This window comes from Micromonospora sonneratiae, assembly GCF_042679305.1.
Taxonomy (GTDB): domain Bacteria; phylum Actinomycetota; class Actinomycetes; order Mycobacteriales; family Micromonosporaceae; genus Micromonospora_H; species Micromonospora_H sonneratiae.
This window is the reverse complement of the sequence record NZ_JBHTMP010000007.1, coordinates 115,344-164,202: the sequence shown is the minus strand read 5'-3', so window position 1 is coordinate 164,202 and position 48,859 is coordinate 115,344. Positions and strand designations below refer to the sequence as shown.

The window sequence follows — 48,859 nt, the reverse complement described above, 5'->3', positions numbered from 1 at the left end:
GTTGGCCGGGAATCGGCTGGGTCGGCATCGCCTGGGTCGGGTAGGGCTGGCCGGACACCGGTTGGCCCGGGGCGGGCTGCCCGGGGTAGGGCTGGCCGGGCACCGGTTGACCCGGGAAGGGCTGGCCGGGAATCGGCTGGGTCGGCATCGCCTGGGTCGGGTAGGGCTGGCCGGACACCGGTTGGCCCGGGGCGGGCTGCCCGGGGTAGGGCTGGCCGGACACCGGCTGACCCGGGAACGGCTGGCCGGTCACCGGTTGCGTGGGCGGCTCGAACTGCTGCGTAGGTGGCTCGAACTGCTGCGTGGGCGGTTCGAACTGCTGCGGTACGGCAGGTGCCCCGGGCTGTGCCGGAATCGGGGCGGTCGGCAACGCGGAAGTCGGCTCGGCCGAACTCGTCTGTGTGAAGGGGTGAGTCGGCTCGTCATGCGGTGGCTGGCCGCTCGGTGGCTGGGCTGAACCGTCGCTGGGCGGTTGAGTCATCGATCTCCCCCGTAGACCTCGGTACGTCGGCCCGTGGATAGGGTGTGGGTTTTTGTTACGCGACGAGAGAGCATACGTGTCCTCCCGATGCTGAGGGTAGTCTCGGCCTGCTACGGCCGTGTCAGGCGTACTCGATCTCCGGGATAGACGGCCGTGCTGCCGTCGGCGAACTGCACCTCCACCACCGGTACCCCGTCGTCCAGATCGTGCTCTATGCGTTCCGCGTCGGAAGGCATACGGGCGACGGCTGAGCTGCCGGTCGGCAGTTCGAGCGGTTTCCGTTCGACCTGTTCACGTACCCGGGTGCCGTAGCCGCGTGAGGTCGTCACCAGCCCTTCGGCCCGTAACAGCGCGATCGCCTGGCGGACCGCTGGGCGGGCCAGGCCATGGGTCTGCGCAAGGGTGGTTTCGGAGGGCAGCGGCGCGCCGGGCGCGAGTTCGCCCTCGCTGATCTGCTGGCGAAGCAGGTCAGCGAGCTGACGGTAGAGCGCGCGATCCCTCCGTGGATCGATCATGTCGATGACAGTATGTAACCACAGCAGCGCGTCATGTTGTGATCCTAGGAGCATGTGCTTACTGTCAGGGCAGTGGGGCTGGCCGATGGGCCCGGCCCTGATGGCCGGTACGTCAGCGTGGCCGGTACTCAAGCTCGAACGCTCGAACGACTGCCGGAGGCACGCATGCGTGACCACGCGGACAACTACGCGCGCACACACTTCGAAACGAGGGAGCGGCGCCAACCGCATCGGGTACCGGGCATGATGTTCGATCTCGATCTGAGGTCTCCGCTGCCGCCGTCCGGGCCGGTGCCGGTCAACGGGCCGCTGCCGGTCAACGGGACGGCGTCGATCAACGAGCGGACCTATCGGCGGCTGTCCGGTCCACTGGACCCCCTCCGGCCACCGGTCGATTCGGCCGACCTGGACTCGGTAGGACCGGACGACGGCGGCCTCGGGTTCGTGATCCACCTGCCGATACACGTCGATGATCTGGAGACTGCCACGCGGCTGGCCTACACCGTCGCCGGCTCGCTGGCGTTCCTGCCGGAACTCGACCCGGGCGAGACGACGGTCTCGACCGTCGACGACCAGAACAACCGGCACCGGGTCTTCTGCGATCGGCTGCTCACGGACCGGTCCCGATGCCCACGGAAGTTCGAGCACGACGGCCGCTGCGGCCCGCTGGACCCCGCCCCGGACCCCGCCCCGGACAACGCCCCGGACAACGGCTCGGACAACGGCTCGGACAACGGCTCGGTTCCGAGGCAGTGGGACGGGCGGTAGCGCGTCCGATGGGGAGTCTCGCCGCCTGCCGGCAACGCGGTACCAGCGTCACGTGCCGGGCCCTACCAGCGTCGGGTCTGGCGAGCCGATCGTTAGGCTGAGCGGATGACGAAGTGGGAGTACGCGACCGTGCCGCTGCTGGTGCACGCGACCAAGCAGATCCTCGACAACTGGGGCGAAGACGGTTGGGAACTGGTGGCCGTTGTGCCGGGGCCCAACCCCGAGCAGTTGGTGGCCTACCTCAAGCGGCCGAAGTCGTGACCGGGCGCGGCCAGCGGAGCGGGGTGACGGCATGAACGGACCGCACGCCAAGCTCGCCGAATTGGGCCTGAGCCTGCCCGAGGTGGTGCCGCCGGTGGCCAGTTACGTGCCGGCGGTGCAGTCCGGAAACCATGTCTACGTCTCCGGGCAGCTTCCGATCGTCGAGGGCAAGCTGCTGGCCACCGGCAAGGTGGGGGCGGGCGTCTCTCCCGAGCAGGCGAAGGACCTGGCCGAGCGGTGCGCGATCAACGCATTGGCGGCCATCGACTCGCTGGTGGGGCTGGAGAACGTCGTCAAGATCGTGAAGGTGACCGGATTCGTCGCCTCGGCGGCGGGCTTCACCGGCCAACCCAGCGTGATCAACGGGGCGTCCGACCTCTTCGGTGCCGTCTTCGGTGAGGCCGGGCGGCACGCCCGCAGCGCGGTCGGGGTGGCCGAACTGCCGTTGGACGCGCCGGTCGAGGTCGAGGTCATCGTCGAGGTCCGCTGACCCTTCCGGGGCGGATCCGTACGCCCCGACCGGCACTGTCCGACTACGCGGCGACGCCGCCCTGACCGGGGCGGCGTCACTGCGAACAGCGGTGACCGGCAGGTACCGCCGTGCGGGTCGTACCATCGCAGCCATGACCGGGCATCTGACCGCTCCAGCGGCGGCACTGGCTGACCAGCTGCCGAGCTGGGCGACACTGGTCCGGGCACCCAACCCGGGCCCGATGACCCTGGACGGCACCAACACCTGGCTGCTACGGGCGCCGGGCCAGGAACATGCCGTCGTCATCGACCCTGGGCCAGCCGACGAGGAGCACCTGGCGGAGATCGCCAGATCCGGACCCGTCGGGCTGATCCTGATCACCCATGGTCACTTCGACCATGTCGAGGGTGCCCGCCGATGCTCTGAGCTGCTCGGCGACATCCCGGTACGGGCCGTCGACCCGGCGCACTGCGTCGACGGCGTCCCGCTATGCCCGGAGGCCGATCTCAACGGGTTCGGCCTCGACATCGAACTGCTGGACACCCCGGGGCACACCGCCGACTCGGTGTGTTTCCTGATCGGAGCGGCTGGCCAGCAGGCGGTCTTCACCGGCGACACGATTCTCGGGCGCGGCACGACCGTGGTGGCCTGGCCCGACGGCGACCTGGGCGACTACCTGGCCAGCCTGTCGACGCTCACCGCGTACGAGGGGATCCCGGCGCTGCCGGGGCACGGCCCGGCGCTGGCCGACTGCGCTGCGGCGGCGCGGTTCTACCTGGCCCACCGGCAGGCCCGCCTCGACCAGGTCCGGCAGGCGGTGGCCCAGGGGGCGGCCACGGCGGCGGAGGTGGTCGCGCGCGTCTACGCCGATGTCGATCGGGCGCTGTGGCCGGCGGCCGAATGGTCCGTCCAGGCACAGTTGGCCTATCTCGGACAGCAGTCCGGGGCGCCCCAGTCCGCACACCGGAACCGGGAATCCGACCCAGGGTCCGGTGGGTTGGAAACACCGTGACCTGTCCGGTGTGTGGAACCGTCGCTGTACCCGGCGGGCGGTTCTGCCACAACTGTGGCGCCGCGCTGCCTGCCGCAGCGACCCTTCCGGCGGCCGAGCGCCGGGTAGTGACCGTGCTTTTCGGCGACCTGTCGGACTTCACCTCCTGGTCGGAGGATCTCGACCCGGAGCGGGTCGGCGCAGTCACCGACCGGGTGCTGGCGGCGCTGGCCGGAGCGGTCAAGACCTTCGGCGGGCACGTCGACAAGCTCACCGGCGACGGGATTATGGCGGTCTTCGGGGCCCCGGTGGCGCACGAGGACGACGCCGAGCGGGCGGTGCGCGCCGCGCTGTCCATGCAGCGGGCGGTCCGCCGGGTCCTCGACGACGAACGTGGCGGCGGTGCCCCACTCGGCCTACGGGTCGGCCTGAACACCGGTGACGTGGTCGCCGGCATCCAGGCCGCGATCGAGTACACGGTCATCGGTGACACCGTCAACACCGCCGCCCGGCTGGCCGACGCGGCGGCCATCGGTGCCGTCTACGCGGGCGCCACCACGGCGGCGGCCACCCGCCGGGTCGCCTCCTGGCGGCAGCTACGCCCGCTGCGGCTCAAGGGCAAGCGGGAGCCGGTCGAGGCGTACGAACTGCTCGGGCTGCTCGACGCGCCCGGCACCCGGTCCGGGCTGGGCGACGAAGCGCCCTTCGTCGGCCGGGAAACCGAGATCGGGCGGATCGCCGGTCGGCTGGCCGAGGTCATCGACCGTTCCGAACCCCGGGTGATGCTGATGACCGCCGAGGCCGGAATCGGCAAGTCACGCTTTGCCGCCGAGGTCGAACGGCTGGCCGCCGGGTACGACGTCGGTGCCGGCCGGTACGCGTCCCACCCCGGGGCGCGGGTGCTGTCCGTCCGGTGCGCCGCCTTCGGCGAGCGACGCCGGTTGGCTCCCCTCGCCGACCTGGTCCGCGCCGCGGTGGGGCTGCCCAACGACTCGGCCACCGCGGTCACCCGGACCGTCGTCGAGGAACGGCTACGTCGCCTCGGTCAGCGGCTCACCCGGTCCCGGCCCGATGTCCCGCCGGTCGCCAGCGACCTGCTGCTGGCCCTGCTCGGCTACACGGAACTGCCGACGGGCACCGGGCCGGCGGACAGCACCGAATGGTCCTCGAACACTCCCGCGCCGGCCGCCGACGCCCTGCCGGCCGCCGTCGCCGAACTGCTCAGCGGCCTCGCCGCCGAGACCCCGCTGATGATCATCGTGGACGACCTGCACGATGCCACCCCCGACACGATCGACGCGCTCGGCGTGATGCTGTCCCGGCTGGCCGGACCGGTCCTGGTCCTACTGCTCGGCCGTCCCGAACTGGTCCGTACGGCGGGTGCGTTGACCCGGGTCTCCGACGCCGAGGTGCACGCCCTGCCGCCGCTGCGCGGTGCCGACGCGGCCCGCCTGCTCACGACGTACCTCAGCGGTGGTCGGCTGCCCAAGGCCGATTCCGACCGGCTGCTGGCCACCGCCCAGGGCAACCCGTTCTACCTCGCCGAACTCGTCACCCTGCTGATCGAGCGGGGGGCGCTGACCACGGTCAGCGAACGCGGATCAGCCGCCGAGCGGGCCGCAGCCGGTGGTGGGGAGCAACCCCCACCGACCTGCTGCTGGCGACTCGTACCCGGCTCGCTGGGCAGTCGTCTGCTCTCCCGGGACCTTGCGGCCGTGCTGGCCGCCCGGATCGACGCCCTACCGGACGACGCCCGGTCGGTGCTGCGGGACGCCGCCGTTGTCGGCGACACGGTCCCGGCCGGCACGCTGGCCGCGCTGCACGATCGTCGGGCCGGCCGCGACGGGCGACCCGCCGCCGTGGTCGCCGTCGCGCTGGAACGCGCCGTCGAAGAGCTGCTCCAGCGCCGCATGCTGCACCGCAACCGGACCGGGTACGCCTTCGCCACCCCGTTGATGCGGGAGGCCGCGTACGCCGGAATCGGCAAGGCCGACCTGGCCGAACGGCACGCGGCACTGGCCCGCTGGGCTGCCCCGGTCACCGACAGCACCCGACTGGTCCACCCCCGGGGGACGTCAACCGCCTCGGGCATGTCCGACGCCGAACGGGACGCCTTCATCGCCGATCACGTCGAGAAGGCGGCTGCCCTGGCCGACGCGGTCGGCCTGCGTACGGACGCGATGGCCCGGGCGGTCCTCCCGCTGGGGGTTGCCGCGCTGGGCCGCTCCGCCCAGCGGGCCATCTCGGCGGGCGAACCGGCGTCGGCGGTCGAGTACGCCGAGCGGGCCGCCCTGCTGGCCGGGGAAGCCGTACCCGCCACCGACCGGCTGGTGCACGCCCGGGCGCTGCTCCAGGTCGGTCGGGCGTCGGAGGCACTGGCCTACGCGGAGAAGATCGGCGTCAACGCCGGGGACGACGCCGCCGTACGGGCCGCCGCGCTGCTGGTGGCCGGGCAGGCGTACCAGGTGCTGGCGGACCGCCAACGGTCGGTGACCAGTTGGCAGGAGGCGCTACAGGTGGCCACCGACGCCAACCTGGCACCGCTGCGGGCCTCGGCCATGCGCCGGCTCGGCATGGCCGACTTCGTCGATGGCCGGCTGGCCCAGGCCAGCAGTCGCCTCGCCGCCGCGTACCAGGTCAGCCTCGTGGCCGGGGACCAACCCGGACAGGCCTGGTCCCTACAGAACCTGGCCTGGGTGACCACCACCCGGGGTGACTTCGCCGGCACCGACGCCGTCCTCGGTCGGGCGGCGCGGCTCTTCGCCGAACTCAAGGACCCGATCGGTCGGGCCTGGCTGCGCGGCACCACCGCCTTCGCCCGGCTGCTGGCCGGTCGGCTCCGCGAGGCCCGCCGGCTGGCCCGGGTCTTCCTGCCGTTCGGCGAGCGGGTCGGTGAGGCGTGGGCGGTGGGCACCCTGCGGGCCGTCGAGGCGTACGCCGCCGCCGAGCTGGGCGAGTTGGCCGAGGCCGACCGGGAGGCGCGGCGGGCGTACCGGGAGTTCTCCGCCGCCTCCGACGACTGGGGACAGGGCTTCGCCCTGGTCGTACGGGGAGTCGTCGCCCGTGGGCTGGGTGAACCGGAGCACGCCGCCGACCTGCTCACCGACGCCCTCGCGTACGCCGAGCGGATCTCCCACCCGCTGCTGACCGGGATGGCCGGCACCATGCGTGGGTTCGTGGCCCTGGAGCGTGGTGACGTGGTCGCCGCCGAGCGGGACGCCCAGGCGGTACTGGCCGCCGTCGAGCCGCACAATCCGCTGGCACCCGTACAGGTCGGCCCCCGGGTGCTGCTGGCCATGGCCCGGTTGACCGGTGGGGACGCGGGTACGGCGGTCGGCCTGCTGGCTCCGGTGGCCACCGCCCGCGCGACCCCGTCGCTGCTGTTCTCCCGGCGGCAGGCGCTGGCCTGTTACGCCGCGGCACTGCTGGCCGAGGGGCAGCACGTCCAGGCGCTGGACTGGGCCCGGCGGGCGGTCGAGGTGCCCACCGAGGACGTCCGGAGCCAGGTGGTCGCCGCCAAGGTGCTGGCCGAGACGCTGGCCGGGGTCGGCCAGTACCCGGAGGCGGTGGCGGCAGCCGAGGAGGCGGTACGGCTGGCGTACTCGTCGGAGCAGGTCAGCGAGCGGGCCGGCGCGGACGCGCTCCACGTACGACTGATCGGGGAACTGGCTGGCCGCGACGGTTCCGTCACGTCCGGTGAAGTCGTGGATTCTGCCGGTTCCGACGATGCGGCGAAGCAGGTCCGGCCGCTAGCGTAACCCGATGACGGTCCCGAGTGGACGACGCCGGGGCCGGCGGGACAACTGCCGGCGGCCCCCTTTCCAGCGGCATGGAGGGCACCGATGAAGCCACCCCGATCCGCGTCGGGTTGGACGATCGCCGTCTTCGGTGGCTTGGCCCTGCTGCTCGGTGCCGTCGGTCTGGTGTGGCCCGACGTGTTGCTCAACCTGCTCGGCTTCGAGGTGGTCGCTGCGGCGGACCGGGTCAGCGGCGACCACACCCGTACCTTCATGGCCGCGTCGTCGATGGCCTCGCTCAACATGGGTGTCTACTACCTGCTGGCAGCATCCAGCGATTGGCGACCTTTCTTCCGGTTCACGGTTGGTTTCCGACTACTGACCTTTGCGGTCTTTACGCTGCTGGTGGTGATGGAGATCGCGCCGGTCCGGTTCCTTGGCGTAGCTGTCTGGGAGGGACTGGGAGCGGTGGCCACCGGGGTGGCGCTCTGGTCCGAGCGGCGGGAGCGGGTCAGGCCCGGGCAACGAGGGGATGTCATGTCCGGTCAGGGCGGGGACGATGGGGCTGACCAGGTGCGGGGAGGGGTCGAAGTTGGACGGGCGCTCAGCCCGGTCGGGGCTCGACCGAACCAGGATGGACGAGGCGTCGACCTGGTAGATCCGGCCGGGGAGCACCCGGTACCGGATGCGGGACAGTGACCGGTCAGAGCGTTTAGGTATTTTCGTGTCTGTGACCGACACCCCGCCAGGCGCGTTGCCGCTGCCCGTAGTGCCTGGTCTGACGGACTTGAAGGTTTTTGCCCGGGGCGGCTACGCCACGGTCTACCGTGCCGTCCAACAGTCCGTCGGCCGCGAGGTGGCGGTCAAGGTGGAGAACCGCACCCTGGACAGCGAACGGGACCAGCAGCGGTTCCTCCGGGAGGCGCGCGCAGCCGGCCGGATGTCCTCGCACCCACACGTCGTGGACCTCTTCGACGTCGGGGTCACCGTCGACCAGCACCCCTACCTGATCATGGAACTCTGTGACGGGTCGTACCTGGAACGGATGCGGACCTCGCCGTTGGGCGCTGCGGAGGCCCGGGACCTCGGCGTGAAGATCGCCGACGCACTGGCCCACTCGCACGGCGCCGGTGTGCTGCACCGCGACGTGAAACCGGCCAACATCCTCCACTCCAACTTCAATCCGGCGGTACTGGCCGACTTCGGGCTGGCCGTACTGGCCGAGATGCGGGACGCTTCGGTCGCCCTGGAGGTGCTCACCCCGGCGTACGCCGCACCGGAGATGTTCCGGCACAGTCCACCGTCACCCGCGGTCGACGTCTACGCGCTCTGCGCCACCCTCTACGCCGTGATGCAGGGAAAGCCGCCACGGTGGCAGGAGGACCGCAATCCGAGCCTGATCACGCTGCTGGAGATGTTCGACCAGCCGATCCCCGACCTGCCCGACGTCCCGCCGGCGATGATCGACGTGCTGCGCGCCGGAATGGCCAATGATCCCGGCGATCGTCCGACGGCGGAACAACTGCGGGACCTGCTCACCTCGGTTCCGCTCGGTCCGTCAGCGGGTGGGGCGATCCCGTCGATGTACGGCTGGCCGATCTCCCCGGCGGCGGGGTGGCCGCCCGTCCAGTGGCCCGGTCCCGGTGCGTCCTGTCCCGGTGCGTCCGGCAGCGGTGCGTCCGGCGCAGGACGGTCAGCCCCCGGCACCCCCGGCACCGGGATGCCCGGTACCGGCCTCCCGGGTGCCCACCACCTGCCCGGTGCGACCGGTCAGGCGTACCAGTTGGGGGTCCACCAGCCGCCTGCCCAGCCCACCCCGCCTCGGCCCGGTGCCCAGTCGGCACCGGGGGCTGTTTACGGCCGGGACGATGTGCCCGGGGCTGCGCTGAACCAGCGCCGCAATCCGCTGCGCTGGTTCCTGGGCGGTCTCGGGATGGTTGCCGTCGCTGCTGCCGCCGGTACGGGCGCCTGGGTCGCCAGCGGCCGGCCCAATCCGCGGCCCTCGCCCACCCATGCCGTACAGAGTTCGGACACACCGACGCCGGCACCGTCGGTGGTGGCTGGTGGGGCGTTGCCGGGCTGCCTGGTGGAGTTGCCCGGGGGAAGTCGCTGCTCCGACGAGTTGGAGTGCTTCGGTCCGGTCCAGGTGCGAGGCTCGGGGGCCCGGGCCGTGCAGGTGCCCTGCTCGGGTCGGCACACCTGGGAGAGCTACGCCGAGGGCGACCTCCCGGCCGAGGTGGTGGCCACCGATCATCGGGCGGTCAAGGCAGACCCGACGGTACGACGGGTCTGCGCGGAGACGACGTTCCGGTCGACCACCCTGCAGATGACCGTCGACGGATGGCACTTCGAGGTACTGCCCCCGCCGGAGGAGTCGATGAAGCTCGGCCAGCGGACCTTCCGTTGCCTGGCAGGCAAGGGCACGAACCAACTCCTCGGCCCGACGCTCGGCCGCTGATCCTCGGCCGCTGAGCCCCGGCCCGACGCTCGGCCGCTGGTACCGCTCAACCACTTCGCCGTTGGTACCGCTCAACCGCTTCGCCGTTGGTACCGCTCAACCGCTTCGGCCCGGTCGGCCCAGGGGTGGACAGCCAGGATCCCCGTGATCAGGGGAGTTGGTCCACGACTCGCGACGACACGTACGAGTTGGTCCCTGATCACGGGGATCCTGGAGAAGTCAGACGCGGGCGCGCCGGGCCAGCCGCTCCGGGTCGAGGATGATGATGCTCTTGCCGTCCAGCCGCAGCCAGCCCCGGGAGGCGAAGTCGGCCAGGGCCTTGTTGACCGTCTCGCGGGAGGCGCCGACGAGCTGGGCGATCTCCTCCTGGGTCAGGTCGTGGGTCACCCGCAGCACGCCGCCGTCGCGGGTGCCGAACCGACCGGCCATCTGGAGCAGGTTCTTCGCCACCCGACCGGGTACGTCCGTGAAGATCAGGTCGGCCAGCGAGTCGTTGGTCCGACGCAGTCGACGGGCGAGTACCCGAAGCAGCTGCTCGGCGATCTCCGGCCGGTTGTTGAGCCACGGGCGCAGCGCCTGCTTGCGCAGCCGTACGAGCCGGGTGTCGGTCACCGCGGTGGCGGTGGCCGTACGCGGCCCCGGGTCGAAGAGCGACAGCTCACCCACCATGTCGGACGGGCCCATCACGGCGATCAGGTTCTGCCGGCCGTCAGCGGCTCGGCGACCGACCTTGATCTTGCCGCTGAGAAGAATGTAGAGACTGTCGCCCGGCTCGCCCTCGTTGAAGACGATCTCGCCCTTGCGGACCTCGAGCGTCTCCATCTCCTTGGCGAGCGCCTCGGCAGCCTCCGGGTCCACGCCCTGGAAGATTCCGCTGCGAGCCAGTACCTCGTCCATCGCGCACCTCCGACCTACGCGTGCCGTCTGTCGGCCGGGTCCGCCAGCCGGTGATCCGTCGCGCGCCGCCAGTCTAGGCGCAGGTCAGCCGGAATCGGAGGCCCACCCCTGGGAATCTTGATTCGACGGCGTAACCATAGCGACATCCTACGCGTTTAACATCCACCCAGTCCGTGGCCGGCCGGGCAGCGGCGGCCGGGTGAAGACACCTCCGTACGCTCGGCGGCGTGCTGTCCGACCCCATGTTGACCCACCGTCGCGAGGACGGGCGGGACACGCCACTGCTCGTGTGGCGATTCGACCAGCCGCTGCGGGCGGTCACCTCCGGCCCGCTCGGCGGTGGGATCGGCGTACGGAACTGGGTGGTCAACGCGACCGTTTCGATGTCGTACTGGCGCGACGATCCAGACGTCCACCTCGCGGAGCTAGCCGATCAGTTCGATCTGCGCGGCCCTGGCGTGGGCCTGCTGACCGGCGTGGACGTGGCCGAGGTGGTGACCCGGACCGACACCGGTGTGCGGGTCTGGGCGACGGTGGGTCTGGGGGCACCGATCTGGGCGGCAGCTGAACCGCTGTCCCCGCCGGTCGCTGAACGGGTGGGAACGGTGAATATTGTCGCTTTCGTCCCGGTACAGTTGAGTGACGCGGCCCTGGTCAACGCAGTCGCCACGCTCACCGAGGCCAAGGCCCAGGCGATCTGGGAACTCGGGCTCTCGGCCACCGGCACGGCCACCGACTCGGTGACCGTCCTCTGCCCGCCCGACGGCGCACCCGCCCAGTACGGTGGCCCACGCTCGCAGTGGGGTGCGCCGCTGGCCCGGGCCGGCTACCAGGCGGTGCGCGACGGCGGATCGGTGCCGTGCGTCCCGTGGTCGGTACGGGTCGAACGCTGAACACGAATCATTTGATCTCATGACAGTGGCCATCAGCCGAACGGTGGGCGCTGTAACGAGGTAGAGACGGGTAGGGTTTCCCGCGATGCGCGACGCGAATCGAAATTCCCCTCACAACGACCAGCGACCCCGACGCGCCCGCAAGCGGGGCTGGTTGGTGACGGTTGCGGTACTGGCCCTGCTGCTCGGCGTCGGTCTGGCCGGGGTGGCAGCCTTCCGGTTCGCCGGCAGCGACGACGTGGCCGGCCCCCAGTGGCGCGACGACAACGGCGGGACGTCGACCGAACAGCCAGGCACGACGCCCACCACGAAGCCGGCCCAGAAGGTCATCTCGATGTCGGCGACCGGCGACATCATCATGGGCAACGCGCCGGGACGGTTGCCGGCCAACGGCGGCAAGGGGTTCTTCGACTCGGTCAAGGAGGCGCTCGCCGCAGACCTGGTGATGGGCAACCTGGAAGAGCCGTTGACCGATGACACCGGCACCGGCAAGTGCGGGCCGAACTCCACCCGCTGCTTCCAGTTCCGGGCCCCGCCGTCGTACGCCGGACACCTGCGCGACGCCGGTTTCCACCTGCTCAACCAGGCCAACAACCATGGTTACGACTTCGGTCCGGCCGGCTACCGGAACACCCAGAAGGCGTTGGAGGAACACGGCCTGAAGCACACCGGTGCTCCCGACCAGATCACCGTCGTCGAGGTCGAGGGTGTCAAGGTCGCGGTGGCCGGCTTCTCGTCGTACGTCTGGTCCAACAGCCTGGTCGACATCGCCTCGGCCAAGAAGGTGATCGAGAAGGCGGCGACAATGGCCGACCTGGTCGTCGTCCAGGTGCACATGGGCGGTGAGGGGTCGGACAAGACCAGGGTCAAGCCGGGTACCGAGATGTTCCTCGGTGAGAACCGGGGCGATCCGATCAAGTTCTCCCGAGCGATGATCGACGCGGGTGCGGACCTCATCGTCGGGCATGGGCCGCACGTGCTCCGTGGGATGGAGTTCTACAAGGGCCGGCTGATCGCGTACAGCCTCGGCAACTTCGCCGGTGGCGAGCGGACGCTGAGCAACAACGGCCGGCTCGGCTGGGGTGGTGTTCTCAAGGTCGAGTTGGCGGCCGACGGGACCTGGGCCGGCGGGGAGTTCATCTCGACGTACATGAACAGTGCCGGCAAGCCGACCATGGACGACGACAACCGGGGACTGGGACTGGTCCAGTCGCTGACCAAGTCCGACTTCCCGTCGACCGGCGCGAAGTTCGACGCCGCCGGCAAGATCACGGCACCGCCGGCAGTGTGAGCCACACACTACGTCGGCACGGCGGCGCGTAGGGCGGGCCGTCACCGGGCCGACGTAGGCTGGCCGGCGTGAGCGCGAGGAACAGGCCCGGCGTGGGCGAAACCGATCTCGGTCGAAAACGTCGGGCCCGACGGATGGGCCGGGTGCTGGCCGAGACCCACCCGGACGCGCACTGCGAACTCGACCACGACGGCCCACTGCAACTGGCCGTGGCGACGATCCTCTCCGCCCAGTGCACGGACAAGCGGGTCAACGAGGTCACCCCCAAACTCTTCGCCCGTTATCCGACGGCTGCCGACTATGCCGGAGCCGACCGGGCCGAGCTGGAGGAGTTGATCCGCCCGACCGGGTTCTTCCGGAACAAGGCAACCTCGCTGATCAACCTCGGGCAGCAGTTGGTCGAGCGCCACGACGGCCAGGTGCCCGGCCGGCTGGTCGAACTGGTGACCCTGCCCGGCATCGGCCGGAAGACGGCCAACGTCATCCTCGGCAACGCGTTCGGCGTTCCCGGCATCACCGTCGACACGCACTTCCAACGGCTGGTCCAGCGCTGGAAGTGGACCACGGAGACCGACCCGGTGAAGATCGAACATGCGATCGGGGCGCTGTTCGAGCGGCGGGACTGGACCATGCTGTCCCATCGGGTGATCTTCCACGGCCGGCGGGTCTGCCATGCCCGTACGCCGGCCTGTGGCGCGTGCACACTGGCCCGGCTCTGTCCCTCCTACGGACTTGGGCCGACCACCGCACCGGCCGCCGCCAGACTGCTCAAGGGGCCACGGGCCCGGGCCCTGGCCGAGCAGGCCGGACTCGACCCCGACCTGGTGCCGGCCGCCCAGCCCGGGCTCGACCCCGACCCGACCGCCACCGGAATCGACCCGGGAACGGTGGACGACGTGACTGTGACCGGTCCCGAGCCAGGGACGGAACCGTCGACCGATCGGGAGGTACGGTGAATCGCCTCGCCGCCGGGCTGCTTCTGCCGCTGCTGCTGCTCACCGCCGCCTGCACCTCGACCGAAGAGCCGCCGAAGCCATCGGAGCCCGTAGCTGCGCCGTTCGCCGACTGCGCCGGATTGACGGGGCCACCGAAGAACTCGTCCACCGGACGCCCGACCTCGGGCACCGCCGCGCCGGCCGACGCCGTACGGGCTCTGCCCGACGTACAGTTGCCGTGCTTCACCGGCGGGGCGGAGGTCCCGGTCGACGAGCTGCGCGGGCCTGCTGTGATCAACGTCTGGGCGTCCTGGTGCCCGCCGTGCCGTAAGGAACTGCCCGCCTTCCAGCGGCTTGCCGACCGGGCCGGCGACCGCGTCCACGTCGTCGGGGTGAACACCAGGGACGACCGGGACGCGGCGGTGTCGGCGGCCAACGACCTCGGCCTGACCTTTCCCAACCTATTTGACCGGAGCGAGAAACTGCGAAGCAAACTTCAGCGCTCGGGCCTGCCGATCACCGTCTTCGTCGACGGACAGGGGCGGATCCGGCACGTCGACACCTCCGGCGCGCTCGACGACACCACCCTCGCCAGCCTCGTCGACCGGCATCTTGGGGTGGCGACGGCGCTGTGAACCCGGAACTGCCAACCTGGTGCGAGCCACTGCTGACACAGGTCAGGTCGGCCCGGACCGAGGACTTCACCAGGCTACGTACCCCGACCAGCGGCGGCCGGGCCAGCGCGGTGCTGGTGCTGCTCGGTGAGCAACCGGAACACGGCCCGGACGTGCTGCTCCTGCAACGGGCGGCGACCATGCGCAACCATGCCGGGCAACCCGCCTTTCCGGGTGGCGCTGCCGACCCCGAGGACGTCGACCCGACGGCCACCGCCCTGCGGGAGGCGCAGGAGGAGGTCGGCCTCGACCCGGACAGCGTCACCGTGCTCGCCCAACTGCCCCGACTCTGGATCCCGGTCAGCGACTTCGTCGTCACCCCGGTTCTCGGCTGGTGGCACCAGCCACATCCGGTCCATCCCCGGGCGACCACCGAGGTCGCCCATGTCGCCCGGCTGTCGGTCGCCGAGTTGGTGGATCCCGACAACCGGGTGCGGGTCCGGCATCCGAGCGGATGGATCGGCCCTGCCTTCCAGGTACGCGGAATGCTGGTTTGGGGGTTCACCGCCGGCGTGCTGGCCACCCTGCTCGACATGGGTGGCTGGAGCCGCCCGTGGCACCCGGACCGGGTGGTGGACCTGCCGTCGACACAGCTCGCCTCGGTCGCCGGTCCGGACAAGGTCGACGACGTGGCGGGTCCGCTGCCCTGAACACGTTCGTCGCGCTGCCCTGAACACGCCCTGCGCTGCTCGGCGACGCGCCGCACCAGCTTTGGTACGGCCCGATTGCGAGGGATCTGATATCGCCCGTTGGGTACGACCCGAGCCGTTGGCGGCATTCACCCGTAGGCTGGACTCGTGTCCGCGGTGGATGTCGTCCTGCTCCTGCTCATGCTGCTGTTCGCGATCAGTGGCTATCGGCAGGGCTTTGTCATCGGCGTGCTGTCCTTCAGTGGGTTCTTCCTGGGTGCGTTGATCGGACTACAGCTCGGCCCGCTGTTGGCGCAACGATTCACCGGGCCGTCCGCCCGGGTGCTGGTGGCGCTGATAGCGATCTTCGGGTTGGCGTTGCTCGGGCAGGCAGCCGCCGGTTGGGTCGGCTCACACCTGCGTCATGCGATCACCAGCCGTACCGGGCGCAAGATCGACGATGTCGGCGGAGCGTTCGTGTCGTTGTTCGCGGTGCTGCTCGTCGCGTGGCTGGTGGCGGTCCCGCTCGGATCGTCGTCACTGCCCTGGCTGGCCAGCTCGGTACGCAACAGTGCGCTGCTCACCGTGGTCGACCGGGTGCTGCCGGATCAGGCGCAGGCGTTGTCCGACGCCCTGCGGGACACCGTCGACACCAATGGCTTCCCGGACGTCTTCGACGGGTTGACGCCGACCCGGGCCCGGGAGGTGGCACCGCCCGACCCGGCCCTGGCCGGCTCGCAGGTGGTGGCCAACGGGCGGCGGTCGGTGGTGAAGGTGCTCGGCAGCGCACCGAGTTGTTCCCGCCGCATCGAGGGTTCCGGCTTCGTCTACTCGGAGAACCGGGTAATGACCAACGCACACGTGGTCGCCGGCACCCGCAGCGTGTCCGTGGAGTTGGATGGACAGCGGTACACCGGGCGGGTGGTCGTCTACGACCCGGACCGCGATCTGGCGGTGCTCTACGTACCGAGCCTGTCCGCGCCGGTGATGCGGTTCGCGTCCCGCCCGGCTCCGATCGAGGCGGACGCGATCGTGCTCGGATATCCGCTGGACGGCCCCTACAACGCCCAGTCCGCCCGGGTACGTGACGTCGACGAGATCACCGGTCCGGACATCTACGAGTCGGGTCAGGTGACCCGCGAGATCTACACGATCCGGGCGCTGGTCCGTAGCGGAAACTCGGGTGGCCCGCTGGTCGCGCCGAACGGCCAGGTGCTTGGCGTGATCTTCGCGGCGGCGGCGGACGACCCGAACACCGGTTTCGCGGTGACCGCGGCCGAGGCCCGATCGGTCGCGAACGCAGGACTGGAAACGACTGCGGCCACGGCGACCGGCAACTGCACCTGACGAGCGGGACCGTTCGGTCAACCTCGCCTCGTCGGCGTTATCGCATCCTCGGCGTCATCGCCTCCTCGTCCGACGACGGCCGACAGGGCGCAGGAAACGGATGCTCGCCAGGACACCGCCGGTCAGTAGTACGGCCAACAGCGCCCCACTGGCCCAGAGCTGCCCAACCGAGGTGCTGCTGACGATGCCGGCAGGCTGAGCCGCCCACCGCGTACGGTCGTCCCCGTTCGGAAGGCCGAGTTGATTCGGTTGGGGCTCGGCCGTCTGGGGCGCGTCCGCAACACCGGGTGCCCGGCCGAAGCCGGACACCCCGGGCGACTTCTCGTCATCGAGCGGGTTGCGTTCGACCGAGGGCAGTTCGCCCTTGAGCGCGGCGACCGGATCGACCAGGCCGAAGCCGAAGCGATCGTCCCGGCCGTCGGGCCCGAGGTCACGGGCGGTCTGGACGAGGCGGTTGATCACACTGCCGGCCGACATGTTCGGCCACTTCGCCCGCAGCAGGGCAGCCGAGGCGGCCACCAGCGGAGCGGCGAAACTCGTGCCCTGCACCCGCCAGTAGCCGCCCGGACGGGCGCCGAGCAGGCCGGTGGCCGGAGCGGTGAGTACCGTTTCCGTGCCGGTGATCGCCCCCGACCAGAGCCGGTCGGTGTCCCGGTCGAGGCCGGACACCGCGACCACCCCCGGCTCCCGCGCCGGATACCAGACCCTGCTGTTCGTGGCCGTGGTTATGTTGCCGGTGCAGGCGATGACCACCACGTCCCGGGCGAACGCGTAGTCGAGGGCCGCTGCCAGGGCCGCGCTGTCTCCGGAGCCGCCGAGGGACAGGTTCACCACCTTGGCGCCGTGGTCGACGGCCCACCGTACGCCCTCGGCGACGATCAACGCGTCGTCGTAGCGGTTCTGCTCGTCCAGCACCCGGACCGGAAGGATCTTGGCGTTGGGGGCCAGGCCGGCCACCCCGCGACTGTCGTCGTTGCGCCCGGCGATCAGAGCGGCCACGGTCGTACCGTGCCCCACCGGGTCGGTCCGTCCGTCGCCCCCGTCCGGGTGCACCAGGTCGATGCCGGGCAGCACCTGACCGGCCAGGTCGGGATGCGTCCCGTCCACCCCGGAGTCGATCACGGCAACGGTGACGTCCTGGCCGGTCGAGAGCCGCCAGGCGGCTTTGGCGTCCAGTTTGTCCAACTGCCACTGTTGATCCCGGACCGAGTCGGTACGGACCGGCATGCCCAGCGGTTGAGCAGGTGCGGCGACCGGGCCCATCGCGACCGGAAGGGCCGCAGCCGGGGCCGGCCCGGTCAGTAGCATCGACATTCCGATCGCACCGGTCAGCGTCACCCCGGCGACCCGTTTGACGACGCTCTGGTGCTGGTACGACAGCCCTGTCACAAGTACGGCCATTCACCCCGGTAGACACGTGATGCACGGAGGTTACCGCGTTCACCTGTGCATGCGGAGTGATTGCGGATGACTGAATCAGGTTGCCGGGTGATAAGCGAGCTGAATCAGTCGTACACCCTCCTTGCGGGTCACCAGCCGACCCCGGCCCGGCGGCAGCTGACCCGGCCGCACGTTGCCGATCAGCGCGCCCTCCTCCCGATCGCCAGCCATCACCAGACCCGGCGACGAGAGTTCCCGTAGCCGTTGGATGATCGGCTCGTAGAGCGACCGCGCGGCACCACCCGACCGGCGGGTCAACACCAGATGCAGACCGACGTCCCGGGCCTGCGGCAGGTAGTCCTCCAGCGCCCGCAACGGGTTGGCCGGACCGGTCGCGACCAGGTCGTAGTCGTCCACCAGCACGAACAGTTCCGGGCCGGTCCACCAGGAGCGATCCTTCAACTGCGCCGGGGTGACGTCCGGGCCGGGCAACCTGCGCTGCATGTAACCGGCCACCGACTCGATCAGCTCGCTGGTCGCCGCGGCAGCCGTGCCGTACCCGATCAGATGGTCGGACTGGATCACCCCGAGCAGGCTGCGTCGATAGTCGACCAGGATCACCCGGGCCTCCTCCGGCGTGAACCGGTTCGTGATCGAGGTGGCCAGCGTCCGCAGGAACGACGACTTGCCGCACTCGGCGTCGCCGAAGAGCAGGAAGTGCGGTTCGGACGCGAAGTCGATCGCCACCGGCTGAAGGTCCGCCTCGGCGATGCCGATCGGCAGGCGCAGGCCGGTGGTCCGGGTCAGGTCGAGTTCGGCGTACGGCAACACCGGTGGCAGCAGCCGCACCCGGGGTGCCGGGGCACCGGACCACGCCCCGGCCACCGCCTTGACCAGGGCGGGCGGCTCACCGCCGAGGCTGGCCAACTCGGGCAACGCGGTCAGGAAGTGCAGGCTCTCGGCGGTGATGCCGCGACCCGGCGTCTTCTCCGGTACGTTCGCCGCCGTGCGGCGGGACACCACCGAGTCCGTCGGGTCACCGAGGCGTAGTTCCAGGCGGGAGCCGAACAGGTCACGGATCGCCGGCCGGAAGTCCAGCCAGCGTGGTGCGGTGGCGACCACGTGGACGCCGTACGACAGACCACGGGTGGCGATGTCGGTGATCAGGGGCTCCAGGTCGTCGTACTCGCCGCGCAGGGTCGGCCAGCCGTCGACGACCAGGAAGACGTCACCGAACGGGTCGGCTGCCGGACCCGTCGCCTGGCCGGTGCCCGTTCCCATCGCGCTGGCGGCGGCCCGACGCTGTCGGTACGTCACCATCGAGTCCACCGCCAACTCGGCGAAGCGCTGTTCCCGTTCGGCCAGGAGGGTGGAGATCTCGCCGATTGTGCGGCGTACGGCAGCGGTGTCGAGCCGGCCGGCCACCCCGCCGACATGGGGCAGGTCGCGCAGCGTGGTCAGGGCACCACCGCCGAAGTCCAGACAGTAGATCTGCACCTCGGCCGGGGTGTGGGTCAGCGCCAGTCCACAGATCAGGGTGCGCAGCAGGGTGGACTTGCCGCTCTGCGTACCACCGACCACGGCGACGTGTCCGGCGGCGCCGGCGAGCTGGAGCCACAGCAGGTCACGCCGCTGTTCGAAGGGCTTGTCCACCAGCGCCACCGGCACCTGGAGTGCGCCGTGCAGCTCCGGGTTGCCGAAGGTGAGACCGCGCACCGGGTCGGTGACGACCGGACCGAGCAACTCGTCGAGGGTCGGGGACTGACCCAGCGGCGGAAGCCACACCTGGTGTGCCGGCGGGCCCTGACCGACCATCCGGGCGACCATGACGTCGAGCAGGCTCTCGCCGGCCGCCGCCTCGTCCGGACCATCGACGGGGTCGATCTCGGGGGCCGGCTCCGGCACCGGCACGAAATGGGTCGAGTAAGAGAGCAGTCGGGGCGTACCGGACTGGCCGGGGCCGCCAGGCCCGCCTGCGCCCCGGCGATGGAAGACACCTGAGACGTACGCCGCCTTGAACCGGACCAGCGGCTCGGTGCCGAACTTCAGGTAGCCGTGGCCGGGAGAGCGGGGCAGTTCGTAGGCGTCCGGCACGCCGAGCACCGTCCGGGACTCCAGCGCGGAGAAGGTCCGCAGACCGATCCGGTACGACAGGTGGGTGTCCAGTCCGCGCAGCCGGCCCTCCTCCAGGCGCTGCGAGGCCAGCAGCAGGTGTACGCCGAGCGACCGGCCCAGCCGGCCGATCTGGACGAAGAGGTCGATGAAGTCGGGCTTGGCGGTGAGCAACTCGGAGAACTCGTCGCAGACGACCAGCAGGGACGGCAGCGGGGCGAGCGCGGCACCCCCGGCCCGGGCCTTCTCGTAGTCGCGCAGACTGGCGAAGTTGCCGGCCCGCCGCAGCAACTCCTGTCGGCGGATCAACTCACCGTTGATCGCGTCGACCATCCGGTCCACCAGCGGCAACTCGTCGGCCAGGTTGGTGATCATCGCGGCGGTGTGCGGCAGCCGGTCCAGCGACGCGAACGTGGCGCCACCCTTGAAGTCGACCAGTACGAAGTTCAGCGTCTCGGAGGAGTGGGTGGCGGCCAGCCCGAGCACCAGGGTGCGCAGCAGTTCAGACTTGCCGGATCCGGTCGCGCCGATGAGCAGGCCGTGCGGCCCCATGCCGTCCTGTGCCGACTCCTTGAGGTCCAGTTCGATCGCCCCGCCGTCGGCGCTCACTCCGATCGGCACCCGGAGTTTGTCCCGGTTGGCCCGTGGTGCCCACCCCTGTGCCGGGCTGAAGCTCTCCGGGTCGCCGACACCGAGCAGTTCGGCCAGTCCCATCTCGGTGGCCAGCGGCGTCTCGGAGCCCTTGGAGGCGGCGGCCAACCGCAGCGGGGCGAGCCGGCGGGCCACCGCCTCGGCCTCGACGACGTCGAGCCGGTCCGGTACGCCGATCTCCGACGCGCCCTCCATGGAGAGGATGTCGAGCCGCCCGCCGCGCAGATCCAGTACGAGCATGGACCGGTCCAGCAGCCGTGGTGGAGGATTGTCCAGGTCGATAATCGTGACAGCGTCGATACCGCCGTCACTGACCAGGTGGGAGGCACCGGTCAGGTCGCCACCGTCGAGCACGACCACGACGTGTGGCCCGTCGGTTGCCGGTCCGGCCGGACTGAACCGGGACCGGTTGCCGACCACCTCGTCGAGCAGTTGCTCCAGTTCGGCCGCTGAACTGGCCACCAGGCGGACCGGCCCGAGTGCGTCCGTACGGTCCGGGTGCTGGGCGTGGGGCAGCCACTTCACCCACTCCCAGAGCGCCCGTCGTTCCGGACCGGCGCAGACCGCGACGAGCAACTCGTCTGGTGCGTGGAACACCGACAGTTGGGTCAGGATCGCCCGGGCCAGCGCCTGGGCCTCCGGCGAGCCGGTCTGCTCGGAGTGGCCGGTGACGCCCGATCCGTGACGACCGGGGTCGCCCAGCCGGTGTCGGCCCGGGTCGCCCAGCACGAAGACCCGGGCGAAGCTGCGGACGGAGAGTGCCACCGGCAGGTCCGGTACCACCGAGTAGGCGTCGAGGAAGCGGCGCAGGGCACCCGCGGTCATCGGTTCGAGGTCCTCCAACGGTCGGGTGACCGGTGGGATCAGCGGGGTGGCGAGGGTCTGCGGGCCGACCCCGATGCGGACCACGCCGAAGTCGGGATCGGCGGGGCGTCGCTCCCAGACCCGGTGACTGCCTACAGTGGACCAGAGTTGGCCCGGGGCGGGGTGCCGGTAGAAGAGGCCGGCCCGCTGCTTCGCGGCGGTTTCCCGTACGCGGCGGCGCAGGGCGGCCAGGTGCCGCAGATACTCGCGCCGGGCCGTCATCATCTCCGACTTCTTCGGGGAGCCGGAGACGCTGCCCCAGGACGTCGCGAGCATGGCCAGCGACGAGACACCGAACATCGCACCGACCACGTACGAGTACGTGCCACCGCCCCGACCGAACATCATCGCCATCGCGACGGATCCGCCCAGCATCGGCAGCACCATCAAAGCCTGCTGCCAACGGCTTCCGGTAGCGGCGGGAATCTCCGGTGGCGCCTCGACCGAAAGCTCCCCGGTCGGAATCTCCGGCGCTGGTCGGCGCGGTGGTCGCTTGATGACGATGCTGCTCACGCCGGCGCACTCCTGCCCGTGTCCATTGTGTCCTCCCGGGTGGCTCTTCTGGTAGATCATTCACCAGACCGCCCGGGGCGCGTGAGGCGCTGGCGTCGCCGTACCCTCACGCTCCGCTGACCGAACCCGGCCCATGGTAGGTAGAGTGCGGTCGTCCGCGCAGCCTCGGTTGCCGACACGATGGAGGATCGTCAATGACCACCGGGCTTGCCCGAGTCACGATCAACGCGCCGCAGCGGCGGGTGGACGTCGCACTGCCGGAGCAGCTACCCCTCGCCGAACTGCTCCCCGAGGTGCTCCGGCACGCCGGCGAGGGCCTGGCCGACGAGGGGGAACGGCACGGCGGATGGCTGTTGCGCCGGGCCGACGGCACCGTACTGCTGGCCGCACAGGCGCTGCTACCCCAGGGCGTACGGGACGGCGAGGTGCTGCACCTGGTGCCGGCCCAGGCCCAGTGGCCGGAACTGGAGTACGACGACGTCGTGGAGGCGATCGCCGACGGCGCTCGGCGTCGGGGCAGCGCCTGGGCCGCATCGGCGACCCGGACCGCCACCCTGGCCGGAGCCGGCGTCGCGCTGGCCATCGGCCTGATCGCCGTACTGGCCGGCGGGGTGGAGTGGCAGGTCGGACCGTTCGCCGCGCTCGGGACAGCCGTCTTCCTCACGCTGGCGGCAGTGGTGGCGTCACGGGCGTACGGGAATGCCCGGGCCGGTGCCGCCCTGGGCGGCTACGCGATGCCGTACGCCTTCGTCGGTGCCGCCCTGCTGGTGACCTCCGGTGACCCGGTCGGTGTGCTCGGCCCCCTCCGCTGGGTCGGCGCTGCGGAACTGCTGGCCGGCTCGACGGCGCTGCTGCTGGTGGCCGTACTCGGAATGGTCGGGGTGGCCGCCGGGCTGCGGGTGTACGCGGCCGGCGTGTCGGTCGGCCTGCTCGGTGCCCTGGCTGCCGTGGCCGGGCTCTTCCTGACCGCCGCCGGTGCGGCGGCGATCCTGATCTCGGTCCTGGTGTGCGCGATCGGGATGCTGCCCCTGCTGGCGATCCGGTTCGGCAAGCTGCCGATGCCGCCGATCACGCTGCCGAGCGGAGGCCAGGCGGCGGAGGGCTTCACCAGAGGGACAGCAGATCCACTCGCCGCCGCCCGGGAGCGTCCCGAGCGGAGCCGGGTGTTCGCGGCGGTGGCCCGCACCGAGGAGATGCTGACCGGCATGCTGATCGGGCATGCCGTTCTTGCCACGGCGGCGGCGATCGTGCTCGTCACGACCGGCGGCGTCTCCGGTCGACTTCTGGTGGCGGTCTCCGCTGCCGCGTTGCTGCTGCGGTCCCGCCTCTTCGTCACGGTGCGGCAACGGGTACCACTGGTGGTGGCCGGACTGGCCGGGTTCGCGGTGCTGGGCGTGGCCCTGGCCGCCCAGGCCGGACACATCGGCCTGTTCGGGCTGGCCGTGGGCGGCCTGCTGCTGGCCTTGGTGACGGTGGTGACCGGGGCGACCTACGCCAGTCGGCCGCCCACGCCGTACCTGGGACGGGCTGCCGATCTTGTCGACACCCTGATGGTGGTCTCGGTGGTGCCCGTGGCGTGTGCGGTGCTGGGCCTGTACGGCCACGCCCGGGGGTTGCTCGGCTGAGCGCGCCCCGGGCGTCGGTGGTACGGGTAAGCCACGAAAGAAGAGCGTGTACGACACGGCTCGCTGACCGTGCCGTGGTCCGCCAGGCAGGTCCGCTACCGAATCAACCGATCTGCTGAACCGGCGGGCGGCCGTCAGTGTCCGGCTTCGCCCCGCTCGCTGGCCTCCTGCTGGCGCCGGAAGGACGCCCGGATCTCCGCCTCGGCCTCGGTACGTCCGACCCAGGTGGCACCCTCGACCGATTTGCCGGGTTCGAGGTCCTTGTACACCTCGAAGAAGTGCTGGATCTCCAGCCGGTCGAACTCGCCGAGGTGGTGGATGTCGCGGAGGTGCTCCTGGCGCGGGTCCTCGAACGGGACGCACAGGACCTTGTCGTCGCCGCCCTTCTCGTCCGTCATCCGGAACATCCCGATGGTGCGGCATCGGATGAGGCAACCTGGGAACGTGGGCTCGGGCACCAGCACCAGGGCGTCCAGCGGGTCCCCGTCCTCGCCCAGGGTGCCCTCGATGAAACCGTAGTCCGCTGGGTACTGGGTAGAAGTGAAGAGTGTGCGATCCAGCCGGATTCGGCCGGTCGCGTGGTCCACCTCGTACTTGTTGCGGTGACCCTTCGGGATCTCAACCGTAACGTCGAAATCCATCTTCACGCTCCCTCGTTTGCCCACGCTGGCTAACGGAACCAGGCGGCGTGGGGCCGATGTTCGAGTGTTGATTCACTCGGTTGCTCCGGTCGCCGCATAGTGTTCGGACCGAAGTAGTGTCGCCTAAGCCAATTCTCGAGCGAGGAGGAGGGTGCGGTGGGGAGGGAAGATTCACACTACGGCCGCGAAGACGGCCCGCGCCCGTCAACCGGTGAGCCGTCGGTGAACGAGGACGGTCCGTCCACCTTCTCGGGGCCTCCAACCAGCCCAAACGCCTCGGGCAGCAATATAGCGGTCGATCCGGACGGCAGTGAGTCGGCTGGCCTGGAGGGCAGCGAGCCGGTTGACACGGCTGGCCTGGAGGGCAGCGAGCCGGTTGACACGGCTGGCCCGGCGGAGGTTGATCCGCCCAGCGACGTCGAGGGTGCGGCCGGCGGTGGTCCGGTCGATGACGAATCGACCGGTGATGTGCCGCCAGGGAACACCTCCGCGCCGCCCTCCGACCAGCCGCCGCTCGGAGACGGGGTGCAGAGTGCTGATCCCGTGACAGCCTTTGATACGCCCGCGTCGAGCCCGTCGGAGGCCGGTTCGCCGCCACCCCCGACGACGGAGCCGATCCCGTCGGAGCCGATCCCGACAGAGTCGACCCCGACGGAGTCGACTTCGACGGAGCCGACTTCGACGGAGCCGTCGCCTGTTGCGTCGGAGCCGTCCGGGCCGTCAGCCCCGCCTGCTGCACCCGTGGCGCCGCCCGCTGCGCCGTCGGCCGAGCCTGTTGCACCCGTGGCCCCGCCCGCTGCGCCGTCGGCCGAGCCTGTCTCGGCACCTCCGGTCCAGGGCGAAATCCCTGTTCCGCCGCTTACGCCCGTTTCGCCCGTACCGTCGCCTGCGGTTCCGCCTGCTGCTGCGGCTCCGGCCGTGCCGCCCGCTGCGCCCGTGGAGTCCGCTACGGCTCCTCCTGTGCAGCCTGCTCCGCCACCCACGGAGCCCTCGCCTGTGGTTCCGCCGGTAGGGCCCTCTTCTGCTCCGCCTGTTGCGCCCGTCCAGGTGCCTTTCGCGCAGGGCGTGGCGTCCGTTCCGCCGCCTGCTGCGGTTCCGCCTGTTGCGCCCGTCCAGGTGCCTTTCGCGCAGGGCGTGGCGTCCGTTCCGCCGCCTGCTGCGGTTCCGCCCGTGCCGCCTACTCCGCAGCCACATCCGTCGCCGCCGGTCCCGGTGTTCCCGGCCCAGGGCGTGGCATCGGTCCGGCCGCCGTCTTCGGTTCCGGCGGTCGCGTCGGCTTCGCCGCTGCCCCCGGTTCAGCGGGCAGCGGCGGATTCGGATCGGCCGGGGCCGTCTGCCCCGGCGTCGCAGCCCGGCCCTGTACCACCGGCTGGGCATACCGGTGATCGGCCGAATACCCCCGTCCCACCGGGTCCACCCTTGCCGCCGCCGAGCCCGGCAGGCCCGGCCGAGCCACCCCCACCGCCGCCCCGCCGTAGCCGGACCGGTCTCATCGCCGTGCTCTCGGCGGTACTCGTCCTGGTCGTTGCCGCCGTCGGGCTGGTCGTCGTCCGGCCAGGTCCGGTCGCCGGTTGGCTGGGCGCCCGGGACAACGATGCGAACTGGGTGGATACGACGACGGATCCGCCCCCGCCGCCGGTACTGGCAGCCATCGGCGACAGCGCCCCGATGCCGACGCCAGAGGGCATTCGTACGCTGATCGGTGACCTGGTCACCAAGTCCGGTCTCGGTGAGCGGGTGAACGTGTCGGTGGTGGACGTCGCCACCGGTCAGTCGCTCTACGCGCAGGGAGCGGACGTTCCGACGGTGCCCGCGTCGACGACGAAGCTCGTCACCGCGGTAGCGGTGCTGGCCACGCGAGGCCCGGCCTACCGGATCACCACACGGGTGGTCGCCGGTAGCGCCCCCGGCGAGGTGGTCCTCGTGGGCGCTGGTGACCCGACCCTCGCCATCAACGGCATTGGCAGCTATCCCGGGGCCGGCCGGCTCGACGATCTGGCGAACCAGGTGAAGCAGGCACTGGGCGGGACCGCTCCGACGAAGGTGACAGTCGATTCGTCGCTGTACTCCGGCCCGGTCTACGAACCAGGCTGGGATGCGGACATTCCGACCGGCGGTTACGGGGGCGCGGTCACCGCTCTGATGACCGACGGTGCCCGACTCGACCCGAAGAAGTCGACCAAGGGGGCGGCCCGGACCCCCACCCCCGACCTCACCGCCGGGAAGTCCTTCGCCAAGCTGCTCGGCCTACCCGCCACGAAGGTGACCCGGGGCAGCGCGCCAGCATCAACCGCTCCGAGCGCTGCGCCGACGTCAACTGCCGCTACCGATGGCACCGGTACGGTCGAGCCCGGCACCGAGCTGGGCCGGGTCGAGTCCCCACCGATCATCCGGCTGGTCGACTTCATGCTCGGCGACAGCGACAACCTGGTGGCCGAGGCACTTGCTCGGCAGGTGGCGATCAGCCGTGACCAGCCCGCATCCTTCGTCGGTGCGGCGACCGCGACGAAGGCCGTACTCGCCGAGTTGGGGCTGCCGGTCGACGGCACCGTGATTGCCGATGGCAGTGGCCTGTCCCGGAGCAACCGGATCTCCCCGGCCCTGTTGGCCGAGGTGCTTGTGCTGGCCGCCAGCGGAAACCGGCCCGAACTCGCCGGACTGGTCGGTGGCCTCCCGGTGGGAGGTTGGTCGGGCACGCTCGACGAACGGTTCAGGGTGAAGGCCAGCCAGTCCGGCGCCGGCGTGGTACGCGCCAAGACGGGCACGTTGACCGGCGTACACGCCATCTCCGGCCTGTTGACCACGACCGACGGCCGACTGCTGGCGTTCGCGATCCTGGCTGACAAGGTGCCGTTCGGGACCGATCAGGCCCATCCGATCCTGGACCGGATCGCCGCAGCCCTGGTCACCTGTGGCTGTCGCTGACCTGACCAGACATTCGGCCCGCCGTCCACCCCACGTCGATGCGGAACCGCTGGGAGGCCTGCGCCCGGGGGCATCCGTCGCGACGCTCCGGCCCGTTCTCCACGGGCGGTGAGGCGGCGAGCCAGGGGTGGGGTTGTGAGGGCGCGGGTACGGTTGGTCCATGGCGCAGTTCGTGGACTGGGATCTGGCCGCTGCTACCGCTGGGGCGTTGGGAAAGTCGGGCCCACGGGTCTCGTACGACGAGGCAACCGACGTGGTGGCCGATCTGCGCCGGTTGACCGACGAGGCTGCGGCCCACGTCGTGTCGTACACCGGGTTGCGGTCCCAGGTCGAGCACCCGCCGGTGCGGGTGGTCGACCGGCGGGACTGGGCGGCGACCAACATCGCCGGCCTCCGTGAGGTGATCACCCCACTGGTCAGCCGGCTCGCCGGCGACAAGCAACCCGGTGCGTTCACCGACGCGATCGGTTCACGGCTCACCGGTGTGCAGGCCGGCACCGTGTTGGCGTACCTGTCCGGCCGGGTGCTCGGCCAGTACGAGGTCTTCTCCGCCGACCCGGGCCAGTTGCTGCTGGTCGCGCCGAACATCGTCGAGGTCGAGCGCAAGCTGGAGGCCGATCCTCGTGACTTCCGGCTCTGGGTCTGTCTGCACGAGGTCACTCACCGTACCCAGTTCACCGCCGTGCCGTGGATGCGTGGGCACTTTCTCGGTGAGGTGCAGGCGTTCGTCGACGCATCGCAGGCCGGTGGCGAGAACTTCCTGCACCGGGTCCGTCGGGGAGTGGCCACACTGTCCGACGCGATTCGCGACCCGAACAGCCGGGCGAGCGTACTCGACATCGTGCAGACGCCGGGGCAACAGGCCGTCCTCGACCGGCTGACCGCGTTGATGACCCTCCTCGAGGGGCACGCGGAGTTCGTCATGGACGGCGTCGGGCCGGAGGTGGTTCCGAGCGTCGAGCAGATCCGAGCCAAGTTCAACCGCCGCCGCGAGGCCGGTAACCCCCTGGAGAAGGCGATCCGCAAGCTGCTGGGCGTGGACGTCAAGATGCGCCAGTACGCCGAGGGGCGGAAGTTCGTCCACGGAGTCGTGGAACGGGTGGGTATGGAGGGCTTCAACCGGATCTTCAGCTCGCCCCTGACCCTGCCGAGGCTGACCGAACTGGGCGATCCGGATGCCTGGGTGGCCCGGGTGCACGGCTCGGTCCCGAACGTCGGCTGACCCGGGCACCGTGGCCACTCTCGCGCCGTCGGTCGCCGCGATCCGCGTCGCGGTCCGGCGCACCCTGACCGAGGTACGCCGGGACCGGCCGGTCCTGGTCGCCTGTTCCGGTGGTGCCGACTCGCTGGCTCTCGCCGCCGCCGCCGCGTTCGTGGCACCGCGACTGGGGATCCCGGTCGGTCTGGTGACGGTGGATCACGGTCTGCAGTCGGGGTCGGAGCAACGTGCCGTGACGGTTGCGAAGTGGGCCGAACAGGCGGGCTTCGCGCCGGTCGAGTTGGCCACCGTCACCGTCGAGGGCCGACCCGGTGGCCCGGAGGCCGCCGCCCGTCAGGCCCGCTACCAGGCGCTGGGTGAGGTCGCCCGGCGGCACGGCGCGTCGGCGGTGCTGCTCGGGCACACCCGCGACGACCAGGCAGAGACGGTGCTGCTGGCGCTGGCACGAGGTGCCGGCCCGCGCGGTCTGGCCGGTATGCCGTTCCGACGGGAGAGGGCCGGGACGACGCTGTTGCGTCCGTTGCTGGAGGTCAGCCGGGAGCAGACCCGCAAGGCATGTGCGGCGCTGGGGTTGACCCCCTGGGAGGACCCGCACAACACCGACCCCTCCTACACCCGGGCCCGGGTCCGGGCGGACGTGCTGCCGGTGCTGGTCCGGGCACTCGGTGCCGGGGTGGTGGACAACCTGGCCCGTACGGCGAAGTTGGTCGCGTCGGACAACGCGGCGCTCGACTCGCTGGCCGGCGACGCGTTCGAGGCTGCCCGTACGGCCGACGGTGGGCTGGCCGTACCGGTCCTGGCCGGGCTGCCGGCGGCGATCCGTACCCGGGTGTTGCATGCCTGGAGCCGGGAACTGGGGGCGACGCCTGCGGCCTTGTCGTACGGGCATGTCACATCGCTGGATGCGCTCATCACCGACTGGCACGGGCAGGGGCCGACGCATCTGCCCGGCGGCATCCAGGTGAGCCGGTACCGCGACGCGCTCGTCGCCCTTCCGGCCGATGGCGGGCCCGCCGGTGGATCCGGTGGTGGGTGGGACGGATGACCGGCCAGGGTGCGGGAGTTCGCTCGGGCCGGGGTGGCGCCGGCGACGGTACGAACAGCGGACCAGCGAACCGGGCGACGACGGGCCGACGCTGTTCCCTCCGGGGATTGGGGTCCGGTCGACGGCTGGCCAGCGATAGCCTGGTTTTCATGGCGAAAACGCCCACATTGTCGATTCTGCAGAGGCGTGTCCTGCCGGATCGGACGTCCGTACCGGATGCTGGAGGGTGGGACCTCGCCGAAGAGGCTGCCCCGCCGTCAGCCCGCCAACGGCATACGGCAGGCTAGGCACCATGGCTGACGGCTCCTGGTACGACGCCGACATCGACCACGTGATCATTTCCGAGGAGCAGATCCGCGAGAAGACCGTGGAACTCGCTAAGCAGGTGTCGGCCGACTACGCATCGGTTGAAGACGGACTCCTGCTGGTGTGCGTGCTCAAGGGGGCGGTCATGTTCATGGCCGACTTCGCCCGGGCACTCGGCCGGCACGGCCCCCCGGCCGAGTTGGAGTTCATGGCGATCTCCTCGTACGGCCAGGGCACCAGCTCCTCCGGCGTCGTGCGGATCCTGAAGGACCTCGACCGGGACATCGCCGGTCGGCATGTCGTGGTGGTCGAGGACATCGTCGACTCCGGGCTGACCCTCTCCTGGCTGCTGCGCTACCTGAAGTCGCGTTCGGCGGCCAGCGTCGAGGTGGTCGCGCTCTTCCGTAAGCCGGACGCGGTCAAGGTCTCGGTGCCGGTCAAGTACGTCGGCTTCGACATCCCGACCGAGTTCGTCGTCGGCTACGGGCTGGACTTCGGCGAGCGCTACCGGGAGCTGCCCTTCGTCGGTGTGCTCAAGCCAGAGGTGTACGCCCGATCCTGATCATGGATCGTCCTCGGGAAATGTCGAGCGGACGTACAGCGCGCTTTCAGGAAGGGCGGCTAACGTATGTGTGGGTGGCGAGGATGCCGCCCACGATGCCGGATTTCCGCCTTGTTTGACCGGATAGGGTCGGGGTCAGGCACCAACCGTGGCTTCCCCCGGTCCTGCTCGTGATCCATGGCGACGGAGGCTTGAGGGAGTCGGCCCGGAACGCTCGTTCCTCGCATTCACGGTGTACCGTCGAATGACCGTGGCGCGGCGTGGGAGCGTCCGGCGCGGCAAATCAACCAGACGGTCAGGACGTCGATCAGGAGGGTCCGGGCGCTGAGGCGCTCGACAACAGTATGGAACGTACGCGTTTCTTCCGCCGCCCGGTGGTCTGGATCATCCTGGTGATCATCGGTGCGATAGCGCTCAGCTCGTTCTTCACCGGCGGCCCGAGCTACCACAAGGTCGACACGTCCGTCGCCCTCGACCAGCTCAACAAGGGTGGCATCAAGAAGGCGATCTTCCAGGACAAGGAGCAGACGCTCCAACTCGACCTGGCCGAGAAGGCCAAGTTCGGCAAGACCGAGACCGACCGGATCCAGGCCCAGTTCCCGTACGAGGTGAGCGACGAGGTCTGGAACCAGGTGCTGGCGGCCAAGGCGGCCAACCGGATCACCGGCCCGGCCGACACCGAGGTCTCCACCGACAACGTCTTCCTGACCCTGTTGGTCAACCTGCTACCGATCGCCGTACTGGTGATCCTTCTGCTGCTGTTCATGTCGCAGATGCAGGGCGGCGGCTCCCGGGTGCTCAACTTCGGCAAGTCCAAGGCCAAGATGATCACCAAGGACACGCCCAAGACCACCTTTGCCGACGTGGCCGGCTCGGAAGAGGCCGTCGAGGAACTGCACGAGATCAAGGACTTCCTGCAGAACCCGGCGAAGTACCAGGCCCTCGGCGCCAAGATCCCCAAGGGTGTGCTGCTCTTCGGCCCGCCCGGTACCGGAAAGACGCTGCTGGCCCGTGCCGTCGCTGGCGAGGCCGGCGTGCCGTTCTACTCCATCTCCGGCTCCGACTTCGTCGAGATGTTCGTCGGTGTCGGTGCCAGCCGGGTCCGCGACCTGTTCGAGCAGGCCAAGGCGAACGCGCCGGCCATCGTCTTCGTCGACGAGATCGACGCGGTCGGCCGGCACCGGGGCGCTGGCATGGGCGGCGGTCACGACGAGCGCGAGCAGACGCTCAACCAGCTCCTCGTCGAGATGGACGGCTTCGACACCAAGGGCGGCGTCATCCTGATCGCCGCGACCAACCGGCCGGACATCCTGGACCCGGCACTGCTGCGTCCGGGCCGGTTCGACCGGCAGATCGCGGTGGACACCCCGGACATGGAGGGCCGTAAGGCGATCCTGCGGGTGCACGCCAAGGGCAAGCCGTTCTCGCCCGACGTCGACCTCGACGCGGTGGCTCGGCGTACCCCGGGCTTCACCGGTGCCGACCTGGCCAACGTGATCAACGAGGCGGCGCTGTTGACCGCCCGCTCCGACAAGCGGGCGATCTCGAACGACTCGCTCGAAGAGTCGATCGACCGGGTCGTCGCCGGTCCGCAGCGCCGTACCCGGGTGCTGAGCGACCGGGAAAAGAAGATCACCGCCTACCACGAGGGTGGCCACGCGCTGGTCGCCTGGGCGCTGCCGCACTCGGCACCGGTGCACAAGGTGACGATCCTGTCCCGTAGCCGCTCGCTCGGCCACACCCTGGTGCTGCCGACCGAGGACAAGTACACCCAGACCCGGGCGGAAATGATCGACACCCTGGCCTACGCGCTCGGCGGCCGGGCGGCGGAAGAGCTGATCTTCCACGAGCCCACCACCGGTGCCGGCAACGACATCGAGAAGGCCACCGCCCTGGCCCGCGCGATGATCACGCAGTACGGCATGAGTTCCAAGCTCGGCGCCATCAAGTACGGCACCAGCGGCGACGAGCCGTTCCTCGGCCGCAGCATGGGCCACGAGCGGGACTACTCCGACGCGGTTGCCGCCGAGATCGACGCCGAGGTACGCGCGCTGATCGAGCTGGCGCACGACGAGGCCTGGGAGATCCTGGTCGAGTACCGGGACGTCCTGGACAACATCGTCCTGGAGCTGATGGAGAAGGAGACCATCTCCCAGGCCGACATGGCCCGGATCTGCGAGCGCGTGGTCAAGCGTCCGCCGATGGCACCGTACAACGGGTTCGGCAAGCGCCAGCCCTCGACGGAGCCGCCGGTGTTGACGCCGGCCGAGAAGGAGGCCCTCAAGGCGCAGGCCGTAGCCGACGGCGCGCAGGCCATGTTCGGTGGGCCGTCAGCCAACTCGGACGGTACGCACTGACCGGCAACCAGGCCGGGAGCCCCGACAGGGGACTCCCGGCCGCCTCGTCGACCGAACCGGATGGCGATGAGTCCCTGGACTACCTCGCCGCTCGGCTGATCAACGGCAAGCTCACCGGCCGTCCCGTCGAGCAGGCGATCGACCTCGGACGGATCGAGAAGGCGGTACGCGAGATCCTGATCGCGGTCGGGGAGGACCCCGACCGCGACGGGCTCCTGCAGACCCCGGCCCGGGTGGCCCGGGCCTACGCCGAGTTGTTCGCCGGGCTACGCGTCGATCCGTCCCAGGTGCTCACCACCACCTTCGAGGCCAACCACGAGGAACTGGTGGTGGTCCGGGACATCGACGTGATGAGCCTGTGCGAGCACCACCTGCTGCCGTTCCGGGGGGTCGCGCACATCGGCTACATCCCGGGGCCGAGTGGCCGGATCACCGGCCTGTCCAAACTGGCCCGGCTGGTCGAGGTCTACGCCCGGCGCCCGCAGGTGCAGGAACGGCTCACCGCGCAGATCGCCGACCTGCTGATGTCCCAGCTCGATCCGCGCGGGGTGATCGTCGTGCTGGAGTGCGAGCACATGTGCATGGCGATGCGCGGCATCCAGAAGGCCGGAGCCAAGACCATCACCTCGGCGGTCCGCGGCCTGCTGCAACGGGACGCGAAGTCACGTGCCGAGGCAATGTCCCTGATCATCCACTCCTAGCTCCGGATACGCCTCCGGCCACCACCGGAGGCGGCGGCTACCACAGGAGATTCAGCACCCCGGCGCTCAGGCAGGCCAGCATGGCCGGCACCAGGCACACCAGGGCACCGAGCGCCGGGGTCCGGTCCACCGGCGTACCCCGACCGGATCCGAAGAGCAGACCGGTGACCAGCCAGCCCGTCCCGAACGCGGCGGCGGGCAACAGCAGCCCGACGGGTAGCGTGACGATCTGCGCCACGGAGCCGATCGTCACCAGATAGAGCACCATCTGGCCGAGCACGGCCAGTGCTGCCAGTGGGACGTACACCGCCAGGTTGCGTAGCCACACCGGCCCGTTGACGGCGATCCGGCCGAGCGAACCCAGACCGCCGACCCCGGTGATCCGTACCTCCGCTGCGCCGGCTGCGGCGCGGGCCCGCCGTAGCGTCGCCAGCACCGCCGCCGGCCCGCCCGCCACCTCCTGGCTGGTCGCGGCCAGCTCCGGTGCGGTCGGCAACAGCTCCGCCTCGGGTACGCCGAGACTCCGCAACCGGGACTGCTGCGGGACGAGCCGGGCACGTACCTGTGTCAGTTCCTCACGGGCGGCCTGGACCGACCGGGCCTGTTCGCCAGCAGCGGTGGCTGCGGCGCGGCGGACGGTGTCCAGTTGGCGGGCGGCCAGCAGGTACTCCGCCCAGGCGGTGTCGACCGGATCCTGACCAGGGTGTTCGGAAGGGGTCGGGTCGGCCTGGTCAACTTGGCTGGCTTGCCTGGTCATGGCCTACCTTCGAGTGGTTGCCGGACGATCGCCGGTGGTCGGCCTCGTCCAGGTACGGGATGATCACCGTCGGCTGGTTGTCGGGGGACGCATACAGCAGTGCCCGTCCCGGGCGCGGAATCGAACCGGTCGGCCCACCGAGCAACAGGTCCACCTCGGGCGAGGGTACGTCGAGGAGCACCATGCCGTTGATCTCCTCCCGTACCGAGGCGCCCAATACCTCAACGAGCCGGCGCGGCTGCCGCCACCAGGACAGCAGATGTACGCCCCGCCCCGGCCCCTCCCGCAGCAGCGTCTGCAGCAGGTCGGTCGGCAGGCCCTCCGGGGCGGCCTGGTCCATGCCGAAGACCACCAGGTAACCGGGCTGCTCGGCCGAGAACGACCGCAGCAGCCCTTCAAGATCGACGTATTCTACGTTCTGCCGCTGGCCGAGTTCGCCGGCGAGCGCGGTCGCGGGCCCGTCCGTTTCGGGGGTCAGCGAGGCGACGACGAATCGGGCCGTACCCGAAGAGTGGTGTGCGGCCACGCTACGGGCCGCGGTGCGCAGGATTCCGGCACCAGCCGGATCCGGGCCGAGGATGACCAGGTGCCGGCCCGGGATCGGGTCCAGCGGAAAGACTGCGGTACGCCCGGTCAGGTCCACGATTCGCCCGAGCAGAGCGGCTGGCCGGTCGCTTCGACCGGCCAGGGCGGCCAGGTAGGTCGGGTCGTCGTCGAGCTGCGGCTGCGCGTACCCGGCGAAGATCCCTGGCGCCGGATGGTCGGCGGGACGGGCCTCCCACAGCCGATGCCGAAGACTGCTGAGCACGGTGGGATCGGCATACGGGTTGGGGAAACGCACCATGCGTTCGTGGCCCCGGGTAGCGCCACGCGGACCGCCGAGCCCGCCGGCCGTGTTCACCACCGCGGTTCCCAGCGGCAGACCCACGGCCGCGTCGTTGGTCGGTTCGAGCACGTCACCGCCCCCGGGCAGGGCGATCCGGACCGGGAACTGGCCGATGACGGTGTCCCGGTGGTCGAGTGGTGCCTGCGCCCCGAATGCGGTACGCCCGGTCAGTACCAGATGGATGCCGTACGAGCGTCCGGTGCGGGCCAGCGTCTCCAGACGGGCGTTCGCCTCGGCCGTCACCTGGTCGTCGACACCCGTCAGGACCTGGAGCTCGTTGATGACGCACAGTATGCGAGGTAGCTGTCGCCGTCGTGTCGAGGGCTGGCGGCCGGCAGGGGACCCTCCGTCCTGCGGTGACCGGGTGACAGGTTCGCCCTGGTCCATGCGGCGGGAGAGTTCGGCGTCGAGATCGCGCAGTACGGCAAGTCCGTACTCCCGATCGGCCTCCACCCCGACGGCACGTACGTGCGGCAGCCATGAGTGGTCCCGCCCGGTCGGCGCGAACTCGGTGAACGACCCGCCTTCGGTGAAGTCGACGAGGTAGATGGCCAGTTGGCTGGGGGCGTACCGGCTGCACAGCCCGTAGAGGACGTTGACCAGGAAAGACGTCTTTCCTGCGGCGGGCCGTCCGCCGATGATCCAGTGCGGGGTCAACTCGTTGAACCGCAGCGTCACTGCCCGATCGCCGGCCATCCCGACCGTGGTGACCAGGCCGTCGGCAGCCTCCTCGGTCCACAGCTCGGCCGTGTCGTCCGGCAACAGGTCGGCCAGACCGGGGTACGGGTCGGTGTCGAACCGGATGGACAGTTCCCGGCAGACCCGGTCGAACAGGTGGGCTGGTGGATCTTCGTCCAGGAAGACCGGGGAGTTGAGCCCGGTAGTCGAGGACTGCGGTGCCGCACCGCTGAACGAGGCACCTGGCGGGTCGCTCACCAGGGCGTACGGATTGCGCAGCGTGACCATGGTGGCGTGCGGGAGCGGCGGTTGGGTGGTTTCCTCGGTCAGCGGGGGCGGAGGCCAGCCAGCGACGATCATGTGCAGTCCCATGGCGGGTCCGTGCTGGGCCAGGGCGGCGATGCGGGTCAGATCGGCACCCTCGGTCAGCTCCGGCAGCGAGGCGATCACCAGGAGCAGGGTGTGATCCCGGCGGCGGTGCTGGGCCCCAGCGGGGCGGCTGGGGCGTACCCACTGTTCCGCCTCCGTCAGGACGGCCTGGAGGCCGGCCCGGTCGGTGGCTGGGGGCGGCATCAGGCCCGCATCCGCCAGGGGCGCGAACGGGGCGAACAGCAGGCCTGACGTGGCGGCGTCGACGCCTCGTACCAGTAGCGAGCCGGCCGGCGCGGCGGCCAGCAGGCGAAGCAGTACCGCCCGGACGAGACCGGCGACGCGCGGGTCACGGACGTCCGCGTCGAGAGTGAGATGGCCGGTGCCGAGCAGCGGCACCACGGCCGGGAACCTGGCGTCGTCCAGCGGCTGCGCCGTACCAATTCGGACAAATGCTGGCACAATCGATCCACCGAGTGGGGCAGCGTCCAACCGGGAGTCCAGCGGAGCACCCAGCCAGCCGGGCACCAGCACGGCTGCGGCCGTCCGCAGCCGCTCGGCCAGGTCGTGCTGTTCCAGCTGATCGGCCGGTGCAGGACGGGTTGCGTCGAGTGCGGTGGCCGCAGCGGTGGCCGCCGCAGCGGCCTGGCGATGTAGTGCGGCAGCGTGGCTTACCCGCGCCTTCAAGCTGGCCACCGTTTCCCCTTCCCTGATGGCTGGAGCTTCGGCATGCTGCCAGCACGGTGTGACCGTCAAGTCAGATGCTGGCCTGGTCAGACACTCTTCTGGACTGTGACGGTAACGCAGCGAAGACATAGTTTTGCGGACGCCAGCGATGGGCCCGGCCTGGTCGCTCCGCTGGCGACCAGCTCCGGCCGTACGGTGGTCAGTCAGTTATCCGGCCTTCCGGGCCATTGGGTACGAGCGTCTCAACAGATAGCCTCAAGGGGTGGAATCAGTGCACCCCCCAGCCGGTTCCCAGGTGTCCCGTGTACCCACGCAACGGACACCATCAGACCAGGCCCTGCCGGGCCCGGTGCCACCAGGCACCACCCCTCGTCGAAGCCGACTGCGCAGGGTTCTGGTGGTCGTCAGTGCAGTTGTCGCCCTGTTCTGTCTGAGCGGGGTCGCCGTCGCCTACGTCCTCTACGACAACGCCACCGCCCCGGACCGCAGCGCCCCCGACGTCGTCGTCGACAACTACCTCCGGGCCTTCCTCGTAGATCGAGACGACGTGAGGGCCAATCAGTACGTTTGTGCCAGCCCTTCTCTGAATGCCGTCAGGGACCTGCGCGCCGAGGCAGAACGTCGGGAGCGAGAGTTTGCCGTAAAGGTGCGCATCACCTGGGGCTCGCTGACCCGCTCCAAGGCTGACCAGGGTGAAACGGTGCAGACGACGTTGACTATCGCCGGGTTCGCCACCGCCGACGGCCAGGCACGCAGCAGTCGCCGCGAACAGTGGGCATTCGATGTGGTCGATCGGGACGGCTGGCGAGTGTGCAGCGCACAGCGGGTCAGCTGAACCCTACTCGAGCCACAGAAGATGGACCGGGACCTCCAGAGTGGTCGGCGGCTGCCCGCTCCACGCCCAGCGGTACCAGTCCAGTTCTCCGGTGACGCGTACGCAGATGTCCCCTTCCGCGCCTGAATAGACCTCGGTCACGGCCCGCAGATCGCGGTGTTCAGTGCCGTCGACGATCTGTACCACCCGTCGGCCGGAGATCGAGTCGACCTCCATCGCCGGCAGCGGTGCCCGGTGCACCGGCGCATCGAGCGACACCAACCGGGCCAACAGGTCGGAACGGGAGGCGTCCGCAGTCGTGTCACGGGCGTCGCCGATGGTCTCGACCCAGACCCGGTCGGCGGGTACGAGCGGGGCGAAGACCTCGACCTGCTCGGCCTCGGCCCGGTACCACTCGTGCTCGGGAATGACCGGTACGTAGGTCCGACTGCCCTGCACGACCCGTTCATCGGCGCGTAGATCCGTACGCCAACCGAGCCCGGGCAGGCCGACCAGGACGCGCCGTCCCCGCAGCTCCACCCGGCCACTGGCCGCAACGGGAACGATCGGCCGGGGCGGGCGAGGTACCCAGTCCGGCTGGTCAGCGAACGGATCAGGAACTGGATCGAACGTCATTGCCTGGAGGGCCGCCCGCCGGCCCGTAGGGGGGCTCCCCGCTCCCGCATGAACGGCACCGGATTGGTGGCACCGTGTTTGCTGCGGTCGCCGTTGAGATGCACCTCGAAGTGCAGGTGCGGCCCGGACGAGTTGCCGCTCGACCCGACTTCACCGATCACCTGCCCAGCCTGCACCATGTCGTTCTTGCTGACCCGGGGCTTGCGGATCATGTGGCAGTAGCGGGTGATCACCTTGCCGGCGTGCAGGATGTCGACGTACCAACCACAGCCACCCTTGCCGGGGTAGCCGTCGACGTCACAGCTCAACCGACCCCGGTTGTCGGGATCGCACCTGGAGACGACGACACGGCCGGTGGCCGCAGCCCTGATCAGGGTTCCCTTCGGAGCGGCGATGTCGACGCCCTGATGGGCCGGGCGACTGGCGGAGCGGAAACCGGAACCGACGCCACCCGTAATCGGAGCTGCCCATCCCGAGGCGGCGATGTCCGCGTTCTTGTCGGCACAACGCAGACTCTCGCTGTTGGCCACCGACGCCGCCCGGGCCGCGCCGTCAGCCAACGCGTTCACGATCTGGATCGCGATCGCCTCGTGCTTCGCGTAGGCATCCGGGAAGGCACTGCGCTGTACGCGTTGGGCAGCCGAGGTCAGCGGTCTGGTCTGCCAGTTGCCTACGGTGCGTAGCTTCTCGTAGAACTTGCGCGCGGCGTAGGCCGGGTCCTGTAGCTGGGCCGGGGTGCCCCAGCCCTGACTTGGGCGCTGCTGGAACAGCCCGACCGAGTCGTGGTCGTTCCTGGCACCGAGATGCGGCAGGTTGGACAGGGATGACTCCTGCATTGCGGTCGCGACCGCGATCACCCAGCCCCGCGGTGGGATGGACATCTCCTTGCCTACCTTGATGATGATCGCCGCGTTACGCATCTGGGTCGGCCCGTATGGGCCGATGCGGGGAAGTTTGCCGTTCACGTCGACCACGCCACCCTCGCCGCAGCCGAGGGATGCTGCCACCGGACTGTTCTCGCTCTCGTTGCTGAGTTCGGTGAGGGCAATCGCCCCCATGCCACCGGTGCAGCAGAGCAGGGCCAGTGCACCGGTCAGTGCCAGTGCGAGCGCGGCACCGGGACGTCTTGGTCTACGGGGCGGTGGGACCGACCCGGAGTCTTCCGTCACGTCGGTCATGACCGCTCCCAGTCCACGGCGTCGACCAGCCACTGTCCGTCCTGGGAAACCAGTTCCAGCCGTAGCCGGCCCGAGTCGACCAGCATCGTTACCTCCACGAAACCCTCGGTCTGCGGGATGAGGACCGGCTCGCCGGTGAGCCGGTCAGCCGGTACGGAGATCGGGTCGACATCGGTCATCTTCTCGGTCAGCGCAGGTGTGGAGAGTGGCCGTAGGCCGGCGTGCCACTGCTCGGCGGTCACATCCCGATGTGCCAGCCAGGCCAGGGCGAACCTACGGGCGACGGATGCGGGAGTTGCTGCACCCGGACTCGTGACCGGCGAGGGCAGCGCCGTGGCGATGGCTCCGTCATCACCGGCGGTCGGGTCGACCGTGGTGATCGGCTGGTCCGGCCGCCCCATCAGATCCGAACCGGCGTCGATCGGGCCAGCGAGGAGTCGTGCGGCTCCGATGATGCCGAGGACGACCACGGCGATCACCAACGCGACACCGAGCCGGGAGCGCAGAAGGCGGGTGGCGAGGAAATCGAAGGCACGTTTCACACCACTCACCTCGCCTCGGAGCGCACCCGGGGAACTGCCCTCGGTTCCGACTGCTTGACGGAATCAGGCCGGTAGACGACGAAGGAGGGCGCCTCTTCCGGTACGTCGGGTGCGGTCCACTCGGCGGGCCTCCGGCGACGGACCCGTGCCGGGCCGGTGGCTGGGCGGGCTTCGGGGCGGTCCGTACCGGACGTGCTCTCCTCGGCCGACCGTTCCCGTGCTGGCCGAGAAGTGTCGGCGTGGCTCGGATCCTCGAGCCGTGCCTCGGGACGGAGCCTGGTCTGTTCCGCCACCACCGCACGACGTTTGCTGCCGGGCTCGGCGGTCGCGCCCGGCTCGGCCACGTTCAGCTTGGCGGCCTCCCGCATGTCCCGGAAGAACCTACGGTGCCAGGAACCGGCGGAAGCGATCGCGGCGGTACCGTCCTTGCCGCCCATCTGCGTGATGCGTCGGTACGGACGCAGCAGCAGCCAGCCCACGACACCGCAGAGCCAGACCAGCACCACCTGCAGCCAGCCAGGTAGTGATGGTGTGCTCATCACCAGGTCCACGGCCAGCAGGTAGATCGCGGCTCCGGTGCCGAAGATGGCGATGTTGAACACCGCCGCGATGACCGCGTTCGCCAGTCTGCGCAGGCCGGCACTGGCCGGGCGCATCAGTCCGACCGTTCCCAGTACCGGAGCGGCGACGACGGCCCACCGGAAGATCAGGAAACCGAGGAGGACCAGCAGGGACGCGGTGAGGTCGAACATGGCGAAGAGGATGGCGGCCAGTACGGCGATGAATCCGGCGCCGACCCGGTCCATGTCCCGACTGCCCTGAAGGTATTCGTATGCCTCGGGATCCTCTGCCTTGATCTGTTTGGCCACCTTTGCCCACTGCTGCTGCTTCGCCTTGATCGTGGCGTCTCGGGTGGCTGGGTTCTCACGCAGCTTTTGGGACTCTTCCCAGGACAGTGACTTTGCGTCGTACAGCGCGAGGCCGTACTTCTTGGCGGTTTCACTGTCCGCAGAGCCGAGCACCCCCCGCAACCAGTTGCGGTAGAGCATGCTCTCGGTCGAGGTGTCGCTGGCCCGTACCGCCGGTGGCCGGTGGTCCTTGCAGGCGTCCGCGTTCGGGTCATCACATTCGCCGATAGGGGCGTCCTTGGCGCGGGGACCGACGGCGTCGTGTACCACGCCGAGCGTGGAGATCAGGGCACTGTCCGCCATGTTGGCCGACTTCACCGGCCAGGCAGCCAGGGCGGTTACCGCGACCATGACAAATACGGCCCAGCCGGCGGTGGTCATCGCGTTGCTCATGTCGGACTGGCGGGACCGCCAGAGCAGATAGAGCCCCACCACGCAGAGCGTGACGATGCCGAAGACGCTGAAGACCTTCTCGTAGATGGCCTTGGTCGCCTGTTCGACCAGCGGGTCGGCCCAGCCCCACATGCTCCGGGCATCCCAGGCCCGCTCGCGCAGTGCGTTGGAGGCACCGATGATGGCGGTGGCGAACATGAACTCGCCGTTGGCCACCATCGTGGTGACCTTGTAGTCCGGGTGCAGCACCGTCGAGGCGCAGCCACCGACGTCGTACGTCGTGTAGCTGTATCCGGCGTACCCGTAGTCGCTGTAAAGCCCCTTCGGCCCGGGTTTGGTGGACGAGTCTGGTCGCGCGGCGAACCAGCCGGCGAGCCCGGAATCCGGGGTGCTGGGAGTGGGCGAGGTACGGCACTCCATCTCGGATGCGGTGAGGTCCTGGAGGCGGTCCACGCAGGAGCGGAAGTCGGCCTGCCACTCGGCCGTGGTGCACAGCTCGGCCTTGGCGCGGGTGGGTACCGGGGCGGCCGAGGCGGGGGTGGGGGCGAAGAACGGCCAGGACACCGTAGCCACGGCCAGCAGGCCGATGGCGAGAATCAGAGCGGTGATCCGGCCTCCGGCCCGGGCCATCTCACGCCTCCAGGTCCGCGATGCTGGCGGGCAGGGTCGACTGGGTGGCTGTCGCTGTCGTCGGGGTGGTGTCGAGATAGTCGAGCAGCCCCTCGACGTACGACACGTCCACCCGTACCTTTTGCACCCGCCCGTCCACGTCACGCATGACGAACTCCCGGAAGCCGAGCCTCGAAGCCGATGATGAATCCACACTAGACAATGAAGCAAGCGTTGCCTCGTAACCGTCGTCGACGGGTACCCGGAGCAGGCGGAGCGCTTCGGATGCGATCTCGCTGTCCTCGGCGATCCGGCCGACGAAGACGGTGGAGACCAGGTTCTGTACGTCCAGCCCGAGGATGTCGCGTGGGTTCTGCGACGCGACCAGCGCCGAGAGGTTCCACTTACGGGAGTCACGGGCGAGCCGGACCAGGAAGGAGCGTCCGGAGCGCCAGCCCTCCATGAAGTGGGCCTCGTCGAGCCCGACCATCTTCCGTGAACTCATCGATCCGCCGTAGCAACGGCGTACGGCCAGCCGGTGCGCGGTGTGCAGCATCGGCAGGGCCAGGGCCTCCTCAGCCGACCAGTACTCCCGCTCGATCTTCAGGTCGGGTAGCCGGAGCCCGGCCATGGTGATGACCGTCAGCGCGGCGTCGGCCCCGAGCAGCCCCTCCGGCGGACGGCCGAAGAACAGCAGCGCCAGTGGCATCTCGGCGGTGTCGAGGAGCAGGTTCGCCAGTTCCCGTCCGGCGTCGTCGTCCAGCCCGCTCAGACAGGCGACCACGTCGTCCAGAGTGGAGGTTTCCTCGGCCGGCACCTGTCGTACCGCGTGTCGGAGCAGAGTTGCCGTGGACGCCTCCCGGGCGACCTGCGGCGGCACCAGCATCATGCAGATGTCCTGTACGAGCATCCGCCGCTCGGCCCGGGCGTTGGAGACGGAGATCTCGTACTCCCGGTCCCCGGCGGCCCCTGTCGGGAACTCGGACCGCAGCGGGGTCGGGATCAGCGAGTACGGTGCCAGCGTCCCGTGTTCCGAGCCGGTGAGGTTGAGCACCCGCGAGTACGGTCGCAGCTCGGGCATCGCGCAGAGCCGGGCCAACGGGCCGGACGGGTCCAGCAGGGTCACCTGCACCCCGCGTCGGGCGGCCAGGTAGCCCAACGCGCCGAGCAGGGTCGACTTGCCACCACCCGGTTCGGCGACGAAGACGGCGAGACCGGAACGCTCGCGTACCTCCATCGGGAAGTGGAGATCGAGGAAGACCGGTCGGCGGCAGGTCCCGGCGGTACGACCGATGAGGTCGCCGCGCCGGTCGCCGACGGTCGACGCCGCCTGGGGCAGGGCCGCGGCCAGCAGGTTGACCGGCATCCGACGGATGTAGCCGGTGTTGGCGATCGGTTCGCCGGGGATGAACTCCCGGGCCAGCCAGTCCTGGTTCTTGGGGTGTTGTAGGGAGATCCGTAGCTCACGTGAATAGAGCTGGATGAGCCGGCGGGCGCGTTCGAGGCATTCCTCCCGGGTGCGTCCGCCGACCGCGATGCGGTGCCAGCCATGGGCGCGGGCGGAGTCCACCGGGAGTCCGGTGGTCATCTCGTCACCGATCACCAGGGCACGTTTGGCCAGTCGTTCCAGTTCCGGTGGCGCGTCGATGCCGTGTTCAGCGTAGTCGAGCTGCTGGGAGCGGATCATCCGTAGCCGGTGTTCCAGGTTACGGAACGAGTCGTTGGGGCCGAGGATGTCCACCCGGGTGGAGAGTTCCATCGGCCAGGGCAGGCGTTCGTGGAAGTGCAGCCACGGCTCGTGCCGTTCCGGGATCTCCAGCGGTTCCATCCGGCCGACCGCGAGTACGGCGACGTGGCGTTCCTCGCCGGTCATCCGGTTGACGAGTTTGAGGGTGGAGCCGTACGGGGTGCGGTACCGCTCGACCTGCTCGGTGAGGGCCAACAGGTCGCCGCGTTCCCATCTTCCACCGGTGACCGGGGACAGTGAGCCGGGCGGTGCCATGCACAGGGCCACCGAGCGGTAGAGCAGCCACTCCAGTTCCTGCGGGGTGACCTGTCGGCCGCGCATGCCGAATGCGCCGAGCACCTCGTCGAACTGCTCGACGGTGCGGCCCAGCTTGCGGCGCTCACCCTCGGCGACCCCCCGGCCGAAGGTACGTAGCAGCCGTTCGGAGAGCGAGTTGCCCAGTGACCGGCGGGCGAAGGTGACACCCAGGTAGGTCTGGCCCTCGGCGTGGTTGACCGAGAGCAGGTGGCGCTGCGCGGCGACCAGATGGTCGGACCAGCTCACCGCACCGGGGACGCTGGGCAGGGGGTTCGGGGTGTACCCGTCGATGGTCCGGGCCCATTCGTCGGCCGGGAACGGCCGGGTGGTCCGGCGCAGGTGCAGACGGAATCCGGCCAGGCCGGCGTACTGCTCGGAGATTGCCGAGAGCAGCGCTTCCCGTTCGGCGTCCGGGCGGAACGCCCAACGCACCTCGGGCAGCCAGTACCAGGCGGTGACCGTGTTGGGGGTGAAGGTGAGGTGCCCCGCGATCTCGCTGATCGCCAGCTCGATGGCCGGGTCGCGGTCGCGGAACTTCACCTTCGGCGCGCGGACCTTGACCGGTTTCGTCGCCCCCTTGGCCGGTGCCTTCGACTTCTTCCGCGACGGTTCGGGGGCACGGGCCGGGGGCGGATGCTCGGCCTGGTCGGCGGGCCCCGGTCCCGGGGCTGCCGGGGCGTACGCCGCTGGCTGTCCGGTCGCCTGCCCCGGGGCGTAACCACGGGTCGGCTCGGGGGCGTAACCGCGGGTCGGTTCGGCCCCGTAGCCGTCGGCTCCACGGCTCGGCTCGGGGTCGGGCTGCCCGGGTGCCAGGGCCGGCTCGGGTCGTACGGGTGCCTCGGTGGTCACGGGCACCGGGGCGACGACCGGTGCGGCGGCTGCCGGTCCGGCCTCCGGCGGCCACGTCGATCGGGTAGCCCTCTGGCCGGTGGCCCGGCTGGCCGGCTCGCTGGTCGGTGGTGCCTGGTCGGTGTTCGTGTGCGGCGGGGTGGCCTGCCTGGTCGTGTTCTCACCCCAGCCAGCTCGGCGCGGGGCCGGTGGGCTGGCCGTGACCCGCTGTGGGGGTACCCGGGTGGGTGGCTCGGTGGCGCGGGTACGGCTGGCCGGGGCCGGCGGGTTGGTCGTGACCCGTTGTGGCGCGACCCGGGCGGACGGATCCGCAGCGCCCGCCCGCATGGGTGGCTCGGCGGACCGTCCCCGGGGGGGCGGCTCGGCAGCGCCTACCCGGGTGGCCGGTTCGGCAGCGCCTACCCGGGTGGCCGGGCTGGTGCGGGACCGTCCGCCGGCGAAGAGATCGAGGAAGGGGGAGTCGATGTCGGGGTGTTCGCTGTTGCCCAGGCTCCGTGCCTCGGTGACGGCCGGTGACGCAGAGCGGGACCGGGCCGGTGGTTGGGGTGCCTTGAACACCGCCACCCCACCGTGTCCCGGGCTGGTGACCAGGGACGGGTCAGCCGAGGGGTCCTCGTCCGAATCGGCGTACTGGTAGTTGATCGATCGCACACCGTGACCATTGCGGTCAGCCGGTCTGCCGGCCGGGTTGTGGGGACCCGGCTGAGAGGGGCGAGTCATGCCATGGCCTCGCTTGGCGGCGTGGTTTGCAGTGTCTGATACGACAATGTGTTCATCTGCCCGCCTCGCTTCGCTCCGCGCGGCCGTACCGACCGCGTCACGCCGAGCCTGACGACTCGCCCACTGGGTTGCTTCATGCCAGTTCCTCCCGGACCCGGATGCGGGTCGCGACCAGTCGGGGGTCGCGCTGCTCGCGCGCCGGCTCCCGGGTGCGCCGCCAGTCGGTCAGCGCGGTGCGGATGACCATGCGGGCGGGCCGGTCGGGGTCAACGTGGCGGAAGATGAAGGATGTCGTGACGATCGCCAGTGCGATCTCCCAGGCCGGGAACAGCTCGACGTTGAGCGTGAACAGCCAGTGGATGAACATGAAGAGCGGTACGAGCAGGATGAACAGGCCGTATTGCGCGTAGGGCAGGTGCACCGGCAGCGTGTATCCGGGCGGCCCGAGGTAGACCAGACGGGCCCGGTAGATGTCGTCGTCGGTGCGCAGCCGCATCTCGTGCCCGCGCCTATTCGAAGATCAGGTTGATGAGGTAGTCGCCGACGAAGAACAGCGTTGCGGCGCCGGCGATGAAGGCGAGGCCGATGATCGCGATCGCTGAACTGGTCAGCACCTTGGAGATCTCACCGCGGCTGGCCCGGCCGATGAAGATCACGCCGAGGACGGCCAACAGGATGGGCGCGATCTTGCTGGCGAAGAAGGTTACGACGTTCTCGGTGTTGATGCCCTCGGGAGCTGGCTCTGCCACGGGAATGAGAGCAAGCGTGTTGAGGGCGTGCGTGACGCTGGTCCACGCCGTCTCCACGAACTCCATGGCGATCATTGGAACCTCCCCAAGGCGCGGCTGGCGGAGCCGCGGCACTGCAGTTGTCTAGCCCTGTCGGAACACCGAGTCGGACGCGGTGTCATCTGACCCTGCGTTTCGAGCGCGCCACCGATGGTGACGCTTTCTGGGCGTTTTCTCCCGCTTCGGCCCATCCCCTCAAGCTTCGCCAACTGGATGTCGCGCAACTGCAAAGCGTACGGGCCGCCCCAGGATCGAACAAGCTGCGAAAAGCGTCACCCGATGGGGCTTTCGGAGGAACGATCGTACACCTGTTCTAGTCGATGGGGCTGGCGTGCGGCGCAACGCAGATAGGTACCGTCTAGCCGTGACTGAAGTGCTGAGATCGGACTCGCCGGTCGTGATGGGCATCCTCAACATCACGCCCGACTCGTTCTCCGACGGTGGGCGTTACACCGATCTCGACTCTGCCGTACGGCATGCCATGCGGATGCACCACGACGGTGCGCAGCTGATCGACGTGGGCGGCGAGTCGACCCGTCCCGGCTCCGACCGGGTCGATGCGCAGACCGAGTGCGCGCGGGTCCTGCCGGTGATCCGCGAGTTGGCGGCGGCCGGGGTACCGATGAGCATCGACACTACCCGGGCGAGCGTGGCCGCCGCCGCGCTGGCCGCCGGCGCGACGGTGGTCAACGACGTCTCCGGTGGGCTCGCCGACCCGGACATGGCCCGGGTGGTGGCCGACGCCGACTGTCCCTGGATCCTGATGCACTGGCGGGGACACTCCAAGCGGATGGGCGAACTGGCCAGCTACTCCGACGTGGTCGCGGACGTCAGGGCCGAGCTGGCCGAGCGGGTGTCCGACGCCCTCGCCGCCGGTGTCGCCGCCGAACGCATCGTGATCGACCCGGGGCTCGGCTTCGCGAAGCGACCGGCCGACAACTGGCGGCTCACCGCCGGGCTACCCGAACTGTTGACGCTCGGCTTTCCACTGCTCTTCGCCGCCAGCCGCAAGTCGTATCTGGGCGCGCTGCTGGCCGATCCGGACGGTACGCCCCGACCGACCGGGGAACGGGAGGCCGCGACCATCGCCACCAGCGTGCTGGCGGTGGCGGCCGGAGCCTGGGGCGTACGGGTCCACGACGTGCGTGGCACCGTCGATGCCCTGGCGGTGTGGCAGGCCAGCGGCCGTCCCCGGCTCGTCGCGACTGTGGCAGGTTCCCGATGACCGACCGGATCGTGCTGACCGGGCTGCGGGCGCGCGGCCGACACGGTGTCTACGACTTCGAGCGTGCCCAGGGGCAGGACTTCGTCGTCGACGTGACCCTGGAACTCGACCTCGGGCCGGCGGCCCGCTCCGACGACGTGGCCGACACCGTCCACTACGGGGAACTGGCCGGTCGGTTGGTGGCCATCTTGACCGGTGAGCCGGTCAACCTCATCGAGACCCTCGCCGAGCGGCTGGCCGCCGCGTGTCTGGCCGACCACCGGGTCGGGGCGGCGACGGTGACCGTACACAAACCGCAGGCCCCCATCCCCCACGACTTCACCGACGTGGCGGTCACCGTGACGCGGCGGAGGGCGGTCCGGTGACCCGGGCGGTGCTCTCCCTCGGCAGCAATCTCGGCGACCGGATCGGTCACCTCCGCGGTGCCGTCTCCGCGCTGCGGGACGTACTCCTGGTGGCCTCCGGGGTGTACGAGACACCGCCGTGGGGCGATGCCGATCAACCGGCGTACCTGAACGCGGTGGTGCTGGTCGGCGACCCGACGGCGACCCCTCGGGCCTGGCTCGACCGGGCCCGGGCGATCGAGGGGGTGGCCGGTCGGGTCCGGGACCCGGCCCGCCGTTTCGGGCCACGCAGCCTAGACGTCGACGTCATCGCGGTCTGGGACGAGGACGGGCAGCCCGTACTCAGTGACGACCCTGAACTGACCCTGCCGCATCCACGGGCCCACCTGCGGGCGTTCGTGCTGCGTCCATGGATCGACATCCAGCCGTACGGTCAACTGCCCGGTCACGGCTGGCTGACCGACCTGATGGGCACCGATCCGGTGGCCACGGACGTGCTGGACCTGCGCCCGAGAGCCGATCTGCCGTTAGAGTCGACTGGATGAACGAGCGTCGTGCGCGCGTGAGCAAGGCGAGGCGGTGACATGATCGAGCGACAGTCCCCGCCGCGTGGGCCAGCACCGGGTCGACCCCGGATGGGCCCGACCCGGCCGGCCACCCTCGTGGTGTTCGGGCTGGGTGCGGCCGCCCTGGCCTGGCTGCTGATCAGCGCCGTCTACTACGAGCAGAACTTTCCCCCGCTCCCGTGGCTGCCCGCTGTGACGATCGTCGGGCTTGCCGTGCTCGAGGGGTACGCGGCGATGAACACCCGGGCCCGGATCGACCGTAGGCCGGGTCGGGAGCCGGTCGATCCGTTGGCAGTGGCCCGCTTCGCGGTGCTGGCCAAGGCGTCGTCGCTGGCCGGGTCGATCTTCGCCGGGTTCTACGCGGCGATCACCGGCTGGCTGATCATCGAGCCGACCCGGGCCGCCTCCAGCGACGTTCCCGCAGCGGTCGCCGGCCTGGTCGCCTCGCTGGCGCTGGTGGCGGCGGCGCTCTGGCTGGAACGGTCCTGTCGGGTGCCGGAGCCGCCGGAGGAGGAGCAGGAGCCGGGCAACCGACGCGGCTAGCGGTCGATGGAATTCGTTCGCCAGCAGGGGGTGACGCTCGGACGCAGACCCGGGTACGGTGCCTGCGACCGGG

General features: G+C 70.2%; 37 protein-coding genes and 3 pseudogenes. 26 read left to right on the top strand and 14 right to left on the bottom strand.

Annotation, left to right across the window (positions count from 1 at the left end):
- A partial coding sequence (locus ACFQ4H_RS07010; RefSeq protein ID WP_377568204.1) for a hypothetical protein occupies positions 1–457 on the top strand: 457 nt, incomplete at its 5' end.
- Between the two features lie 134 nt (positions 458–591).
- On the opposite strand, the gene ACFQ4H_RS07005 is transcribed toward ACFQ4H_RS07010, so the two are convergent.
- Complete coding sequence (locus ACFQ4H_RS07005; RefSeq protein ID WP_377568202.1) at positions 592–996, bottom strand: GntR family transcriptional regulator; 405 nt, start codon at positions 994–996, stop codon at positions 592–594.
- Between the two features lie 243 nt (positions 997–1,239).
- Between ACFQ4H_RS07005 and ACFQ4H_RS07000 the strand changes: the two genes are divergently transcribed.
- The 7 genes and pseudogenes from ACFQ4H_RS07000 to ACFQ4H_RS06970 all read left to right on the top strand — a co-directional run bounded on the left by ACFQ4H_RS07000 (position 1,240) and on the right by ACFQ4H_RS06970 (position 9,683).
- On the top strand, positions 1,240–1,764 hold the full coding sequence (locus ACFQ4H_RS07000; RefSeq protein WP_377568200.1) for a hypothetical protein: 525 nt from the start codon (positions 1,240–1,242) through the stop codon (positions 1,762–1,764).
- A gap of 105 nt (positions 1,765–1,869) precedes the next feature.
- Positions 1,870–2,025: a DUF4177 domain-containing protein gene (locus ACFQ4H_RS06995; protein ID WP_377568198.1), complete on the top strand. Its 156-nt coding sequence runs from the start codon at positions 1,870–1,872 to the stop codon at positions 2,023–2,025.
- 31 nt (positions 2,026–2,056) lie between these two features.
- Positions 2,057–2,515, top strand: a complete 459-nt coding sequence (locus ACFQ4H_RS06990; protein WP_377568196.1) for a RidA family protein — start codon at positions 2,057–2,059, stop codon at positions 2,513–2,515.
- A gap of 133 nt (positions 2,516–2,648) precedes the next feature.
- Complete coding sequence (locus ACFQ4H_RS06985; protein ID WP_377568194.1) at positions 2,649–3,509, top strand: MBL fold metallo-hydrolase; 861 nt, start codon at positions 2,649–2,651, stop codon at positions 3,507–3,509.
- Positions 3,506–7,144, top strand: a pseudogene (locus ACFQ4H_RS06980) (adenylate/guanylate cyclase domain-containing protein); the annotation flags it as partial. The gene ACFQ4H_RS06985 and the pseudogene ACFQ4H_RS06980, both read left to right, overlap by 4 nt.
- 186 nt (positions 7,145–7,330) lie before the next feature.
- Positions 7,331–7,804: pseudogene (locus ACFQ4H_RS06975) on the top strand (hypothetical protein); the annotation flags it as partial.
- Between the two features lie 190 nt (positions 7,805–7,994).
- Entirely contained in the window at positions 7,995–9,683 is a 1,689-nt protein-coding gene (locus tag ACFQ4H_RS06970) for a serine/threonine-protein kinase (RefSeq protein ID WP_449289017.1), read from the top strand.
- A gap of 219 nt (positions 9,684–9,902) precedes the next feature.
- Here the strand turns inward: ACFQ4H_RS06970 and ACFQ4H_RS06965 are convergent, their stop codons facing one another.
- A complete protein-coding gene (locus ACFQ4H_RS06965) occupies positions 9,903–10,580 on the bottom strand; it encodes a Crp/Fnr family transcriptional regulator (RefSeq protein ID WP_089003062.1) in 678 nt (225 codons plus the stop codon).
- 227 nt (positions 10,581–10,807) lie between these two features.
- Between ACFQ4H_RS06965 and ACFQ4H_RS06960 the strand changes: the two genes are divergently transcribed.
- From ACFQ4H_RS06960 to ACFQ4H_RS06935, 6 genes and pseudogenes are all read left to right on the top strand, one after another.
- On the top strand, positions 10,808–11,473 hold the full coding sequence (locus ACFQ4H_RS06960; protein ID WP_377568190.1) for an adenosylcobinamide amidohydrolase: 666 nt from the start codon (positions 10,808–10,810) through the stop codon (positions 11,471–11,473).
- Between the two features lie 85 nt (positions 11,474–11,558).
- Positions 11,559–12,764 carry a CapA family protein gene (locus ACFQ4H_RS06955; protein WP_377568188.1) on the top strand — a complete coding sequence of 402 codons (1,206 nt, stop codon included), beginning with the start codon at positions 11,559–11,561 and terminating at the stop codon, positions 12,762–12,764.
- Positions 12,765–12,898: 134 nt separating this feature from the next.
- Positions 12,899–13,597 (top strand): annotated as a pseudogene (gene nth, locus ACFQ4H_RS06950) (endonuclease III); the annotation flags it as partial.
- A gap of 119 nt (positions 13,598–13,716) precedes the next feature.
- On the top strand, positions 13,717–14,334 hold the full coding sequence (locus ACFQ4H_RS06945; RefSeq protein WP_377568186.1) for a TlpA family protein disulfide reductase: 618 nt from the start codon (positions 13,717–13,719) through the stop codon (positions 14,332–14,334).
- Positions 14,331–15,023 carry an NUDIX hydrolase gene (locus ACFQ4H_RS06940; protein WP_377568184.1) on the top strand — a complete coding sequence of 231 codons (693 nt, stop codon included), beginning with the start codon at positions 14,331–14,333 and terminating at the stop codon, positions 15,021–15,023. Before ACFQ4H_RS06945 ends, ACFQ4H_RS06940 begins: the two co-directional genes overlap by 4 nt.
- A 147-nt stretch (positions 15,024–15,170) precedes the next feature.
- A complete protein-coding gene (locus ACFQ4H_RS06935; RefSeq protein WP_377568182.1) occupies positions 15,171–16,349 on the top strand; it encodes a MarP family serine protease in 1,179 nt (392 codons plus the stop codon).
- Positions 16,350–16,403: 54 nt separating this feature from the next.
- Here ACFQ4H_RS06935 and mycP read toward each other — a convergent pair whose 3' ends face one another.
- Positions 16,404–17,750: a type VII secretion-associated serine protease mycosin gene (mycP, locus tag ACFQ4H_RS06930; RefSeq protein ID WP_377568180.1), complete on the bottom strand. Its 1,347-nt coding sequence runs from the start codon at positions 17,748–17,750 to the stop codon at positions 16,404–16,406.
- A gap of 75 nt (positions 17,751–17,825) precedes the next feature.
- The gene (gene eccCa, locus ACFQ4H_RS06925; protein WP_377568178.1) at positions 17,826–21,869 is read right to left on the bottom strand and encodes a type VII secretion protein EccCa; all 4,044 of its coding nucleotides are present in this window, start codon (positions 21,867–21,869) and stop codon (positions 17,826–17,828) included.
- 194 nt (positions 21,870–22,063) lie between these two features.
- Between eccCa and eccD the strand changes: the two genes are divergently transcribed.
- Positions 22,064–23,494, top strand: a complete 1,431-nt coding sequence (gene eccD, locus ACFQ4H_RS06920; RefSeq protein WP_377568176.1) for a type VII secretion integral membrane protein EccD — start codon at positions 22,064–22,066, stop codon at positions 23,492–23,494.
- Between the two features lie 134 nt (positions 23,495–23,628).
- Here the strand turns inward: eccD and ACFQ4H_RS06915 are convergent, their stop codons facing one another.
- Positions 23,629–24,135: an inorganic diphosphatase gene (locus tag ACFQ4H_RS06915; protein ID WP_377568174.1), complete on the bottom strand. Its 507-nt coding sequence runs from the start codon at positions 24,133–24,135 to the stop codon at positions 23,629–23,631.
- 1,419 nt (positions 24,136–25,554) lie between these two features.
- On the opposite strand from ACFQ4H_RS06915, the gene dacB reads away from it, so the two are divergent.
- The 6 genes from dacB to folE all read left to right on the top strand — a co-directional run bounded on the left by dacB (position 25,555) and on the right by folE (position 33,250).
- Positions 25,555–27,060 (top strand): D-alanyl-D-alanine carboxypeptidase/D-alanyl-D-alanine endopeptidase, encoded by a 1,506-nt coding sequence (gene dacB / locus ACFQ4H_RS06910; RefSeq protein WP_377568172.1) that lies wholly within the window; start codon positions 25,555–25,557, stop codon positions 27,058–27,060.
- A 160-nt stretch (positions 27,061–27,220) separates the two neighbouring features.
- A complete protein-coding gene (locus tag ACFQ4H_RS06905; RefSeq protein WP_377568170.1) occupies positions 27,221–28,282 on the top strand; it encodes a zinc-dependent metalloprotease in 1,062 nt (353 codons plus the stop codon).
- 10 nt (positions 28,283–28,292) lie between these two features.
- Positions 28,293–29,324 carry a tRNA lysidine(34) synthetase TilS gene (tilS, locus tag ACFQ4H_RS06900; RefSeq protein ID WP_377568168.1) on the top strand — a complete coding sequence of 344 codons (1,032 nt, stop codon included), beginning with the start codon at positions 28,293–28,295 and terminating at the stop codon, positions 29,322–29,324.
- Between the two features lie 292 nt (positions 29,325–29,616).
- Positions 29,617–30,192 carry a hypoxanthine phosphoribosyltransferase gene (gene hpt / locus ACFQ4H_RS06895; RefSeq protein WP_377568166.1) on the top strand — a complete coding sequence of 192 codons (576 nt, stop codon included), beginning with the start codon at positions 29,617–29,619 and terminating at the stop codon, positions 30,190–30,192.
- Positions 30,193–30,536: 344 nt separating this feature from the next.
- Positions 30,537–32,549, top strand: coding sequence for an ATP-dependent zinc metalloprotease FtsH (ftsH, locus tag ACFQ4H_RS06890; RefSeq protein ID WP_377568164.1), 2,013 nt, complete (start codon positions 30,537–30,539; stop codon positions 32,547–32,549).
- Between the two features lie 74 nt (positions 32,550–32,623).
- The gene (folE, locus tag ACFQ4H_RS06885) at positions 32,624–33,250 is read left to right on the top strand and encodes a GTP cyclohydrolase I FolE (RefSeq protein WP_377568255.1); all 627 of its coding nucleotides are present in this window, start codon (positions 32,624–32,626) and stop codon (positions 33,248–33,250) included.
- 37 nt (positions 33,251–33,287) lie between these two features.
- Here the strand turns inward: folE and ACFQ4H_RS06880 are convergent, their stop codons facing one another.
- Entirely contained in the window at positions 33,288–34,007 is a 720-nt protein-coding gene (locus tag ACFQ4H_RS06880; protein WP_377568162.1) for a hypothetical protein, read from the bottom strand.
- Complete coding sequence (locus ACFQ4H_RS06875; RefSeq protein WP_377568160.1) at positions 33,982–36,636, bottom strand: FtsK/SpoIIIE domain-containing protein; 2,655 nt, start codon at positions 36,634–36,636, stop codon at positions 33,982–33,984. The genes ACFQ4H_RS06880 and ACFQ4H_RS06875 overlap by 26 nt, the downstream gene beginning before the upstream one ends.
- Positions 36,637–36,898: 262 nt before the next feature.
- On the opposite strand from ACFQ4H_RS06875, the gene ACFQ4H_RS06870 reads away from it, so the two are divergent.
- Complete coding sequence (locus tag ACFQ4H_RS06870; protein WP_377568253.1) at positions 36,899–37,462, top strand: hypothetical protein; 564 nt, start codon at positions 36,899–36,901, stop codon at positions 37,460–37,462.
- 3 nt (positions 37,463–37,465) lie between these two features.
- Here the strand turns inward: ACFQ4H_RS06870 and ACFQ4H_RS06865 are convergent, their stop codons facing one another.
- The 7 genes from ACFQ4H_RS06865 to ACFQ4H_RS06835 form a co-directional block, all read right to left on the bottom strand.
- The gene (locus tag ACFQ4H_RS06865) at positions 37,466–38,077 is read right to left on the bottom strand and encodes a hypothetical protein (RefSeq protein WP_377568158.1); all 612 of its coding nucleotides are present in this window, start codon (positions 38,075–38,077) and stop codon (positions 37,466–37,468) included.
- On the bottom strand, positions 38,074–39,255 hold the full coding sequence (locus ACFQ4H_RS06860; protein ID WP_377568156.1) for a peptidoglycan DD-metalloendopeptidase family protein: 1,182 nt from the start codon (positions 39,253–39,255) through the stop codon (positions 38,074–38,076). Before ACFQ4H_RS06860 ends, ACFQ4H_RS06865 begins: the two co-directional genes overlap by 4 nt.
- A complete protein-coding gene (locus ACFQ4H_RS06855; protein ID WP_377568154.1) occupies positions 39,252–39,806 on the bottom strand; it encodes a hypothetical protein in 555 nt (184 codons plus the stop codon). Before ACFQ4H_RS06855 ends, ACFQ4H_RS06860 begins: the two co-directional genes overlap by 4 nt.
- Positions 39,803–41,728, bottom strand: a complete 1,926-nt coding sequence (locus ACFQ4H_RS06850) for an MFS transporter (RefSeq protein ID WP_377568152.1) — start codon at positions 41,726–41,728, stop codon at positions 39,803–39,805. Before ACFQ4H_RS06850 ends, ACFQ4H_RS06855 begins: the two co-directional genes overlap by 4 nt.
- Before the next feature lies 1 nt (position 41,729).
- Positions 41,730–45,320, bottom strand: coding sequence for an ATP-binding protein (locus ACFQ4H_RS06845; protein ID WP_377568150.1), 3,591 nt, complete (start codon positions 45,318–45,320; stop codon positions 41,730–41,732).
- A 133-nt stretch (positions 45,321–45,453) separates the two neighbouring features.
- A complete protein-coding gene (locus tag ACFQ4H_RS06840) occupies positions 45,454–45,816 on the bottom strand; it encodes a hypothetical protein (protein WP_377568148.1) in 363 nt (120 codons plus the stop codon).
- Positions 45,817–45,829: 13 nt separating this feature from the next.
- The gene (locus tag ACFQ4H_RS06835; RefSeq protein WP_377568146.1) at positions 45,830–46,144 is read right to left on the bottom strand and encodes a hypothetical protein; all 315 of its coding nucleotides are present in this window, start codon (positions 46,142–46,144) and stop codon (positions 45,830–45,832) included.
- Between the two features lie 364 nt (positions 46,145–46,508).
- Here ACFQ4H_RS06835 and folP point away from each other — a divergent pair, with 364 nt between their 5' ends.
- From folP to ACFQ4H_RS06815, 4 genes are all read left to right on the top strand, one after another.
- Positions 46,509–47,333, top strand: coding sequence for a dihydropteroate synthase (folP, locus tag ACFQ4H_RS06830; protein WP_377568251.1), 825 nt, complete (start codon positions 46,509–46,511; stop codon positions 47,331–47,333).
- Positions 47,330–47,698 (top strand): dihydroneopterin aldolase, encoded by a 369-nt coding sequence (gene folB, locus ACFQ4H_RS06825; RefSeq protein ID WP_377568144.1) that lies wholly within the window; start codon positions 47,330–47,332, stop codon positions 47,696–47,698. The genes folP and folB overlap by 4 nt, the downstream gene beginning before the upstream one ends.
- Entirely contained in the window at positions 47,695–48,222 is a 528-nt protein-coding gene (folK, locus tag ACFQ4H_RS06820; RefSeq protein ID WP_377568142.1) for a 2-amino-4-hydroxy-6-hydroxymethyldihydropteridine diphosphokinase, read from the top strand. Before folB ends, folK begins: the two co-directional genes overlap by 4 nt.
- A gap of 90 nt (positions 48,223–48,312) precedes the next feature.
- Positions 48,313–48,786, top strand: a complete 474-nt coding sequence (locus ACFQ4H_RS06815; RefSeq protein ID WP_377568249.1) for a DUF3180 domain-containing protein — start codon at positions 48,313–48,315, stop codon at positions 48,784–48,786.
- Positions 48,787–48,859 lie beyond the last annotated feature (73 nt).

Bases quoted from the DNA above. Each gene is read 5' to 3' on its own strand.
- ACFQ4H_RS07005 (WP_377568202.1), bottom strand. From the start codon at position 996: ATGATCGATCCACGGAGGGATCGCGCGCTCTACCGTCAGCTCGCTGAC.
- ftsH (WP_377568164.1), top strand. From the start codon at position 30,537: ATGGAACGTACGCGTTTCTTCCGCCGCCCGGTGGTCTGGATCATCCTG.
- folB (WP_377568144.1), top strand. From the start codon at position 47,330: ATGACCGACCGGATCGTGCTGACCGGGCTGCGGGCGCGCGGCCGACAC.
- ACFQ4H_RS06845 (WP_377568150.1), bottom strand. From the start codon at position 45,320: ATGACTCGCCCCTCTCAGCCGGGTCCCCACAACCCGGCCGGCAGACCG.
- ACFQ4H_RS06850 (WP_377568152.1), bottom strand. From the start codon at position 41,728: ATGGCCCGGGCCGGAGGCCGGATCACCGCTCTGATTCTCGCCATCGGC.
- ACFQ4H_RS06860 (WP_377568156.1), bottom strand. From the start codon at position 39,255: ATGACCGACGTGACGGAAGACTCCGGGTCGGTCCCACCGCCCCGTAGA.
- hpt (WP_377568166.1), top strand. From the start codon at position 29,617: ATGGCTGACGGCTCCTGGTACGACGCCGACATCGACCACGTGATCATT.
- ACFQ4H_RS06840 (WP_377568148.1), bottom strand. From the start codon at position 45,816: ATGCGGCTGCGCACCGACGACGACATCTACCGGGCCCGTCTGGTCTAC.
- ACFQ4H_RS06905 (WP_377568170.1), top strand. From the start codon at position 27,221: ATGGCGCAGTTCGTGGACTGGGATCTGGCCGCTGCTACCGCTGGGGCG.
- ACFQ4H_RS06835 (WP_377568146.1), bottom strand. From the start codon at position 46,144: ATGATCGCCATGGAGTTCGTGGAGACGGCGTGGACCAGCGTCACGCAC.
- ACFQ4H_RS06955 (WP_377568188.1), top strand. From the start codon at position 11,559: ATGCGCGACGCGAATCGAAATTCCCCTCACAACGACCAGCGACCCCGA.
- ACFQ4H_RS06995 (WP_377568198.1), top strand. From the start codon at position 1,870: ATGACGAAGTGGGAGTACGCGACCGTGCCGCTGCTGGTGCACGCGACC.
- ACFQ4H_RS06915 (WP_377568174.1), bottom strand. From the start codon at position 24,135: ATGGATTTCGACGTTACGGTTGAGATCCCGAAGGGTCACCGCAACAAG.
- ACFQ4H_RS06985 (WP_377568194.1), top strand. From the start codon at position 2,649: ATGACCGGGCATCTGACCGCTCCAGCGGCGGCACTGGCTGACCAGCTG.
- ACFQ4H_RS07000 (WP_377568200.1), top strand. From the start codon at position 1,240: ATGATGTTCGATCTCGATCTGAGGTCTCCGCTGCCGCCGTCCGGGCCG.
- ACFQ4H_RS06815 (WP_377568249.1), top strand. From the start codon at position 48,313: ATGGGCCCGACCCGGCCGGCCACCCTCGTGGTGTTCGGGCTGGGTGCG.
- ACFQ4H_RS06990 (WP_377568196.1), top strand. From the start codon at position 2,057: ATGAACGGACCGCACGCCAAGCTCGCCGAATTGGGCCTGAGCCTGCCC.
- ACFQ4H_RS06965 (WP_089003062.1), bottom strand. From the start codon at position 10,580: ATGGACGAGGTACTGGCTCGCAGCGGAATCTTCCAGGGCGTGGACCCG.
- eccD (WP_377568176.1), top strand. From the start codon at position 22,064: ATGACCACCGGGCTTGCCCGAGTCACGATCAACGCGCCGCAGCGGCGG.
- mycP (WP_377568180.1), bottom strand. From the start codon at position 17,750: ATGGCCGTACTTGTGACAGGGCTGTCGTACCAGCACCAGAGCGTCGTC.
- ACFQ4H_RS06865 (WP_377568158.1), bottom strand. From the start codon at position 38,077: ATGACGTTCGATCCAGTTCCTGATCCGTTCGCTGACCAGCCGGACTGG.
- folP (WP_377568251.1), top strand. From the start codon at position 46,509: ATGGGCATCCTCAACATCACGCCCGACTCGTTCTCCGACGGTGGGCGT.
- ACFQ4H_RS06880 (WP_377568162.1), bottom strand. From the start codon at position 34,007: ATGACCAGGCAAGCCAGCCAAGTTGACCAGGCCGACCCGACCCCTTCC.